A 55,519-nucleotide genomic window follows, 5' to 3' on the forward strand; every position below is an offset into this window, starting at 1 on the left:
GGGCTGGCGGCCCATGTGGCCATAGGCGGCGGTTTGGCCAAAAATGGGGTTGCGCAGGCCCAGGCGCTCCACGATGGCGTAGGGGCGCAGGTCGAACAGCTCGTTCACCTTATCTGCAATTTCGCCGTCGGTCAGGGGCTGACCAGCCGCGTTCTTGGCTTTCGTGGTGCCATAGGTAGTCACGTAGAGACCTACTGGCCTGGCCACGCCGATGGCGTAGGCCACCTGCACCAAAACCTGGTCGGCCACGCCGGCCGCCACGAGGTTTTTGGCGATGTGCCGGGTGGCGTAGGCCGCCGACCGGTCCACTTTGCTGGAGTCTTTGCCCGAGAAAGCGCCGCCGCCGTGCGCGCCCTTGCCGCCGTAGGTATCCACGATGATTTTGCGGCCCGTCAGGCCTGAATCGCCGTGCGGGCCGCCGATAACGAACTTGCCCGTGGGGTTGATATGGTGCTTTATATCGCCCGTGAACAGGGCCTGCATCTCGGGGCTGAGGCTGGCCTTCACGCGCGGAATAAGCAGATTGATGACGTCTTGCTTGATGTGGGACAGCATCACTTCCTCCGACGGGTCGAAGTCGTCGTGCTGGGTGCTGATAACGATGGCCTCAATCGCTTCGGGCCGGTGGTCGTCGGAGTAGCGAATCGTGACCTGGCTCTTGGCATCGGGGCGCAGGTAGGTCATTTCCCTACCCCCCTTGCGGATGGTGGCCAACTCCTGAAGCAGGCTGTGCGACAAATCCAGGGCCAGCGGCATGTAGTTGGCCGTCTCGTTGGTGGCGTAGCCGAACATCATGCCCTGGTCGCCGGCACCCTGCTCCTCGGGAGCCTGGCGCACTACCCCCTGGTTGATATCGGGCGACTGCTCGTGCAGCGCCGACAGGATGCCGCAGCTTTCGGCCTCAAACTTATACTCGGCCTTGGTGTAGCCGATGCGGCGGATAACGTCGCGGGCAATGTGCTGCACATCAACGTAAGCGGAAGACTTTACTTCACCGGCAATAACGACGAGGCCGGTGGTAACGAGCGTTTCGCAGGCAACTTTGGCGGCGGGGTCCTGGCGCAAAAAGTCGTCGAGGATGGCGTCAGAAATCTGGTCGGCAACTTTATCGGGATGGCCTTCCGAAACCGATTCGGAAGTGAACAGATAGGGCATGGCAAGGGGCTAGACAAACAAAAACCCGCCCGTCGGGCCGGTCAGGGGCGCGGGCGGGCGGGCCGCAAAACTACTCATTAAATCCTGACCAAGCGTGCCTTGGACCGCTAAGCAGGGGTAGGCAGCTTCTCGCACACCAGCACCACGAAACGTCCGCGCAAGTCGGTGGTCGCGAATAAATAAATGTCGCCACCCTCCCGGATACCCGTGTGCCGCCGAAAATCGGCCACCGACTCGGGAAAATTACGGGTCGTGACGTGCGCCCGGCCCTCGGGGCCGAGGTAAGTTTTGAGGGTGGGGCCATCGGCCTTTTCGGTGGCCAGAATCTTGAAAATCCGGCCCGGAAAATCGGCCCGTAAGTCCTGGCTGGTATAAAGGTGGCTGTGCTGTTGCAGCTTTAGCAGCTCAAAGGCCGAGCCAACACTCTTGAAGGCACCGGCCTTGAGAATGGCGGCATTAGGCTCGTAGAGGTATTGTTGCGCCTCGGCGTAGCGCGGCACGGCGCGGGCCTCGCGGGCCCGGTTGAGGCGAAACTCCTGCTGGCTGCCATCGCGGCGCAGGTTCACGGCCAGGCGCTCGGGGTCCACGGCGGGCTCTTCGCCCAGCTCGTACAAAACTTCTTTTACCTCATTTTCCACGGCCACTACCCAGAGCCGGCGCACGTGCTTCAGCTCTCGAATAGCCAGCTCGATATCGAGTATCGGCGATGTTTTGAGCAAAATGCGCGGCGCGTGGCGCAGCAGCAGGGGTAGGAGGCGCGGCACGTCGGGCTCACAGTCGGCCAGCTTAAAAGCCTTGCCACCTTTTTTATCGCGCCGGGCCGGGTCAAGGTATAACCAGTCGAATTGCTGGCCGCTTTGCTTGAGAAACGCCGCCGCATCGCCCGTGTGGGTCGCTATATTACTGATGCCCAGCTGGTCAAGATTGTACGCCACCACGGCGGCCAGGTGCGCATCGCGCTCCACATAAGCCACCTGGTCAACCACGGCGGCAAAATGCGCCGCATCGGCTCCAAAACCGCCGGTTAGGTCGGCCAAGCTGGTTGCGCCGGCCACCAGCGCCGCCTTGTAGGTGGCCGTGCGCTCCGACGAAGCTTGCTCGACTGAAAGCGCGGGCGGAAAAATCAGCTCCTGGTTGTCGGCCCAGGTGGGCAGCTTGCCGCGGGCTTTTTGGCGGGCCTGAATCTGGCGCACCAGCTCGGGCACTGGCAGGTGAGGGTGGCGGCGGGCTTGCAGCGCCAGGTGCGCCGGGTCGTCGTGCAGGTGGGCAGCCACGTAGCGCCGGGCCGCCTCGGGTAAAGGAAACTCCATTGTGCAGCTACTAACGAAAAAAACGGGGCGCTGGTGCATTTGCCGCCCACAATTGAACACCGTGCCAAACCGGGGGGGTAGGGCCTGGGGGCCCTAGTCGCCTCAGAGCTGCCAGCGCAGGGCGAAGGCCGGCCGGCCATTGAGCGCCGCCATGCCCACGCTGGCCGGGCGCAGCTTGGGCCATATGCTACCGTGCCCGGCGGGCAAGTCCGAATTATAGTTATCAACCGCCTGCTTCAAATACTCATTGGTGTGGCGGTTGATGAAAAGTGTTGCCAGCAAGCTCACTACCGCGATGCCGGCGGCCGCCTGCTGCGCGCCGTTGAAATAAACCGGGTCGCCGTGGCTGAATACCTGCGACCCGTAGAACCCGAGCGACCCTACCAGCAGCGCCTTATCGGCCAGGTACAGCGATTTTTGCCGCTTGTAATTGTCCAGCTCGCCGAGCGCCGACGCATTGCCCGCGAGGTAAGGCCGCAGCTTGCCGCCGAAGAAGCCAGCATTTTGGTAGTCCTCCCCCGTTTTGCCGGGGGGTAGGAAATAAAAATTATGTTGCGGGCCGTACTGGCCGCGCTCCTGGTCTTCGGGCGAAAGCCGGATAGTAGCCGGCGCGACTTGTTGCGCCTGGGCCGCCTGAGCGCCAACTGCCAGGCTGACTGCTAAAAAAGATGTTGCCAGCCAGTGAATTGTGCGTCCCATATGAATAAAAGGTATTGTAACGGCCGGCAAAGGTATGCGCTGTGCGCATCGACCCAACGCCCAAACAAAGCGTTATCTTCGTGGTTGAAACGCCAGACCTTTCATTTGCCGATTTATTATGGTAGCGACCAAGCCCACAACCTACGTTCCCTATAAAGTAAAAGACCTGAGCCTGGCCGAGTGGGGCCGCAAGGAAATTCGCTTGGCCGAAGCCGAAATGCCCGGCCTCATGTCCCTGCGCGAAGAGTTTGGCCCCAGCCAGCCGCTTAAAGGCGCCCGCATCGCTGGTTGCCTGCACATGACCATTCAAACGGCCGTGCTCATTGAGACGCTCATCGCGCTCGGGGCCGACGTCACGTGGTCGTCGTGCAACATATTTTCGACCCAGGACCATGCCGCCGCGGCCATCGCCGCCGCCGGCATTCCGGTATATGCCTGGAAGAGCATGAACGAAGAAGAGTTCGACTGGTGCATCGAGCAAACAATGTGGTTTGGCGAGGAGCGCCAGCCGCTGAACATGATTCTGGATGATGGCGGCGACCTCACCAACATGGTGCTCAACCAGTTCCCCGAGCTGGCGGCCGGCATCAAAGGCGTGAGCGAGGAAACCACGACCGGCGTGTTGCGCCTCATCGAGCGCGTGAAAGATGGCTCGCTGCCCTTCCCCGCGTTCAACGTGAACGACTCGGTAACGAAGTCAAAATTTGACAATAAATACGGCTGCAAAGAGTCGGCCGTGGACGCTATCCGCCGCGCTACCGATGTAATGATGGCCGGCAAAGTGGCCGTAGTAGCTGGCTACGGCGACGTAGGAAAAGGTACTGCCGCTTCGCTCAGCGGCGCTGGTGCCCGCGTCATCGTAACCGAGATTGACCCCATCTGCGCCCTGCAGGCTGCGATGGACGGCTTCGAAGTGAAGAAGATGGAGAACGCCATTCCGCGCGCCGACATCGTTATCACGACCACCGGCAACTGTGACATCATCCGCGAGGAGCATTTCCGCGCCCTCAAGGACAAGGCGATTGTCTGCAACATCGGCCACTTCGACGATGAAATCGACATGGCCTGGCTGAACAAGAACTACGGCCACACCAAAGACACGGTGAAGCCGCAGGTTGATATCTATAATATTGACGGCAAAGAGGTTATCATCTTGGCCGAAGGTCGTTTGGTGAACCTGGGCTGCGCCACTGGTCACCCCTCGTTCGTGATGTCGAACTCATTCACCAACCAGACGCTGGCCCAGCTAGAGCTGTGGAAGAACGCCGACCAGTACGAGCACCAGGTGTACACCCTACCCAAGCACCTCGACGAGAAAGTAGCCCGCCTGCACCTCACCAAAATCGGTGTCGAGCTGGACGAGCTCACGCCCAAGCAAGCCGACTACATCAAGGTGCCGGTGGAAGGCCCGTTCAAATCGGACCTGTACCGCTACTAGGGGGTAGGAAAATTCGAAATAAATACAAAAAAAGGTCTCGCCAGCATTGCGCTGGCGAGACCTTTTTTTGTGAGGTAGCGCTCGTATTGGCAGGCGGCAGCCTAATCCAAAAACTTAGTGCCCGTCAGTGTTTCGCTTATCTGCCATAGCCGTTGGTTGTTAGCCGCCGTGTTGAAGCTGCTTTTCACTGGCTCCGGCTTTTTCTTGCTAAAAAAGCCACCGCTGGTATTCCCTACCTCCTCATCCGAGGTCAGGAAGATGCTGGTTTCCGCGCCCTTCTCGGGCGAAAGCATGAAGGGCCGGCCCAAGGCCAGCACGGCCGACAGCCAGCCGCCCGACTGCTTGCCGTAGCCCGTAGCCACTGCGCCGGGGTGCAGCGAATTAGTGGTCACGTTCGTGATGCCGTGCGCGCGCAGGCGCTGGGCCAACTCCTGGGTAAACATAATATTCCAAAGCTTGGTGGTGCCATACTCCCACATCGCGCTGTATGAGCGCTCCGACTGAATGTCATCGAGCGTGGGCTTGGAAAAGCGGTAGGCCATCGAGGCTACGTTGACGATGCGGGCGGCCGGGCTTTTTTGCAGCAGGTCGAAGAGCAGGCTGGTGAGCAAAAATGGCCCCAAGTGATTGGTTGCCAGCGTCATCTCGTAGCCATCGGCTGATAATTCGCGCTCGGTCCCAAACATGAGGCCGGCATTGTTCACCAACACGTCGAGGCGCGGATACTTATCGTGCAACTGAGCTGCCACGTCGCGCACTTGTTGCAGCACCGACAGGTCGGCCAGCACGATATCAACCCGCTCATTGCCCGTGGCCGCGATAATTTCGCGCTGCGTGCGCTCGGCCTTGCCGCGGTTGCGGGCCAGCATAATAACGTGCGCGCCCTGCCGCGCCAGCTCGCGCGCCGTAATTTCGCCAATGCCCGAGGTAGCCCCCGTGACGAGGATGATTTTGTCTTGTAAGTCAGCCATGATTTTCGTTAATGAAGTGGCCCGGCTATACGTGAGCAGCCAGCTAAGGGTAAGCCAACGCCAAATTCCGCGCTAGCGCCGGGCCTTGGTGGCGGGCTTGGGCAGCGTACCGCGCAGGTTTGGGCAGTTGCTGAAAGGCCTCAGAGGGGTTGATGAAAGAGAAGGGGGGGTAGGCGCTCATAAGCAAATTTGCAGCTTGGCCGCGCCGCCTACCTTTGCCGGTGCTTTTTAGTGTGCCCGTGCCAGCGCTTTCCATCGTCATCATCACCTTCAACGAAGAGGCTAACATTGCCCGCTGCCTGCAGGCGCTGGTCAATGTGGCCGATGAAGTGCTGGTCGTGGATTCTTTTTCAACTGACCGCACCGTGGAAATCTGCCGTCAGCACGGCGCGCGGGTGGTGCAGCACGCCTTTGCGGGCTACGTCGAGCAGAAAAACTTTGCTACCGACCAAGCCAAATTTGACCACATCTTGCAGCTTGATGCCGACGAAGTGCTCACCAACGAGTTGCGGCAAAGCATTGGGGTAGCGAAGGCGAACTGGCAGCACGCGGCGTATTCGCTGGCCCGCCTCACCAACTACTGCGGCACCTGGGTGCGCCACGGCGGCTGGTACCCCGACCGCAAGCTGCGCCTCTACGACCGCCGCCTGGGCCGCTGGCAGGGCCTGCTGCTGCACGAGCGCTACGAGGTGCAGCCCGGCCAAACGACCGGCCAGCTCGCCGGCGATGCGCTCCACTACTCCTATAATTCTATCGCGCAGCACGTTAGCCAGCTCAATAAATTCACCAGCATCACGGCGCAGGAGCTGGCGCTGCGGGGCAAGACGCGGGTCACGCTGTTTCATCTGCTAGGCAAGCCGCTCTGGAAATTCGTGCACGGCTACGTGTTTCGACTGGGCTTTTTGGATGGCTTCGCGGGGCTGAGTATCGCGGTCATCTCGGCCTGGGGCGTGTTTTTGAAGTTCGCGAAGCTGAAAACCGGCACCCAAAACGCTCCCACCGCGTGAGCCAGACCTTCCTCGTCTCGCGCACCGACGCCATCGGCGATGTGGTGCTGACCCTGCCCGTAGCCGGCTGGCTCAAGCAGCACTACCCCGGTTGCCGGGTGGTGCTCATCGGGCGCGCCTACACGGCGGCCGTGGCGGCGGCCTGCCCGTGGGTGGATGATTTCCTGAGTCTGGATGAGCTGGAAGAACTAGGTGAGCCCGCCGCCGTCTCCTCTCTTGAAGCGCGGGCGATGGAAGATGCGCAGGTGGCAGGAATCCAGGAATACCAAGCTCAAGCCATTATTCACGTCTTTCCTAATAAATTATTGGCCCGGCTGGCCCGGCAGGCAGGTATTCCGGTGCGCATCGGCACGCGCAACCGGCTGTTTCACTGGCTCACCTGCAACCGGCTGGTGGCCCTCAGCCGCCGCCACTCGCCCCTGCACGAGGCCCAGCTGAACCTGGCGCTGCTGGCCCCGCTGGGCCTCCCTACCCCCCTTCCGCTGGCCGAAGCCGCTGCCCTGGTGCGCCTGGTGCCCGCCGTGCCGCTGTCGCTTCAGTTTCGGGAATTATTGGCTGCCCGCCAGCCGGGCCAGCTCAATATCATTCTGCATCCGCGCAGCCGGGGTAGCGCCCGCGAGTGGGGCTTGCCGCATTTTGGCCAGCTGGCTCGGCTGCTACACGCGGCCGGGCACCGGGTTTTTATCAGCGGCACGGCCGCCGAAGGCGAAGAGCTGGCCGACTGGCTGCGCGAAAACGCGGCCTTTTTAGCGGCCAACCTCACCGGGCAGCTCGACCTGCCCGAATTCATTGCCTTTATCGCGGCGGCCGATGGACTGGTGGCGGGTAGCACCGGGCCGCTGCACCTGGCCGCGGCGCTGGGCCGCCACGCGCTGGGACTATATCCGCCCACAAAACCCATGCATCCTGGCCGCTGGGGGCCGCTCGGGCCGCACGCCGGCTACCTGGTTTTTGACCGCCCCGATTGCCAGGATTGCCGCACGCAACCCACCGCCTGCACCTGCATAAAAGCCATTGAGCCTGCTATGGTAGCCGCCCAGGTTGCTCAGTGGCAGCCGTTGCCGGCAAACTAGCACCTGCCTCCTGTCGTAAGTGGTTTCACGGTAGGCTCATTAACACGAAATTGGTTCAGTTACCTTAGGCTTTTCGGCCAATCGGGTAACTAAATCGCTGCTGTGTGGTCTTACTTTTGCCCAACTGCTGACTTTATATCCGCCTTATCTACTATTATGAGTGACTCTCCCGAACGGGTGAAGCTGAGCAAAGAGGAAAAAGACCGGCGTTTCCAGGCCGAGTTGATGCCCGTGCTCGACCCGCTCTATAACTTCGCCTACCGCCTCACGCTCGACGAAGACGACGCCAATGACCTGGTGCAGGAAACTTACCTCAAGGCGTACCGCTTTTTCGAGTACTTCGAGCCCGGCACCAATGCCAAGGCCTGGCTTTTCCGCATCCTGAAAAACTCGTTTATTAACGATTTTCGGAAGAAAAGCAAGCAGCCCGCTAAGGTCGATTACAGCGAAATTGAAGGATATTATAACCCCGATGAGGTAGAAGGCGATGCTGACACCGGCGCCTCCTCCTCAGATATGCGGCAGCAATCGACCCGCGACCTGATTGGCGACGAGGTAGCGAGTGCGTTGAACTCACTACCCGTTGATTTTCGGACTGTTATAATCCTGTGCGACCTCGAAGGCTTCACCTATGAGGAGATGGCCAAAGTGCTCGATATTCCTATCGGCACGGTGCGTTCGCGCCTGCACCGGGCCCGTAATTTCCTTAAAGAGAAGCTGGAAAAATATGCTTCCTCGATGGGTTATGGGAACGATGACGCGCAGGACGCAGTTGATGACGCCGAACACGACGACGAAAATACTTAATTCCTCCCTCATCATTTAACCCCAGGCTAAGACCCTGTTCCCGACTCGCTCATGGAAGCTACCGCTACTACAACCAATCTGTCGGCCCCCCTTGCCTCAGCCTCCCCGCTGGCCAACGCCCCCGACTGCGACCGCGTGAACAATGTACTTGACCAACTTCTCGAAGGACGGGTCCTGACGGAAGAAGAAGAGGGTTACCTCATTCACCACGGTGAAGACTGCTCGCCTTGCTTCGATGATATCAAGAAGCAGCAGTTTTTTATTGGCTTTCTCAATGAGAAAGTAGGCCGCCGGGCCGTGCCTTCGGCCCTGCCGCACGCCATCATGGCGCGCTTGCACGCCGAAATGGCCTAGCTTTGCAGCCCTATGCAGGGCAAAATCATTGTATTCTCAGCTCCTTCGGGTGCGGGCAAAACGACTATCGTGCATCGGCTCATGGGGTTAATCCCCGAGCTGAGCTTTTCCATCTCTGCTTGCACCCGCGACCGCCGGGGGCGTGCCGAGGTCAATGGCAAAGACTACCACTTCATCTCCGTGGCGGATTTTCAGGATAAAATCCGCCACGACGAGTTTGTGGAGTGGGAAGAAGTGTACGAAGGTGCCTTCTATGGCACGCTAAAATCGGAGATTGAGCGCATCTGGTCCACTGGCCGGCACGCTATTCTCGATGTTGATGTGAAAGGCGGCCTAAGCATCAAGGAGTTTTATAAAGACCGGGCGCTTGCCGTGTTCGTGCGGCCACCATCCATTGAGGCGCTGGCGCAACGCCTCACCGCGCGGGCCACCGACTCTACTTCTAGCATTTCTTCGCGGGTGTACAAAGCCACGTTTGAGCTTGCCTTTGAGGACAAGTTCGACGTGACGGTTGTCAACGACAACCTCGAAGAGGCCGTGGCCCATGCCGAGCAGCTGGTGCGTGACTTCATCGTGAAAGACGCCGCCCCCGAGGCAGTATGAAGCCCGCTGGCTCCGAAGCCCGCCGCGTAGGCCTGCTATTCGGCTCCTTTAACCCGGTGCACACCGGCCACCTCATCCTAGCCGAGCACTTCGCTACGCATACCGATTTGGCCGAAGTCTGGCTGGTAATATCGCCGCAAAGCCCTTTCAAGGTGGGCGATGAACTGCTGCCCGAAGCCCAGCGGCTGGCGCTCCTCGAACTGGCCGTGGCCGACAATCCGCACCTGCGCGCCGAAGCCATCGAACTGTCCCTACCCCGTCCCAGCTACACCATCGTGACCCTGGACGCCCTGCGCGCGCGCCACCCCAGCCACGATTTTGTGCTCCTTATGGGTGCCGATAACCTCGCGGGCCTGCCGCGCTGGCGCGCGGCCGACCGCCTCACCCAGGAGCTGGACCTCTACGTGTACCCCCGGTCCGGCCCGGCGCTGCCTGATTTGGCTCCCTACCCCCGCGCCCGCGTAGTAGCCGCGCCGCTACTCGATATTTCCGCCACGTTCATCCGCCAAAGCATTCGGGAGGAAAAAAGCATCCGCTACTTGGTGCCAACGGCCGTCGAGCAGGAAATTACGGCCCAAGGCTATTACCGCTAAGCAAACCTACTAATTAAGCCGGCCCCGCCACTTCCCGCAGTGGAAGCGGCGGGGCCGGCTCGGTGAGGGAGGGTAGGGACCTCAGATAGTCATAATCTCCGATTCCTTCTTGGTGAAGAGTTTGTCAACCTCGGCGATGTGCATGTCGGTGTATTTCTGCACCTTGGCTTCGGCATCTTTCACGGCATCCTCGGGAGCGCCGTCTTTTTGCAGCTTGCGCAGGGCCTCGTTCACATCCTTGCGGATGCCGCGCACGCGCACCTTGCCACTTTCGGCTTCGTTCTTGGCCTGCTTCACGAGGTCGCGGCGGCGCTCTTCCGTCATGGGCGGAATGTTGAGGCGCACGCCATCAGCATCGGCAATGGGATTCAGGCCCAGGTCGCTGTTTTTGATGGCCTTGGCTACCTCGCTCACCATGTTTTTTTCCCAGGGCTTGATGAGCAGCGAGCGCGGGTCGGGTGCCGAGATGTTGGCAATCTGCGCTACGGGGGTAGGCGTGCCGTAGTAGTCCACGCGCAAGCCATCAAGCATGGCCGGCGAGGCCTTGCCGGCCCGGATGCGGCCCATTTCTACGCCCACGTGGGCAATGGCCTTGCCCATCGATTCCTCCGCGTCGCTGAGGTAAAATTGAATTTCTTCGTCCACTTCTTGAAAAAAGTTAAGAGTTGAGAGGTAAAAGTTAAGAGTTGTGGCCAGGAGCTAAAGTTGGGCCAAGCGTTGCAAAATCCGGCGCGCAACCTTTTAACTCCTAACCCTTAACTGAATCAGGCTTGTTCCGGCTGATTGCCCACCAAAGGGCGCAAGCCACTGTGCTTGGCGTCGAGCAGGGGGGTAGGGCTGCCCGCGTGGGCGGCCTGGCTTGCGCCGCCCATCGTCACGAGGGTGCCGAGGCTTTCGCCGGCAATGAGCCGCTCCAGGTTGCCGGGCGTGTTCATATCGAACACGATGATGGGCAGGTTATTCTCCTTGCAGAGCGTGAAAGCCGTCATATCCATCACGTTCAGGTTTTTAGCCATTACCTCGTCAAACGTGATTTCGGCGTAGCGGGTAGCGGTCGGGTCCTTTTCCGGGTCGGCGGTATAAATGCCGTTCACGCGGGTGCCTTTCAGCACCACGTCGGCCTCAATCTCGATAGCCCGCAGCGAGGCAGCCGAGTCGGTAGTAAAATAGGGCGAGCCAATGCCGGCACCAAAAATCACGACGCGGCCCTTCTCCAAGTGGCGCACCGCCCGGCGGCGGATGTAGGGCTCGCACACCCGCTGAATGGTGAGGCCCGACAGCAGGCGGGTAGGCACGTCCATTTTTTCCAGGGCGCTCTGCAAGGCCATCGAGTTGATGACCGTGGCCAGCATGCCCATGTAGTCGCCCTGCACGCGGTCGAGGCCAAATTGTTCGGCCTGCACCCCGCGGAAAATATTGCCGCCCCCAATCACTACCGCCACCTGAATGCCTTGCGCGGCCACGGCCTTAATTTCGGTAGCGTACTGCATCAGGCGGTCAGCATCGATGCCATATTGCTGCTGCCCCATCAGGGCTTCGCCGCTGAGTTTGAGAAGTATTCGCTGGTAGGTCAAAATGTGGGAGTAGAAAAAGTGAGGGGGGTAGGGGCGGGGCTACGCGAACTGCACGAGCACCTGGCCTTTGGTAACGTTGGCGCGCAGGTCCACTTTGATGCTGCCGATAACGCAGTCGGTGGGCGCTTTCAAAATATTTTCCATCTTCATCGCCTCCAGCACCAGCAGCGGGTCGCCCTTCTGCACGGCCTGGCCAGGCTGCACCCGGATGTCGATAATCAGGCCGGGCATGGGGGCCTTTAGCTCATTGATTTTGGCCACGTTGGCCGCGCTGAAACCCAGGCGGTCAAGCAGCTGATCGAACCGGTCTTTGGCCTGCAACTCCAGGCGCTGGCCGTTGACTTTCAGCGCGAAGGTTTTGGTCGCGTAGTCGGCGCTCAGCACTTCAGCCGAATAAGAGCGCCCACCGTGCAGCACGTGAAAGCGCCCATCGCCAAGGGCCACAAGGTCCCAGGCAAACGGCTGATTGTTGAGCGTGACAGAATCGGTGGCCCGAAAGTCCACCTCCCAGCTGTGCGCTGGGCCAAGGCTAATATGCACCATAGAGAGGCTGGCCCTGCTGGCCGAAGCGGGGATAAAGGTAAGGTGAATCTTAATTTCGTCGGAACTTGCCAGTTCTACTCGCAGTCTGCCCTTCGCATGCGCTACTCTTTTTTTAGCAGTTTTATTTTTTGTGCGCTCACCGTTTTGCCGGCGCTGAGCCAGTCGGCCGGTAGTCAGGGCAAAGCGTCTCACAAGAAATCGGCTGAGTCGGCTCGTAAGAAGCCTGCCGAAGCTGCTTCGGCACTGGTTTCGGCGCCGGCGGTGTCTTCGGGCATCACAGTGCCTTCGTGGCTGCCCCCCGCCGCGCCGGTTCACCCCGCGGCCCCGCAGATAACCGATATAGTTGATACCAAACTCGATGTGCGGTTCGACTATGCGCACCAGTATTTGCTGGGCACGGCCGTGCTCACGCTGCACCCGCACTTCTACCCGCAGAGTACGCTAGTGCTCGATGCCCGCGGCTTCGATATCAAAAGCGTGCAGCTGCTAGGTGCCAAGTCGCCCAAAACGCTGACCTATAAGTACGATGGCCGGCAGCTGACCATCACCCTCGACCACGCCTACACCCGCGAGCAAACCTATCAAGTGCGTATCGGCTACGTGGCCAAACCCAACGAGCTGCCTTCGGGGGGTAGTGAGGCTATTACCTCGGATAAAGGTTTGTATTTCATCAACCCCTTGGGTAAGGAAGCGGGGAAGCCCCGCCAAATCTGGACGCAGGGCGAGACGCAAAGCAGCTCGTGCTGGTTTCCAACCATCGACCATCCCAACCAGCGGATGACCCAGGAAATCACGATGACGGTAGAGGACCAGTTCAAAACCTTGTCGAATGGCTTGCTGATAGCGTCGAAAAAAAACCCCGACGGCTCGCGCACCGATACTTGGCGCCAGAGCCTGCCCGCCGCGCCCTACCTCACCATGCTGGCCGTGGGCGATTTTGCGGTAGTGTCCGATACCTGGCACGGCAAAGCAGTGGATTACTACGTGGAGCCCAAGTATAAAAACACGGCCAAAGCCGTCTTCGGCCGCACGCCGGAGATGATGGACTTTTACTCCAAAAGGCTGGGGGTAGAGTTTCCGTGGGAGAAATACGCCCAGATAGCCGTGCGCGACTACGTGAGCGGCGCGATGGAGAACACCACCGCCACCGTGCATGGCGCGGCCATCCAGGCCACCTCCCGCGAGTTGCTTGATGCCAGCTACGAAACCTCGGAGTCGATTATTGCCCACGAGCTGTTCCACCACTGGTTTGGCGACTACGTTACCTGCGAGTCGTGGAGCAACCTACCACTCAACGAAAGCTTCGCCAACTATTCCCAATACCTGTGGGCCGAGCATAAATATGGGGCTGATGCCGCCGCGCTGGTGCAGCAGCAAGACCTGACGCACTACCTCGAAGAAGCCGATTCCAAGCGCGAGCCACTTATCCGCTACCACTATACCAACCGGGAGGACATGTTCGACCGGCACTCCTACGAAAAGGGGGGTAGGGTTTTGCACATGCTGCGCAAGTACCTCGGCGATGATGCCTTCTTCGCGGGCCTCAATAACTACCTGACCAAGAACAAGTACACCGCCGTCGAAATCAGCAAGTTGCGCACCACTTTTGAAGAAACCACAGGCGAAGACCTGATGTGGTTTTTCGACCAGTGGTTTATGGAGCGCGGCCACCCCGAGCTGAAAATCTCGCACAGCTACAGCAATGGCCAAGTGCTGCTGCACGTGCAGCAAACCCAGGACACGTTGTTCCAGCCTGTTTTTCGCCTCCCGGTCACGATAACCATCTGGCAAAAGGAAAAGCCCACCGACCACCATATCACCATCACCAAAGCTGACCAAACGTTCTCCTTCCTGGCCGCCGATAAGCCAACGATGGTGAAGTTCGACAGCGAAGGCCAGCTCTTGGCACAGCTTGATGAAGGGCGTACTCAGGACGAGCTGATTTTTCAGTTCTATCACGCCCAGAACTACTTGCAGAAGTATGAGTCGCTCGACCAGCTCCAGAATAAGACTACCGATTTTGCTGTGAGCGGTATGATGCGCAATGCTTTAACGGATAATTTTTTCGCCGTCCGCCGTTCGGCACTCGACCACCTGCGCGGCTACCGCGGCCCCAGCGCCAACGCGGTAAAAGCCGAAATTCAGCGCCTCGCCACCACCGACCCTAACAGCGCCGTGCGGGCCCAGGCCCTGCTCACGCTCGCCTCCTTCCCCAACGATAACTACGCCGCCACCTATCAGGCCGCCCTGCGCGACAGCTCGTATCTGGTTGAAGCCGGCGCTGTCGATGCGCTGGCCAAAGTGCCCAGCCTGCTAGCCCGCGCTCAAATTGCCGCCCTCGAAAACACCTCCAACTCGACGCTGCTGGTGGCGCTGGCCAGCTACTACGCCCAGCGGGGCACCATCGACCAGTATGGCTGGTACCTGCGCCGCCTGCCCGACCTCACCGACATTGACCTCTACACTTATTTGCAGGCATTCGGAAGCTTTATGACCCAGGTACCCGTGGTGGAGCGTGAAAAAGGCGTGCAAAAGCTGGAAAGTATCGCCCGCACGCACCCGCAGTATTTTGTAAGGCTAGGTGCGTATCGGGGCCTGCTTAACCTGGTGCCCAGCCAGCCCGCTTTAAAAAATGTGTTGTTCGACATAAAAACAAAGGAAACCGATGAGCGCCTCAAAGCGGCTTATAACTTAATGTAAGCCAGTAAAAAGGCTAGCAATAAAGACCTCCGTTCAAGCTTGATTTCCACATGGCTCAGTAAAAAAGAGGGGGTAGGGAATCACTTTTTTCTGAATGTACTCTTGCATTCTGCCGAAAAATCCGTACTTTTGCGTCTCAATTCCGGTAAACGGCCGGATTTGTTTATAAATGGGGGTATCGCATAGTGGCAATTGCGGGTGACTGTAACTCACCTCCTTCGGGTTCATAGGTTCGAGTCCTGTTACCCCCACATTTTAGAAGTTTAGACCAACTGCGGGAGTAGCTCAGCTGGTAGAGCGGCAGCCTTCCAAGCTGCAGGTCGCGAGTTCGAACCTCGTCTCCCGCTCACGGTCTAAAATTCGAAAGTACCTTTTAAGCCGTTTTAGCTCAGTGGTAGAGCACTTCCTTGGTAAGGAAGAGGTCATGGGTTCAAATCCCATAAATGGCTCAGCATTTTACGGAACTCCCTACCTTCGGGTCGGGTTAAGGCCGGGTCAGCAAAAGAAGCGATACACAGCACACAAGCCTGAATTGGCCCTGGCTGGGTTTCGCTTCCTTGCCATATAAGGCCACTTGCTTTTAATTTTTACTTCCCCTCTTTTTCTACCTCTTTACAATGGCTAAAGAAAATTTCGACCGGTCGAAGCCGCACGTAAACATCGGCACCATCGGTCACGTCGACCACGGCAAGACTACCCTAACTGCTGCTATCACGCAGGTGCTGGCTGGCAAAGGCTTGGCCGAAAAGCGCGATTTCGGTTCGATTGATAACGCCCCCGAGGAAAAAGAGCGTGGTATAACCATCAACACTTCGCACGTAGAGTACTCGACGGTTAACCGTCACTACGCACACGTTGACTGCCCTGGTCACGCTGACTATGTGAAGAACATGGTAACCGGTGCTGCTCAGATGGACGGTGCTATCCTGGTGGTGGCTGCTACCGACGGCCCGATGCCCCAGACCCGCGAGCATATCCTGCTTGCCCGTCAGGTAGGTGTTCCCCAACTGGTGGTGTTCATGAACAAAGTGGACATGGTGGATGACCCTGAGCTGCTTGAACTCGTGGAAATGGAAATCCGTGAACTCCTCTCGTTCTACAACTTCGATGGCGACAACATTCCGGTTATCCAGGGTTCGGCCCTCGGTGGCCTGAACGGCGACGCCAACTGGGTACCCAAAATCGAAGAATTGATGGACGCGGTTGACTCGTTCATTCCGATTCCTGCTCGTCTGACCGACCTGCCCTTCCTGATGCCTGTTGAGGATGTGTTCTCGATTACTGGCCGTGGCACTGTTGCTACCGGTCGTATCGAGCGCGGTATCATCAACTCGGGTGAGCAAGTTGACATCCTCGGCATGGGTGCCGAAGGCCTGAAATCGACGGTAACGGGTGTGGAAATGTTCCGCAAAATCCTGGACCGTGGCGAAGCTGGTGACAACGTAGGTCTGTTGCTCCGTGGCATTGAAAAAGAAGCCATCCGTCGCGGCATGGTTATCTGCAAGCCCGGCTCGGTAACTCCCCACCAGAAGTTCAAGGCCGAGGTGTACGTTCTCTCGAAAGAGGAGGGCGGCCGCCACACCCCGTTCTTCAACAACTACCGTCCGCAGTTCTACCTGCGTACCACCGATGTTACCGGCATCATCACCCTCCCCGAGGGCGTTGAAATGGTAATGCCCGGCGACAACATCACCATCACGGTTGAGCTTATCAACAAAGTGGCAATGGAGAAGGGCCTGCGTTTCGCTATCCGCGAGGGTGGTCGTACGGTAGGTGCCGGTCAGGTAACCGAAATTCTCGACTAGTTTTAGTCTTTTGACTAATAATTAAGACAATCCGCCCCTGAAACCTCAGGGGCGGATTTGTTTTGTCCGAAAAGTTGCTTACCTTTGCACTCCCTTTGGCAAATAGTGCTACTGGTTTTGTTACTTACGAGTGTAGTTCAAGGGTAGAATAGAGGTCTCCAAAACCTTTGATGGGAGTTCGAATCTCTCCACTCGTGCCACTTTTAGTCGCGGTAGCGGCGGTATTTCACACCTTCACTGGCTTTTTGCAATCATGGCTAAGCTGAACAACTATTTCCGCGATACCGTCGAGGAGATGCGTTATAACGTAACGTGGCCCTCGACTGCCGAACTGCAAAAGAGTGCCGGCCTAGTGTTGATTGGCTCTCTCGTTTTCGCCGCCGTAGTTGGTCTGATGGATGTAAGCTTCAATAACGCGCTGCAAGCTTTTTATCAATCTTTCGCCCGCTAGGTTATAAGAAATGGGTGACTTGAAATGGTACGTGGTACGCTCCGTGAGCGGCCAGGAAAAGAAAGCTAAGACGTATATGGAGACTGAAATAGGTCGCCATAATCTGCAGGAATTGTTGCCACAGGTTTTGATTCCGGTCGAGAAGGTTTTTGAGATGCGCAATGGTAAGAAGCGCGTTCGTGAGCGGAATCTGTATCCTGGCTACATCATTATCCATTCGGATTTGACCCACGGCGAGGTGCAGAATATCATTACCTCTACTCCAGGCGTAATTGGTTTTCTGGGCGACAAAGAAACCAAAACGACTAATGCTAAGCCAGTTCCGTTGTCACTCACCGAAGTGAACCGGTTGCTAGGGGTAGTAGATGAGGCCGAAGAACAAACCGCCCAGCTCGAAACGCCTTTCACGGTGGGCGAACTGGTGAAAGTTATCGATGGCCCATTCAATGGCTTCAGCGGTAATGTAAACGAAGTATTTGAAGAGCGTAAGAAGCTCAATGTTATTGTCAAGATTTTTGGACGTGCTCAGCCAGTAGAGTTGAGTTACACCCAGGTAGAGAAAGAATAGTGACTGTTATACGTCGCCTGATATCCACTCCGGTCAGGCGGGGCTTCCACTTAGGAGTATTACTTGAACTGAGGTTGACGCGAGTTACGTCACGCCAATCGCAGCTTTATCAACCAAATGGCCAAAGAAATTAGAGGTTACCTGAAACTTCAGGTAAAGGGAGGCTCCGCGAATCCCGCGCCGCCGATTGGACCTGCGCTTGGTAGTAAAGGCTTGAATATCATGGAGTTTTGCAAGCAGTTCAATGCGCGCACCCAGGATAAAGCTGGCCAAATCTGCCCCGTCCTGATTACGATGTACACCGATAAGTCTTTTGACTTCGTCATCAAGACTCCCCCGGTACCGGTTCTCCTTATGGACGCCGCCAAGTTGCAGAACGGCTCGAAAGAGCCTAACCGTAATAAAGTGGGTTCCGTAACATGGGACCAGGTTCGCACCATCGCCGAAACCAAAATGCCCGACTTGAACGCTTTCAAAGTGGAGTCGGCCATGAAGCAAGTGGCCGGTACGGCTCGTAGCATGGGTATCACCGTGAAGGGCGACTCGCCTTTTGCTGAATAACTAACCGGAGGACATACACAATGGCAGCAATCAGCAAAAAGCGCAAGGAAGCCCTTGCCAAACACGACCTGACGCAGGTACGCAGCCTGCTCGAAGCTGCGCAAGTGGTGAAAGATATCACTTACACTAAGTTTGACGCCTCGGTTGATATCGACGTTCGCCTTGGTGTGGACCCCCGCAAAGCCGACCAGATGGTGCGCGGTGTTGCTACCCTGCCCCACGGCACTGGCAAAACCGTTCGCGTTTTGGCCCTCGTGCCCGCCGACAAAGAAGCAGAAGCTATCGCAGCTGGTGCCGATTTCGTTGGTCTGGACGATTATATCGCCAAAATCGAGAAAGGCTGGACCGATATCGATGTAATCATCACCATGCCTTCGGTAATGGCTAAGGTTGGTCGTCTGGGTCGCGTACTCGGCCCGCGTGGTCTGATGCCAAACCCGAAGTCAGGTACGGTAACGACTGACGTAGCTAAGGCGGTGCAGGAAGTGAAAGCTGGTAAAATCGACTTTAAAGTTGACAAAACCGGTATTATTCACTGCTCAGTAGGTAAGGTATCGTTTGACCCCACTAAGCTAGCTGAGAACGCCTTGGAAGTGATTCAGACGCTTGGTCGTTTGAAGCCTTCTTCGTCGAAAGGCACCTATATCCGTAGCATCACGCTTAGCAGTACTATGTCGCCGGCCGTGCCGGTTGACAGCACGGTTTCTTCCGCTAACTAATAACATCAACCAACCATGAATCGGGAAGAAAAACAAACCCTCGTGGATGAGTTGAGCGAGAAGTTTCAGTCGCACAACGCATTCTATATCGCCGATGCCTCCGGGATGTCGGTAGCGAAAATCAACGATTTCCGTCGCCTCTGCTTCAATCGGGGCTTGGAGTTCAAAGTCTACAAAAACTCTTTCATCCGCAAAGCTCTCGACACTCTCGCTAGCGATACTAGTGAGATGAGTGAGGCGCTGAAAGGTCAGTCAGGTGTATTGTTCTCGAAAGAGAGCGGCTCGACGCCCGCCAAGCTGCTGAAAGACTTTTACAAAGCTCAGGCTTATGGCCGCGGCGTAACGCCCAAGCCCGTGCTGAAAGGTGCCTACGTAGATGCCAGCATCTACATTGGTGCCGACCAGCTTGACACGCTGAGCACTATCAAAGGCAAGAACGAACTCATTGGTGAGGTTATCGGCTTGTTGCAATCGCCTGCCAAAAACGTTATCTCTGCTCTGTCGAGCGGTGGCAATATCCTGGCTGGCCTTCTCAAAACGCTTTCCGAAAAAGAAGAGGTTGCAGGCTAACCGCTGCTCATCTTTTTCAACTTTCAATTAATTTTTAACAACCCCTTTTTACCAATCTACAGAAATGGCAGATTTGAAAGCCTTCGCTGAGCAGCTTGTTAGCCTCACCGTTAAAGAAGTAAACGAACTCGCAGGTATCCTGAAAGACGAGTACGGCATCGAGCCGGCTGCTGCTGCGGCCGTAGCTGGTCCTAGCAATGCTGGCCCTGCTGCTGAGGCTCCCGAGGAGAAGACCTCGTTCGACGTAATCCTGAAGTCGGCCGGCGGCGCTAAGCTGCAGGTGGTGAAATTGGTAAAAGACCTGACGGGCCTCGGCCTGAAAGAGGCTAAGGAACTGGTTGACGGTGCCCCTAAGGCTTTGAAAGAAGGTGTTACCAAGGACGAAGCGGAAGGCCTGAAGAAGCAGCTTGAAGAAGCTGGTGCCGAGGTAGAAGTTAAGTAGGTTCGCCTACGGGCTTGCTCCCGAATCGGATGAGGCCTGGCACTTAGCCAGGTCTTTTCCTGTTTGTAGAGAATAAGTCGAGTTTTGCAACCAGAAGCTGTTATTTGTGGTTATCTTACGCTAGCAGTTTTCTTCTTCTGTCATCCCGAATGGAGCAAAGCAAAATGAAGGACCTTATCACGTTAAAAGTCGTCAGAGTTTCGGACTCATTTGACAAGCGACGTGGTAAGGTCCTTTCCTGCGCTCATAATGACTGAGTTTATATAGTAACTTTTTACCGTAGGTGCAGGTGTAAAAAGTTGTTTTATAGTCTCAATTTGACAGCAAGCTAACTCGTGTAATTAAAGCAGCTTACGCGTACATTTTTTAAAATCTTTCCAATTGGCTACACCGAAAGCACTAGAGGCGGCCGAGGTCAAACATTTGACCGGCGCCAGTGAGCGAATCAACTTCGCCAAGATTAAGAAAGTTATCGAGTATCCGGACTTTCTGGACGTACAGGTACAGTCGTTCCAAGAGTTTTTCCAACTCGAGACGGCTGCTGCAAGCCGTACGAATGAAGGTTTGTTCAAGGTATTTGCCGAGAACTTCCCGATTTCGGACTCGCGCGAGAATTTCGTGCTCAACTTTATTGATTACCATGTTGACCCACCGAAATACACGGTGGATGAGTGTATCGACCGCGGCCTGACCTACGCAGTGCCGCTGAAAGCGAAGCTACAGCTCATTTGCAACGACAAGGATAACGAGGACTTCCAGACAATAGAGCAGGAGGTTTTCTTGGGCAACATTCCGTACATGACGGAAAAAGGCTCGTTTGTAATTAACGGCGCTGAACGCGTTATCGTATCGCAGTTGCACCGCTCGCCGGGTGTTTTCTTCGCCCAGAGCAAGCACACAAACGGTACTAAGCTGTATTCGGCGCGCATTATTCCATTCAAGGGTTCTTGGATTGAATTTGCTACGGACGTAAACAACGTGATGTATGCGTACATCGACCGGAAGAAGAAATTCCCGGTTACAACGCTGCTCCGCGCTATTGGCTACGGCACTGATAAAGATATTCTGGACTTGTTTGGCTTGAGCGAAGAGGTTAAGGCTGATAAGAAGAACCTGAAAAAAGCGGTGGGCCGTAAGTTGGCCGCGCGTGTGCTTCGGACGTGGACGGAGGATTTTGTGGATGAGGATACCGGGGAGGTAGTTTCTATCGACCGGAATGAGGTATTGTTGGAGCGTGACTCAACTATTGAGGAAGCTGATATTGATACTATCGTGGAGGCCGGCGCTAAGTCGGTTATTTTGCATAAGGAGAACGTGAATATTGCGGATTTTGCAATTATTTACAATACGTTGCAGAAGGACAACTCCAACTCAGAAAAAGAGGCCGTTGAGCAGATTTATCGTCAACTCCGTAACACTGAGGCACCTGACGAAGAAACTGCCCGCGACATTATCCAGAAGCTTTTCTTCTCCGATAAGCGCTATGACCTCGGTGAGGTAGGCCGCTACCGGATTAATAAGAAGCTTCAGATTGGTATGGAGCAGCAGTCACGGGTACTGACGAACGAGGACATCGTGCTCATCGTGAAATACCTGATTGGTCTGATTAACTCTAAGGCCATCGTGGACGATATCGACCACTTGAGCAACCGCCGCGTGCGCACGGTAGGGGAGCAGTTGTACGCCCAGTTTGGGGTAGGACTAGCCCGTATGGCGCGCACCATCAAGGAGCGCATGAACGTACGCGACAACGAGGACTTCAAGCCGGTTGACCTGATTAACGCCCGTACGCTGTCCAGCGTAATTAACTCGTTCTTCGGTACCAACCAGCTGTCTCAGTTCATGGACCAAACCAATCCGCTGGCTGAGGTGACGCACAAGCGTCGCGTATCGGCACTCGGGCCGGGAGGTCTAAGCCGCGAGCGTGCTGGCTTCGAAGTACGTGACGTGCACTATACGCATTATGGTCGTCTTTGCACGATTGAAACGCCAGAAGGCCCGAACATCGGCCTGATTTCCTCTCTGTGCGTGCATGCTCGCGTAAACTCAATGGGCTTTATCGAAACGCCTTACCGCACCGTGGTAAGTGGCAAAGTAGATATGAGCGAGAACGTAAAGTTTCTAACTGCTGAGGAGGAAGATACGCACCACATCGCGCAGGCCAACTCGCTGCTTAGCAACGAGGGTAAAATGACGCAGCAATTGGTAAAAGGTCGTTTTGAAGGTGACTTCCCAGTAGTAGCACCGGATGAGTATACCTATATGGACGTAGCACCTAACCAGATTGTATCGGTAGCGGCTTCGCTGATTCCTTTTCTGGAGCACGATGACGCCAACCGTGCGCTGATGGGCTCGAACATGCAGCGTCAGGCAGTGCCGCTTCTGCGCCCCGAGGCTCCAATTGTGGGCACGGGCCTGGAAGGCCGCACGGCTATCGACTCGCGTTCGCTCATCATTGCTGAAGGTGAAGGATACGTTGACTCAGTAGATGCCAACCGCATCATCATCAGGTACGACTTATCGGAAGATGACGTGTCAGTAAGCTTTGATGCGGAGCGCAAGACTTACAGCCTCATTAAGTTCCGCCGTACCAACCAGGATACTTGTCTAAACCTCACGCCGTTGGTTAAAAACGGTGAGCGTGTTACTAAAGGCCAGGTACTTTGCGAAGGTTATGGTACTAACCGCGGTGAGTTGGCGCTGGGCCGCAACATGCAGGTAGCCTTCATGCCTTGGCAGGGTTACAACTTTGAGGATGCCATTGTCATCTCGGAGCGGGTAGTGCGCGACGACATCTTTACCTCGATTCACATCGAGGAATTTGAGTTGGAAGTGCGCGAGACCAAGCGTGGCGAAGAAGAACTGACTTCGGAAATTCCGAACGTGAGCGAAGAAGCCGTGCGCAACCTCGATGACAACGGTATTATTCGTCTGGGCGCTGAGGTTCGCGAAGGTGACATCCTTATCGGTAAGATTACGCCGAAGGGCGAAACTGACCCGACTCCGGAAGAGAAGCTGCTCCGCGCTATCTTCGGCGACAAGGCTGGCGACGTGAAGGATGCTTCACTCAAGGCGCCGCCCTCCTTGAACGGGGTAGTAATTGGTACCAAGCTGTTTTCGCGTCCAAAGAAAGACAAGAACCTGCGGGCCAAGTCCAAGAAGGAAGTTGAGGACCTCAAGGAAGGCTATGCTCGTGAATTGCGCGGCGTAAAAGCGGTGATGATTGATAAGCTGGTGGGCTTGCTGGAAGGCAAGACTAGCCAAGGAATTAAGCACCGCTTTGGTGACGACGTGCTAACGAAAGGTGTGAAATTCAACCGGAAGAACATCAGTGAAGCACTGTTCCCCAATAAGAATGCCTACCGCGACGAGAGCAACTACGCCGTACCGGAAGAGGTGAACCTGTTCAAGGACTTGCAACTCGACCATTGGACTGCCGATGCCCGCGTGAATGAGCTGTTGCTTCGCTTGGTGAAAAACTATGCTAAGCGTCGCAATACCATCACGGCCCGCTTTAAGCGCGAGCGCTTCACGTTGGAGGTTGGCGACGAGTTGCCCGCCGGCATCGTGCAGCTAGCCAAAGTGTACATCGCCAAAAAGCGTAAGCTGAAGGTGGGTGATAAAATGGCTGGTCGCCACGGTAACAAAGGGGTAGTAGCCCGCATCGTGCGCGATGAGGACATGCCTTTCCTACCCGATGGCACCCCGATGGATATCGTGCTTAACCCGCTCGGTGTACCTAGCCGGATGAACATCGGCCAGATTTACGAAACAGTACTCGGTTGGGCTGGTCTGAAGATGGGTCGCACGTATGCTACCCCCATTTTCGACGGTGCTACGGAGGACGAAGTAGCGCATGAGCTAACGGAGGCTGGCCTGCCCGACTGGGGTAGGGCTTACCTATACGATGGCTTGAGCGGCGACCGCTTCGACCAGCCAGTAACCGTGGGCGTAATTTATATGCTCAAACTCGGTCACTTGGTTGACGACAAGATGCACGCGCGTTCCATCGGGCCGTACTCGCTCATCACGCAGCAGCCGCTGGGTGGTAAGGCGCAGTTTGGTGGCCAGCGCTTCGGCGAGATGGAAGTGTGGGCGCTGGAGGCCTTCGGTGCTTCCAATGTGCTCCAGGAAATTCTGACTGTGAAGTCGGATGACGTGGTAGGCCGGGCCAAAGCGTACGAAGCCATTGTAAAAGGCGACGTATTGCCCAAGCCGAACATCCCCGAGTCGTTCAACGTGTTGATTCACGAGCTGCGCGGTCTGGCCTTGGAAATCACGCTAGAGTAACCGAGTTTCTTATTGAGAGTTGGTCGCATTAGCGGCCAACTCTCAGTGAGCTTTATAAAGTTCAGTTGAAAAGCAGTTGGTACGAAACAGCTGTCCCGAGACAGGTCAGGGCAGTGAAGGAACCGGCCGCTTATAGTTTATAGATAAGTAGAAAAGACCTGACGAGAATCTACTACGCGGCGTATCTGTCTGACCCGTAGAGCACTTTTCGTAGCGTCAAACTGTTAGAGAATATTCTGGCAGTTCAAAGCCAAACAGCTAAAAGCTTAACAAATACCTAATGGCTTTCGCAAAAAATAAGAAATTAGTCCAAGACTTCTCTAAGGTTACTATCTCGCTTGCTTCTCCCGAAGGAATTCTGGAGCGCAGCACAGGCGAAGTAGTTAAGCCTGAGACGATTAACTACCGCACATATAAGCCCGAAATGGGCGGCCTATTCTGCGAACGGATTTTCGGCCCGGTGAAGGACTGGGAGTGCCATTGCGGCAAATACAAGCGCATTCGCTACAAGGGCATTATCTGCGACCGTTGCGGCGTGGAGGTGACCGAGAAGAAGGTGCGTCGGGAGCGCATGGGCCACATCGAACTGGTGGTGCCTGTAGCCCATATCTGGTACTTCAAGAGCCTGCCGAACAAAATCGGCTACCTGTTGGGCTTGCCCACCAAGAAGCTCGACCAGATTATATACTACGAGCGCTACGTAGTGGTGCAGCCCGGCGTGCAAGCCGAAGAAGGTGTGCAGCAGCTCGACTTCCTCACTGAAGACGAGTACCTGGACATCATCGATAAGCTGCCCCGCGAGAACCAGATGCTGCCCAACGAGGACCCGCAGAAGTTCATCGCCAAGATGGGTGCCGACGCGCTGCAAATGCTGCTCGAACGCATCAACCTCGACGAACTGAGCTACTCGCTCCGCGACTCGGCCGCGCACGAAACTTCGCAGCAGCGTAAGGCTGAGGCGTTGAAGCGTTTGCGCGTGGTAGAAGCTTTTCGTGATGCCGCTACCCGCGTGGAGAACCGCCCCGAGTGGATGGTAATCCGCATGGTGCCGGTTATCCCGCCCGAACTGCGTCCGCTCGTGCCGTTGGATGGTGGCCGTTTCGCCACTTCTGACTTGAACGACCTGTACCGTCGCGTTATCATCCGCAATAACCGCCTCAAGCGCCTGATTGAAATCAAGGCGCCGGAAGTGATTCTGCGGAACGAGAAGCGCATGCTGCAAGAGGCCGTCGATTCGCTCTTCGACAACTCGCGTAAGGTGAACGCCGTGCGCGCCGAAGGTAACCGCGCGCTAAAGTCGCTGTCCGATATGCTGAAAGGCAAGCAGGGCCGCTTCCGTCAGAACCTGCTCGGTAAGCGGGTTGACTATTCGGGTCGTTCGGTAATCGTTGTTGGTCCTGAGTTGAAGCTGCATGAGTGCGGCCTACCCAAGAATATGGCGGCCGAACTGTTCAAGCCGTTCATCATCCGCAAGCTCATTGAGCGCGGTATCGTGAAGACGGTGAAGTCGGCCAAGAAAATCGTGGACCGCAAGGATGCCGTGGTTTGGGACATTCTGGAGAACGTGCTGAAAGGCCACCCAGTGCTCCTCAACCGTGCCCCTACCCTCCACCGTTTGGGCATTCAGGCTTTCCAGCCGCGCCTCATCGAGGGCAAGGCTATTCAGTTGCACCCGCTCGTTTGTACGGCTTTCAACGCTGACTTTGACGGTGACCAGATGGCTGTGCACGTGCCCCTTGGACCAGCTGCTATCCTGGAAGCCTCGATGCTCATGCTGGCGTCGCACAACATCCTGAACCCCGCCAACGGCGCGCCCATCGCGGTGCCGTCGCAGGACATGGTTCTGGGTCTATACTACGTTACCAAAGGCAAACGCTCCACGGAAGGCGAAAGCATTCAGGGCGAAGGCCGGGCGTTCTACTCTGACGAAGAGGTAGTTATCGCCCTCAACGAAAAGCAGCTGTCGAAGCACGCCTATATCAAGGTGCGCACAATGATTCGCGATGAGAATGACGACCTCGTTCAGAAAACTATCGAAACCGTTGCTGGCCGCGTGCTCTTCAACCAGCTCGTGCCCGCCGAAGTAGGTTTCGTAGATGAGTTGCTGACCAAGAAAAAGCTTCAGCAAATCATCTCGATGGTGTTCAAGCGCACGGGTATGGCCCGCACCGCGCAGTTCCTGGACGACATCAAGACCCTTGGCTTCCAGTCGGCCTACAAAGGCGGTCTGAGCATGGGTCTGGGTGATATCCAGATTCCAAAGGAGAAAGACATTCTCATCAAGCAGGCGCAAGCCGATGTAGCTGCCGTAATGCAGAACTACCAGATGGGTCTGATTACGAACAATGAGCGATATAACCAGGTAATTGATATCTGGACGCGTATCAACTCGCAGATTACGGAGACGCTGATGGGCCGCCTGGAAAAGGAGAACCAAGGCTTCAACTCTATCTACATGATGATGCACTCGGGCGCTCGTGGCTCGCGGGAGCAGATTCGCCAGCTCGGCGGCATGCGCGGCCTGATGGCCAAGCCCCAGAAGTCGCTGCAAGGCTCGGTAGGCGAGATTATCGAGAACCCGATTCTGTCGAACTTCAAAGAAGGTCTCGACGTAATCGAGTACTTTATCTCGACTCACGGTGCACGTAAAGGTCTGGCTGACACGGCCATGAAAACGGCCGACGCCGGCTACCTGACGCGTCGTCTGGTTGACGTATCGCAGGACGTTATCGTGAATGAGCCGGACTGCGGCACGTTGCGCGGTACCGAAACCTTCGCTCTAAAAGACAACGAAGACATCGTGGAGCCGCTGGCTGAGCGTATCCTCGGTCGCACGGCCGTGCATGATATCATTGACCCGCTGACCGACGAGCTGATTCTGGCTTCCGGTGAGCAAATCACGGAGGAAATCACGCGCCGCATCGATGCTACCAGCATTGAGTCGGTAGAGATTCGCTCCGTACTGACTTGCGAAAGCAAGCGTGGTATCTGCGGCAAGTGCTATGGCCGTAACCTGGCAACGGGTCGGATGGTGCAGAAAGGAGAGGCCGTTGGCGTCATCGCGGCCCAGTCGATTGGTGAGCCCGGCACGCAGCTAACGCTCCGCACGTTCCACGTAGGTGGTACGGCTTCAAACATTGCCGTGGAAGCTAACATCCGCGCCAAGTTTGCGGGTATTGTCGAGTTTGAAGACATCCGTACCGTAGCTGGCGTCAACTTCGAAGGAGCAAAAACCAACGTGGCAATGGGCCGTTCGGGCGAAGTTAGGATTGTGGAGAAAGGCACTGGTAAAGTGTTCATCTCCAATCACGTTCCGTATGGCTCGTTCCTGCTTGCTAAAGAAGGCCAGGAAGTGGAGAAAGGTCAGGAACTCGTAAACTGGGACCCGTACAACGCGGTAATCCTGGCCGAGTTCGATGGCACTATTCAGTACGACGCCCTCACGGAAGGCATTACGTATCGTGAGGAAACTGACGAACAGACGGGCTTTCGCGAGAAAGTAATCGTTGAATCGAAAGATAAAGCGCAGAACCCGTCAGTATTGCTGCACCCGGCAAAAGGTGCCGATGCCGATTCGGCTAGGTCTTATAGTATGCCGGTAGGCGCTCACTTGAACGTCGAGAACGGCGTGAAGGTGAAAGCCGGCCACATTCTGGCGAAGATTCCGCGGGCCGTGGGCAAAACCCGTGACATCACGGGCGGCCTACCCCGCGTTGTGGAGCTCTTCGAAGCGCGTAACCCGTCGAACCCGGCCGTTGTGTCGGAAATCGATGGGGTAGTAACCTACGGTTCGGTAAAACGTGGCAACCGCGAAATCTTCGTGGAGTCGAAAGACGGCGTGAAGCGGAAGTACATGGTGCCACTTTCGAAGTTCATCCTCGTGCAGGACAACGACTTCGTACGGGCCGGTTCGCCGCTCTCTGACGGTGCCATCACCCCGAGCGATATCCTGAATATTCAGGGTCCCAGCTCGGTGCAGCAGTACCTCGTGAACGAGATTCAGGAGGTGTACCGCTTGCAGGGTGTGAAAATCAACGACAAGCACATTGAAGTTATCGTCCGCCAGATGATGCAGAAAGTGCTTGTGATGGACGCCGGCGACACCAGCTTCCTCGAAAATCAGCTCGTAGATAAGGTGCTGCTGATGGAAGAGAACGACATCGTTATCGACATGAAAGTCGTGACTGATGCTGGTGATTCTTCGGAATTCCGTCCGGGTCAGATTATCTCCTCTCGTAAGCTGCGCGACGAAAACTCGTCGCTCCGCCGTCGCGACCTTAAACTCGCGGAAGTGCGTGACGCTCAGCCCGCCGTATCGCGTCCTACCCTCCAGGGTATCACGCAGGCTTCGTTGGGTACGGCTTCGTTCATCTCGGCCGCTTCCTTCCAGGAAACGACCAAGGTGCTGAGCGAGGCCGCCATCCGTGGCAAAGCCGACGAGCTGTTGGGCTTGAAGGAGAACGTAATCGTTGGTCACCTCATCCCCGCCGGTACTGGCTTGCGCGAGTATCAAGGTATCGAGGTATCTTCGAAAGAGGACCATGCTACCCGCCAGGCCGCTCAGGCTGCCGAGCAGGCCGTGGTCCCTGCCAAGCGTCCCTCGCGCGCCAAGCGTGAGACGACCGTGCAGGAATAAGGATTGATGTAAGTTTGTAAAAGCAAAACCCCCGGTTAGCGTGGAGCTGGCCGGGGGTTTTTGTTTTAACAGCACACTAAATTGAAAATTTAATGAAAATTTTATACTTATAATTTTTGCTGTTATCTAGAATCTCAGCAGTTAGTGCTCAAAAGGCACAGTTTAAAATAGGAAAGACTTATAATGAATCAGTAGATTCTGTTGATGTTCCTCAACATATAGTTGCATCGCTACACAAATTAGTGTCGAATGCAAAAGATATTTCTTGGGGACATCTTTTTTGTACTAAATGTCCTAAGGATGGAACATATAGTTACTATCAAGCTGAATTCTACCAAAGTGATGAGCAAGGGAGTATAACATTTAATGAAAATTCTCAACCTGTTGCATTCATCTTAAAGGTTGAGTTGGCAAAAGTACCGATTGAAGTGCAGGACGCAATTGGTAAAAGAGTTAAAAAACCAGAGCAAAATTTTCAAAAAATTAACTTAGAAATTACTTCATTTAATATTAAAGAAAAGTTGCTTTACAAGGTTGCCTTCTATATTCCGACTGAGGACAAAAAACATTGGACACAGTACGATGAGCTTGTCTTTAATAAAGTAGGCAGCGTTACCAAATTGAAAGCCATCGAATAAAATGCAACCTACCCAACCCCAAAACCCCGACCCCACCGCCCTCAATATAGAGTTGAGCGAAGCCATTGCCGAAGGCGAATACGCTAACTTGGCCCTGATTGCGCACAGCTCCAGCGAATTCGTAGTGGACTTTATTCGTATGATGCCTGGTGCTCCAAAGGCTAAAGTAAAGGCGCGGGTTATCCTTACGCCTGAACATGCTAAACGCCTGCTGTCGGCGCTAGAGGAGAATATCCAGCGCTATGAGCAGAGCTACGGCTCCATCAAACTGCACCAAGAAACCCCGGCCTACCCCATGAATTTTGGGGGAGCGGTAGGGGAGGCGTAGGCCAGGCGCGTAAGGTGCACTACCAGCCAGACAATTAAGTTTTTCAGCGAGTTTGCTATTGCCAAACTATTTTCTTACCTTTGCAGGCCTGAAAATTTGGGAGCAAACGGCTCTCGTTCAACCAATCGCTAAATGCCAACCATCAACCAACTAGTACGGAAAGGTCGTGAGGCTCTGACTACCAAGTCAAAGTCGCCCGCTCTTGATTCGTGCCCGCAGCGTCGGGGCGTATGCACTCGCGTGTATACCACCACGCCTAAGAAGCCGAACTCGGCTATGCGCAAAGTGGCCCGTGTGCGCCTTACCAATGGTAAGGAAGTAAACGCGTACATTCCCGGTGAAGGCCACAACCTCCAGGAGCACAGCATCGTGCTTATTCGCGGAGGCCGGGTAAAAGACTTGCCAGGTGTTCGTTACCACATCATTCGTGGTGCGCTAGACACGGCAGGCGTAAGCGGCCGCTTGCAGCGTCGCTCGAAGTACGGTGCTAAGCGTCCGAAGCCAGGCCAGCCCGCCGCAGCGGCCGGCAAAGGTGGCAAAGGCGCACCCGCTAAGAAGAAGTAATTTATTAGTTGTCAGTTGCTAGATGAGAAGGGGGTAGGGAGGCTCAGCATCCCTACTTCCCTCCCGACTAGCAGCTAACAACTGACAACTAAATAAACCATGCGCAAGTCAAAACCCAAAAAGCGTATTCTCCTGCCGGACCCCAAGTTCAAGGAGACGCTCGTAACCCGCTTCGTCAATTATATGATGTATGACGGGAAGAAAAACCTGGCCTACACCATTTTCTACGATGCCGTAGAGCAGGTGGAAAGCCGCACCAAGGAAAGCGGCCTCGAAATGTGGCGCAAAGCGTTGAACAACGTGATGCCTACCGTAGAGGTAAAGAGCCGTCGTGTGGGTGGCGCTACCTTCCAAGTGCCGATTGAAGTGCGCGCCGACCGCCGCATTGCGGTTGGTTCGAAGTGGCTGATTCAGTACGCTCGTCGCCGTGGGGAAAAAACCATGAAAGATAAGCTAGCTGGCGAAATCATTGCTGCTGCTAAAGGTGAAGGTGCTGCCGTTAAGAAAAAGGATGACACCCATCGCATGGCCGAAGCCAACAAAGCTTTCTCGCACTTCCGTTTCTAATACATCGGGCGTTTAGCGGGTTGATGAGTTTAGATTGAATGTTTAGCCAGTTTTGGTTGTCTTCTCTCCTAAACTCATCAACCCGCTAACGCGCTAATTAACCCACCGTAATGGCAGTCAACAAAGAGCTACAATACCTGCGCAATATTGGCATCATGGCCCACATTGACGCGGGCAAGACGACCACTTCGGAGCGCATTCTGTACTACACCGGCAAAACTCATAAAATTGGGGAGGTGCACGACGGAGCTGCTACGATGGACTGGATGGAGCAGGAGCAGGAGCGTGGTATCACTATCACCTCGGCCGCTACGACCACTTTCTGGAACTACCCCACTGATGCGCAAGGCAATTCGATTCCCGACACTCACCAGTACAAAATCAACCTCATTGATACCCCCGGTCACGTTGACTTTACAGTAGAAGTGGAGCGCTCGTTGCGCGTGTTGGACGGTGCCGTGGCCTTGTTCTGCGCCGTATCGGGGGTAGAGCCGCAGTCGGAGACTGTATGGCGTCAGGCTGATAAGTATAGCGTTCCGCGCATTTGCTTCGTCAACAAGATGGACCGTGCCGGCGCTGACTTCTTCAAGGCTGTAGCCGAAATTAAGGAGAAACTAGGCGCTAATCCCGTGCCGCTGCAAATTCCCATTGGTGCTGAAGACACGTTCAAAGGTGTAGTTGACCTGCTCACTGGCAAAGCCATTGTGTGGGACGACGCCACCGAAGGCAAGTCGTACAACGAAGTTCCGGTGCCCGAAGACCTCGTGGACACGGTAGCTGAGTGGCGCGAAAAGCTCATTGAGAGCGTTGCCGAATACGATGATACTTTGATGGAAAAATTCTTCGAGGACCCGGAAAGCATTACCCGCGAGGAGATGATGGTCGTTATCCGCAAAGCGGTAATCGACATGAAGTTCTCGCCCGTACTGTGCGGCTCGGCCTTCAAGAACAAGGGTGTGCAGACGATGTTGGACGCCGTAATGGCCTACCTCCCATCGCCACTCGACATGCCCGCCGTCATCGGTACCAATCCCGATAATGGTGCGGAAGTAGAGCGTCACCCCGACAACTCGGAGCCGTTCACTGCCTTGGCGTTCAAGATTGCTACCGACCCTTACGTGGGCCGTCTATGCTTCTTCCGTTGCTACTCGGGCGTGCTGAACGGCGGTTCGTATGTGCTGAACAACCGCACCGGCAAGAAGGAGCGCATCTCGCGCCTTATGCAGATGCACTCCAACAAGCAGAACCAAATCGACAGCATCCAGGCTGGCGATATTGCGGCTGGTGTGGGTTTCAAAGACATCAAAACTGGTGACACGCTGACCGACGAGAAATCGCCGCTCGTGTTAGAGTCGATGTCGTTTCCTGAGCCGGTAATCGGCTACGCTATTGAGCCAAAAACGCAGGCCGACGTTGACAAAATGGGCATGGCAATCGCCAAGCTCATCGAGGAAGACCCGACCCTGCGCGTTAATACCGACACCGAGACTGGCCAGACCATCCTCCGTGGTATGGGTGAGTTGCACTTGGAAATCATTATTGACCGCATGCGTCGTGAATTCAAGGTTGAAATCAACCAGGGTGCCCCACAGGTAGCCTACAAGGAGATTTTGACCAAGAAAGTTGACCACCGTGAAACCTACAAGAAGCAAACCGGTGGCCGTGGTAAATTTGGCGATATCGAGTTTGAACTTGGCCCGAAAGAGACCGAGCCCGAAAAGCCCGGCTTCGAATTCGACAATGCCATTGTAGGTGGTGTAATTCCGCGTGAATTTATTGCCCCTATCCAAAAAGGCTTTGAGGAAGCGATGAAGCAGGGCCCGCTGGCTGGCTTCCCGATTGAAGGCATGAAGGTGAAGCTGTATCACGGCTCTTTCCACGACGTTGACTCGGACGCTCTGTCGTTCGAACTCGCCGCCCGTGGTGGTTTCCGCGAAGCAGCTCGCAAAGCCGGCCCAAAGTTGCTTGAGCCTATAATGGCTGTTGAAGTAGTTTGCCCCGACGAGTACACCGGCCCGGTAACGGGTGACCTGAACCGCCGCCGTGGCCTGATGAAGGGCATGGATACCAAGGGTGGTGCTCAGATTATCAAAGCCGACGTGCCTCTGTCGGAGTTGTTCGGCTACGTAACCGACCTGCGCACGCTGTCGTCGGGCCGTGCCTCGGCTTCGCTTACTTTCTCGCACTACGAGGTTGTCCCGCAAAACATGGCAGATGCCATCATTGCTAAAATTAAAGGCGGTAAATAGTTTCCTTTCAGCTTGTCACACCCTGAGGCAATCGGCCTCTAAAAACCATGAACCAGAAAATCAGAATCAAGCTGAAAAGCTACGACCACAATTTGGTCGATAAATCGGCCGAGAAAATCGTGAAAGCGGTTAAAGCGACCGGTGCTATTGTAAGTGGTCCTATTCCGTTGCCCACGGAAAAGGAGAAGTACACCGTACTGCGCTCGCCCCACGTGAACAAGAAGAGCCGGGAGCAATTCCAGCTTTGCACGTACAAGCGTTTGGTTGACATTTTCTCGACCAGCAGCAAGACGGTTGACGCGCTGATGAAGCTGGAATTGCCCAGCGGCGTTGACGTTGAAATCAAAGTCTGAACCTGAGATTTGACCAACAGAAAGCCCCTCCAGCATTCGCTGGAGGGGCTTTCTGTTGGTCAAATATTTCCTCTATACCTGTTTCGTTAACCCATAAGGTGTGAAGGCAATCTTATCGTGAACCACTTGCTCATACAGCGCCTTGCTCACTTCAGGGCGGGGTAGGAGCTTATGAAAGCAGTGATATGCAACGGCAATATTGAGTACCGGAATTATGTTGACTCCTTGTAGCCGAAGACGAAACTCTACATCGGAATCCTCCCCAAAAGTGGGTGCCGTATAACGCTCATCGAAGCCATTGATAGCTACTAAGTCAGCTTTCATAACCGAAAAGTTAGCGCCTAATAACCCACGCTCCTTTCGGTTGAAGTAGCCACGCAATAGGGGGGTAGTAACGTAAAAGCCATTCATGAAATGGAAGGTGCGGCGCGTGAGAAAGCCTGCCAACTGCCCCGCTATGGTGAATGGGTTTTGTAGGATGCCTTGCCTCACTTTGGCTGGCGTAAGCTGACGGGTGAGGCGGTCGGAAATATCGATGCGGCGTCCTGCTAAGCAACGGCCTATACCACCAAGTGCCAAATGCTCAGCTACGAATGCTGGGTGAGGGATGCAGTCGCCATCTAGAAAGATAAGCTGTGCTCCCAGTGCCAAGCGAATGGAGCTATTCAGAATCTGGTTCTTACGGAAGCCATCATCAGGATGCCAGTTGTGTCGAATCTGCAAGGGTGATACTTGGCAGACGTGCTTCAACTGCGCGACAAATTGCTCATTGGAGCCATCATCTGAGATAATGATTTCAAAATCTTGTTCGGTTTGCGCTTCTAAGCCAGCTAAAACTAGCTTTAGAAAATCAAATCTATTATATACAGAAATAATAATGGATGATTTGAGGGTAGCCATAAGTAAAAGTAGCCGCTACGATTTGGAGTAACAGGCTTTAGCAGGGGTAGGACATTATTTACTTTTCAAGCACGCTAGTTAAAGCTATGCCCTTTGGGCAAGACTTTAGTTGCTACTCACTTTCGCCAGTATTAGTCATAAAAGAATGATAAGTTTTTGATTGTCAATTAATTATTGTTTTTTACCCAACGACCGACGTTAGCGTTTAGCCAGCAAAATTTCATTCTGGCGCAACCCACTTTCAGTGGCTGTCTTTCAGCTGGCTTCAGCCGAAACCGCCGAATTCCATTCGATTTAAAATATATAGAATTATAATATATGATTGTTTAATTATAAAATTACCTAAAAATTAATACAATTCAATAAAAAAATTGTTTTCAGCTTTCCAAGAGTAATCTTTTCCTCCCGATTGCTACTTAAGCCGAAGTTAGAAATTTAGAAAAGCTTATTTTTCAGGACAGGTTAATATTTTTAATTATTTAAATACATTTATGTTTTTTATTATCTTTGGTTCCCACTTGTGTTACAGAAGGTAGCGAAGAAAGTGAATTGCTGGGACCGCAAGCTTTGCTTTGCTGATGCCTGTGGAGAATTACGAACACCTAACAGCTTGAGAGAAAATTATTTTCCCGCTTATCTTGGTTTTTCTCAGCAAAAATTCCTACCTTTGCACTCCCTTAGCGAAAAGGCCACTCGGGCCTTTTCTTTTTGTGTCATTTAATATCCACTAGAATGCCTGGCATCATCGGTAAAAAAATCGGTATGACAAGCCTCTTCACTCCGGACGGGAAAAACATCCCTTGCACGCTCATCGAAGCGGGTCCGTGCGTAGTGACGCAGGTTAAAACTGTCGAAAACGACGGCTATAACGCTGTTCAGCTTGCCTATGGCGAGAAGAAGGCTAAACGTACCACTAAGGCCCTGGCTGGCCACTTCGCCAAAGCCAGCACTACCCCCAAGAAACGCCTCGTTGAATTCCGTACGGAAGACCTCGCAGCTTATACTCTCGGCAGTACGGTTGAAACCTCGCTGTTCGAAGAGGGTGAGTTTGTTGATGTTGTAGGCACCTCAAAAGGTAAAGGTTTCCAGGGTGTTGTAAAACGCTACAACTTCCAAGGTGTGGGTGGTCAAACCCACGGTCAGCACAACCGTCTGCGTCACCCCGGTTCTATCGGGGCGTGCTCGTGGCCTTCGCGCGTATTCAAGGGAATGCGCATGGGTGGCCGCATGGGTACCGACCGCGTCAAGATTCAGAACCTGAAGGTGATGCGCATTGTGGCCGATAAGAACCTGATTTTGGTAAGCGGCTCAGTGCCCGGTGCCAAGAACGGCTACGTGTTCCTGGAGAAATAACCTGCTAAGCTTACTAGAGATGGAACTGTCCGTATTCAATAGCAAAGGCGAAGACACCGGCCGCAAGGTTACGCTGTCCGACGCCGTGTTCGGCCACGAGCTGAACGAGCACGTCATGTACCTCGACGTGAAGCAGTACCTGGCCAACCAGCGCCAGGGTACGCACAAATCGAAGGAGCGCGCCGAAATCGCCCGCACCACCAAGAAACTGAAGAAGCAGAAAGGCACCGGTGGTGCCCGTGCTGGTTCGATGAAGTCGGGTGTGTTCGTAGGTGGTGGCCGCATGTTCGGTCCACGTCCGCGCGACTATAGCTTCAAGCTGAACAAGAAAACCAAGCGCGTTGCGCGTCTGTCGGCCCTTTCGGTGCTGGCCCGCGATGGCAAAGTGGCTTTGGTTGAAAACCTGGCGTTCAGCGCTCCCCGCACGAAAGACTTCGTGGCCGTTTTGGATGGCCTGAAGCTCAACAACGGTCGCAAGACCTTGTACGTGACCGGCGAAGCTACCGATAAGAACCTGCTTCTCAGCGCCCGCAACGTGCAGAAAGTGAAGATTTCAACCGCCGTAGGTCTCAACACCCACGACCTGTTGAACACCGACACGCTGCTCATCAGCGAAGACGGCCTGCGTTCGCTGGAGCAATTGTACACCTCTAACTCCGCCGAATAATGAGCACGCTGAAACGCCCCATTATCACCGAGAAGGCTACCAGCCTCACCGAAACCGGCCGCTACGTATTCGAAGTGGAACGCACGGCCAACAAGGTGCAGATTAAAAAAGACATCGAGCAACTTTATGGCGTCACCGTGACCGGCATCAATACGATGCGCACGATTGGCAAAATCAAGTCGAAGGCTACCAAAGGTGGCCAGGTTTCGGGTCGTCGCGCCCACGGCAAAAAAGCCGTCGTGACCCTGAAAGACGGTGATATCATCGATTTCTATGGCAATATCTAATTGCCTTCGCCGCAAAAGCCCAATAGCTAGTAATGGCACTTAAAAAACTCAGACCAACCACGCCAGGCCAACGCTTCCGCGTGGCCCCGGCCTTCGACGAGATTACCTCGGCGACGCCGGAGAAGTCGTTGCTGACCTCGCTCAAAAAGAGTGGCGGCCGCAACCACTCGGGTAAAATGTCGAACCGCTACATCGGCGGTGGACACAAGACCCAGTACCGTATCGTGGACTTCAAGCGTGACAAAGCCGGCGTGCCGGCCACGGTGAAGACCATCGAGTACGACCCCAACCGCACCGCTCGTATTGCTTTGCTGCATTACGCCGACGGCGAGAAGCGCTACATCATCGCCCCTGCTGGTCTGAATGTGGATACCGTTATCGTATCGGGTCCCGGTGTAGCTCCCGAAGTTGGCAATGCGTTGCCGCTCCGCGAGATGCCCCTTGGTACCATCGTCCACAATATCGAGTTGCAGCCCGGTCAGGGTGCCGCTATTGCTCGCTCGGCTGGCACGTATGCCCAGCTCGTAGCCCGCGAAGAGCGTTACGCTACCCTCAAGCTGCCTTCCGGCGAGATGCGCATGGTACTCGTTACCTGCACCGCCACGGTTGGTACGGTATCGAACGGTGACCACATGAACGTAGTGATGGGTAAAGCCGGTCGCAATCGTTGGGCTGGTCGTCGCCCCCGCGTTCGTGGTGTCGCCATGAACCCCGTTGACCACCCAATGGGTGGTGGTGAAGGTAAATCGTCAGGTGGTCACCCGCGTAGCCGTAATGGTATCTTCGCTAAGGGTCAGAAGACCCGCAACAAGAATAAGTACTCCGAAAACCTGATTGTCAGCCGCAAAGGCAAGAAGTAATATATGGCACGTTCACTCAAAAAAGGGCCGTACATTGACTTCCGGCTCGAGAAAAAGGTAGAAGCGCTGGAAAGCGCTGGCAAGAAGTCGGTGGTTAAAACTTGGTCGCGGCGCTCGATGATTTCGCCCGACTTCGTAGGCCACACCTTCGCCGTCCACAACGGGAACAAGTTCATCCCGGTCTATGTAACTGAAAACATGGTCGGCCACAAGCTCGGCGAGTTCGCACCAACGCGCAACTTCCGGGGTCACGTCGCCAAAAAAGATAAAGGCAAGCGTTAAGATGGAAGCAGTAGCCAAACTCCGTAACGTGCCTACCTCGCCGCGCAAGATGCGCCTGGTAGCCAATCTGGTTCGCGGTAAGCGCGTAACCCAGGCCCTCGGTCTGCTCCGCTTCGAGGCTAACTCGGGCGCTGAGCGTGTTGAGAAGCTGCTCCTGTCGGCTTTGGCCAACTGGCAGCAGAAGAACCCCGAGGAGCGCATCGAAGATGCTAACCTCTGTGTCACCGAAATCATGGTGGATGAAGGCCGGCAGTTGAAGCGTTTGCGCCCCGCCCCTCAGGGCCGTGGTCACCGCATTCGCAAGCGCTCGAACCACATCACGCTCACAGTTGGGCCGCAGCGTGAGTCGCAGATGTCGAAGAAAGAGTTGAACGCGATGCGTCATGCGCTCTCGACTCTCGATGCCGCAACCCCCACCGCAACCCCCGCCAACGCTTAATCTATCATGGGACAGAAAGTAAATCCCGTCGGTTTCCGACTCGGCGTTATTAAAGGCTGGGACTCAAACTGGTACGGCGGCAAAGATTTTGCCGACAAGCTCGTTGAGGACGAGAAAATCCGCAAGTACATCAACGCCCGTATCCAGAAGGGCGGCATCTCGCGCATCGTTATAGAGCGCACCCTGAAGCGGATTACCATTACCATCAACACGGCTCGTCCGGGTGTGGTAATTGGTAAAGGCGGCCAGGAGGTTGATAAGATTAAGGACGAACTCAAGGAAATTACCAAAAAGGACGTTCAAATCAACATCTTCGAGATTAAGCGCCCTGAGCTGGACGCTCGCCTAGTAGGTGAGAGCATCGCTCAGCAGTTAGCTGCTCGTATCTCGTTCCGTCGTGCGATGAAGATGTCTATCCAAGCTGCGATGCGGGCTGGTGCTGAAGGCATCAAGATTCAGTGCGGTGGCCGATTGGGTGGCGCAGAAATTGCCCGCTCGGAGCAATACAAAGAAGGTCGTACTCCGCTGCACACGCTGCGCGCTGACATTGATTATGCCTTGTCGGAAGCCCAAACGGTGTACGGCAAAATCGGCATTAAAGTGTGGGTAATGCGCGGTGAGGTGTTCGGCAAGCCCGACCTCTCGCCGAACCAGGTTCCCGCTGGTAACCAAGGTGATGACCGTGGTGGCCGAGGCGGCGACCGTGGCCCGCGCCGTGATGGTGACCGCAACGACCGCGGCCCGCGTCGTGATGGCGACCGTAGTGGTGACCGTGGCCCGCGTCGTGACGGTCCCGCTGGTGGCGGCAACCGTGGCGGCCAAGGTGGTGGTCCTGCTGGCGGTGGTAACCGTGGCGGCCAAGGCGGTGGCCCCGCTGGCGGTGGCAACCGCGGCGGCCAAGGTGGCGGTCCTCGTCGCTAAGCAATTAAACTAGTCTGAGCCGTATCCCGAATCATTTCGTTCAGGGTACGGTTCACTGCTACTATTTTTCAAGTTTTCTTTTTTTACTCAAATGTTACAACCGAAAAGGACCAAGTATCGCAAGATGCAAAAGGGTCGCGTAACAGGCCTAGCCTACCGCGGCAGCTCCATAGACTTCGGTTCGTTCGCGCTTAAGTCACTGGAAATTTCCTGGATTACGGCTCGCCAGATTGAGGCGGCCCGCATTGCCATGACCCGTGCCATGAAACGCGAAGGGCAAGTATGGATTCGCATTTTCCCGGATAAGCCAATTACCAAGAAGCCTGCTGAAGTGCGGATGGGTAAGGGTAAAGGTTCGCCCGAGTATTGGGTAGCCTGCGTGAAGCCTGGCCAAATTATGTTTGAATCGGATGGCGTAAGCCTCGAAACCGCAAAAGAGTCGTTGCGTCTGGCGGCTCAGAAGCTGCCGGTTCGTACCTCCTTTGTAGTTCGCCGCGACTACGTAGAGAACGCTGCTTAATCCGATGAAAAACGAAGAAATCCGCGCCCTGTCGCCCGACGACCTGCGCACTCAGCTTAAAACCGAGCAAACCAACGGCCAGCAGATGCGCTTTGCGCACGCTATCAGCCCGCTCGAAAATCCCGGCCGCCTGAAGACCAACCGCAAAGCCGTTGCTCGCCTGCAAACGGAAATTTCGCGTCGGAACAATGAGCAGGCTTCTAACCCCGCTCAATAATGGAACCGACTCAAGAAAAACTGTTGCCGGCCCACGACAATGCTTCCGACCGCAACATGCGCAAGGAGATTGTGGGTAAGGTGACCAGCAGCAAGATGGACAAGTCCATCACGGTTGCGGTAGTTGCGAAACACCAGCACCCGATTTACGGCAAGTTCGTGAGCAAGACCACCAAGTTCCACGCCCACGACGAGAAAAACGAGTGCGGCGAAGGCGATTTAGTGCGCATCATGAGCACCCGTCCCCTGAGCAAGACCAAGCGCTGGCGTCTGGTTGAAATTGTTGAACGTGCTAAATAATCCTGGACGATGATACAGCAAGAATCCCGCCTCACGGTAGCCGACAATAGTGGTGCCAAGGAAGTGCTCTGCATCCGCGTTTTGGGTGGCACGGGCAAGAAATATGCGACAGTTGGCGATAAAATCGTCGTCGCTATCAAGTCGGCCATTCCTTCGGGCAATGCCAAGAAGGGTACGGTTAGCAAAGCCGTTATTGTGCGCGTGAAGAAAGAAATCCGCCGCAAGGACGGTTCCTACATCCGCTTCGATGACAACGCCGCCGTACTGCTCAATAACAACGACGAGCCCCGTGGCACGCGCATTTTCGGGCCGGTGGCCCGCGAGCTGCGCGAGAAGCAGTTCATGAAAATCGTATCGCTGGCCCCTGAAGTAATCTAAGCTATGGCAACCAAAGCAAAAGCCCCGGTCGTGCAGCTGCACGTGAAATCCGGCGACCTCGTGAAGGTTATTGCCGGCGACGAGCGCGGCAAAACCGGCACCATCAAATCGGTGAATCGCTCTACCCAGCGCGTTATCATCGAAGGCCTCAACCTGGTAACGAAGCACAACAAGCCGAGTGCGAAGAACCCCCAGGGTGGCATCACCAAAATCGAAAGCCCCATGCACGTCTCGAACGTGAAGAAGGTTGATTCGGCCAACGCTTAATTCGTTACGACAATGGCTCGACTGAAAGATAAATATCAGAAAGAAGTAGTACCCGCGCTCCAGGAGAAATTCCAGTTCAAGAGCATCATGCAGGTGCCGCGCATCACCAAAATCTGCATCAACCGCGGCATCGGTGCCGCCGTTGCGGATAAGAAGTTGGTGGACAATGGGGTAGAAGAGTTAACGACCATCACTGGTCAGAAAGCTGTTCCTACCATCGCTAAGCGCTCGGTTTCGAACTTCAAACTCCGGGAAGGTATGCCCATCGGTGCGCGCGTGACGCTGCGCGGCGAGAAGATGTATGAATTCCTGGACCGTCTGCTGACGGTAGCCCTACCCCGCGTGCGGGACTTCAAGGGCATCAACGATAAGGGCTTCGACGGCCGGGGCAACTATACCCTCGGCGTGAAGGAGCAGATTATCTTCCCCGAGATTTCGATTGACAAAATCAAAGGCATCTCCGGCATGGATATCACCTTCGTGACGACTGCCGAAAACGATGAGCAGAGCTATGAGTTGCTCCGCGCCTTCGGGATGCCCTTCGCTAACGCTAAAAAGGAAGCTGAATAATGGCTAAAGAATCCATCAAAGCAAGGGCACGCAAGCGCGTGGCTATGGTAGCCCGCTACGCCGAGAAGCGTAAGGCTCTGAAAGCGGCCGGCGACTACGTTGGCCTTGATAAGCTACCCCGCAACTCGTCGCCCGTGCGCCTGCACAACCGCGACATGATTGACGGCCGCCCCCGTGGCTATATGCGCAAGTTTGGCATCAGCCGCGTTCGCTTCCGCGAAATGGCGCTGGCTGGTAAGATTCCCGGCGTAACGAAATCAAGCTGGTAGTATTACTGCTTCGTAAGTTCGTCTGTAAAAAAGGCTGGTTGCATTCTTGCAACCAGCCTTTTTTGTGCTTTGCTACTGAAGTGCCCCATATATTTGCTATTAATCGATTTTGGAAGTACAATAAGTCCAATTAAATGAAAGACTATTATAAAGTACTTGGCTTAACATCTAAGGCATCTAGAAGCGAAATAGTAAGTGCTTTCCGGCCCCTTGCAAAGAAGTGGCATCCTGATATTAACAAAAGTGCTCAAGCTCCTCGGATATTTCGTGAGGTGTATGAAGCGTATGAGATTCTTAAAGATGACCAGAAGCGTTTAGCATATGATGCTCTTCTAGAAGCGGAAATAGTCTCGCAACAAAAGGCTGATACATCACGCGGTCAGAGCAGCACTTACTCACAAGCAAATCAGACGAGTAGTTATGCATACCAGTCTTGGCAACGTGATGCTCAGAATAAAGCATCATACTATGCAAGTAAGAGTTATAACACTTTTTTCAGAGATATTTTAAAATCAACAGCAAAGGTCGCTTCGGCAGTAGGTGAAGGAGTATTAACTATTATTTTTGGCATAGTACTCTACATACTTTCAATTATTGCGAATATTATAGAGTTTTCCTCAATATTTGCGCTGGCAATAGGTTTGCCGTTTATTACATTTTCGTTTTCTCCTATATGGGGAGGAATATCTATAATTTTTGTATTAGTATCAGGTTTTTATTACAGAAAAGTAGTCAAAGATTATGAGCGCTTTTGGTTATTCTTAGTGGGTGGTTATAATAAAAAGCCCTTTATATTTCTACTAATTTTTATGATTTTATATGCGAGCGGCTCAACCCTGTTTATAATTAATGACAATGATGGTAAGCGTGAAGTTACTAGACTAGCAAAGGAAAATGAGGTGAAGGATTTTGAAAGCAATATACTAAACTATGCAAAATATTATCCTGAGCACCTTAGTAAAAAAATAATTATAAGTGGCCTAGTACTGCCTGTAGATTTGCCAAACAGTGAGTCCGAGCTACCTAAAATTGATACTATGTTTTATTCAATGAATAAGATGGTTAAGCCAAGAAAAGTGTCAGATGTAAAGCACGTCTTCCGTATTAGTCGTGATGAAGTTGAAGTGGGTAGGTACAGCAACGGTGGCTTAGCAACTCAGATAGTATATAGAATTGAGTTAGTTGATTTGAATAAAAAAGTAGTAACTGTTAAGAGGGAGTTCAAAGGTTCTATGCCACCTTCTTATATTAGAACATCAGCAAATAGTAACTACGGTGATTCTGGTTCTGACCCGGTGCAGGAGGTAAGAAAGCTATTCAACGAAATTTCCGGTAAAACCCTTCTTTTTGCAAAGGATAGTAATTAAATTCTGACGCTTTAACACAAAATCCTAGCGTCCTAAACCGTGCTTGCTGCTGCGGGTGGGGGTAGGGCAGCGAAACTAGGAGCAGAAGAACGCATTCTCGTAGCGAATTAGAAATTAAGTCGTGGGTTCTCTTGCATAAGTGCCACGCTGCCTGCTACCTTTGCACCCCGAAACAGCATACCCGGCGGGTTCGCCCGCGCATTTGGCAGGTTGCCGAAAGAAACCATTAGCCAGCCCCGACAGCTGAGCTGAGTAGTCTTAACCGAAATTTCGTTGTGCGGCAAGTAGCTCGTGCGTCGAAATTTTCTTATCTTTGCGGTCCCAAAACCAGGGCCTATTTAAACTAAATGAATACTGACCCGATTGCCGATTACCTCACCCGGTTGCGCAACGCCCTCAAGGCGAACCACCGGGTAGTGGAAATCCCGGCCAGCAACATCAAAAAGGAAATCACGAAAGTGCTCTATCACAATGGCTACATTCAGAGCTATCGTTTTGACGATACGTCGGCCCAGGGTGTGATTAAAATCGCCCTGAAGTACAACCCTACCACTAAAGCGCCGGCTATCACCAGCTTGCAGCGCGTTAGCACGCCTGGTCTGCGTCAGTACCGTGCGGCTGATAATCTGCCCCGCGTACTGAGTGGCTTGGGCGTAGCCATTCTGTCAACCTCAAAGGGGGTAATGACGGAGAAGGAGGCTAAAAACGAGAACGTGGGCGGCGAGGTGCTGTGCTACGTGTACTAACCGCTAAGCCCTAGTATCTATATGTCCCGCATTGGTAAACTGCCGATTAACCTGCCCACCGGCGTGCAGGTATCGGTTGACAAAGACAACACCGTAACGGTGAAAGGCCCGAAAGGCACCTTGACTCAGGCTGTAGACCGCGACATCGCGGTAGCTACGGAGGACGGTCACGTAGTCGTATCGCGTCCCACGGAGCAGAAGCGCCACAAGGCCATGCACGGCCTTTACCGCTCGCTTATCAATAATATGATTACCGGCGTAAATACCGGTTTCGAGCACAAGCTGGAACTGGTGGGGGTAGGCTACAAGGCCGCCCTGTCGGGTCAATCGTTGGAGTTGTCGCTTGGCTATTCACATAACGTGTACTTAGCCATGCCTCCCGAAGTATCGGCTACGGCTGTGACTGAGAAAGGTAAAAATCCCATTGTAACCCTGACCAGCATCGACAAGCAGCTTGTCGGTCAGGTAGCCGCTAAAATCCGCTCACTGCGGAAAGTAGAGCCCTACAAAGGCAAGGGTGTGCGCTTTGTAGGTGAGATTGTTCGTCGTAAAGCCGGCAAGACTGCCGCTAAAAAGTAATTCAGTATTATGGCTTTCGATAAAGCATCTCGCCGGAAGCGCATTCAGCGCATCATCCGCACGAAAGTGTCCGGTACGTCGGAGCGCCCGCGCCTGTCGGTGTTCCGCTCCAACACGGGCATCTACGCCCAGATTATTGACGACTCGGCTGGCCGCACACTGGCCGCCGCTTCGTCGAAAAAGGTAACCGCCGAGGGCGGCAACGGCGTGGCCCTGGCCGCCGCCGTAGGCCGTGAAATCGCCGCAAAAGCGCAGGAAGCTGGCATCACGAAAGTGGTGTTCGACCGCTCGGGCTACCTCTATCACGGTCGTATTAAATCATTGGCAGAAGGAGCCCGCGAAGGCGGCCTCAATTTCTAAGGCATCATGGCAGAGTATAACAACAACAACCGTGGTGGCGCTCCTGGTGGAAACGACCGCGGTGGCAACAACCGGGGCGGTAACGACCGCCGCGGTAATGACCGGGGTGGCCGGGGCGGTAACGATTCCGTTCAGGGCGATTCTGACTTCAAAGAGAAAGTAGTAGCTATCAACCGCGTCGCCAAAGTGGTGAAAGGTGGCCGTCGCTTCAGCTTCTCGGCTATCGTAGTGGTAGGTGATGGCAAAGGCAACGTAGGCTACGGCCTAGGCAAAGCCAACGAAGTAACCGATGCCATTGCCAAGGGCATTGACGATGCTCGCAAGAATGTGGTGAAAGTGCCGCTTTATAAGCACACCGTACCCCATGTGATGGAAGGTCGCTATGGCGGAGGCTTCGTGCTGGTACAGCCCGCGGCTGCTGGTACGGGCGTAATCGCCGGCGGTGCCATGCGCGCTGTGTTTGAGTCGGCTGGTATCAAAGACGTGCTTGCCAAGTCGAAAGGCTCGTCGAACCCACACAACGTGGTAAAGGCTACCTTTGCCGCCCTTGCCAAGATGCGCGACCCGATGCAAATAGCTCAGGCGCGTGGTATCTCTCTCGCTCGCGTTTTTAACGGTTAATTTGACTATGCCACAGATTCAAGTAAAGCTCGTGCGCAGCGCCATTGACCGCCCCGAGCGTCAGAAGCGCACCGTGCAGGCCCTCGGCCTGAATAAAATGAACAGCACTGCTACCCACGAAACCAACCCCAGCATCCTGGGTATGGTGAAGTCGATACAGCACCTGCTGGAAGTAACTGAACTGTAAGTGTTTATCCCAGTCATGAATCTTTCCAATCTAAAACCCGCCGCCGGCTCTACGCGCAATAACAAGCGTCTTGGTCGGGGTGAGGGTTCCGGCGGCGGTGGTACTGCTACCCGCGGTCACAAAGGTGCTAAGTCGCGCTCAGGCTACTCGCGCAAGTCAGGCTTCGAAGGTGGCCAGATGCCATTGCAGCGTCGTGTGCCTAAGTTTGGCTTCACAAACATCAACCGCGTTGAGTTCAAGGGCATAAACCTGGATGTAATTCAAGGTTTGCTTGAAAAGAGCACAGTTACTTCGATGGACCAGAACTACTTCGTAGAAGCCGGATTAGTATCTAAGAATACCAAAATTAAAATTTTGGGTCGCGGTGAAATTACCACGGCACTAGAAGTACATGCTCACGCTTTTTCGAAATCGGCTGTTGATGCTATCGAAAAGGCTGGTGGCAAAGTAGTTACGCTGTAACGTGTACTGTTATTAATTGGCGATGAATAAATTTATCGAAACGATAAAGAATATTTTCAAGATTGAGGATTTGCGTACGCGAATCCTCAATACGTTATTCTTCATTGCCATATACCGGCTAGGTTGCTATGTAGTTCTGCCTGGTGTTGACCCTACCCGCCTTAAGGCAGGCAGTGGTGGTGTATTTGGTATTCTTGATACGCTACTTGGTGGAGCATTTAGCCATGCTTCCATTTTTGCATTGGGCATTATGCCCTATATCTCTGCTTCTATTGTGTTACAGCTACTAACAATTGCTGTACCTTATTTTCAGAAGCTACAGAAAGAAGGCGAATCTGGCCGTAAAAAAATTAATCAATACACCCGCTTACTCACAATTCCGATTGTGATGGCACAATCCGTTGGTTTTCTTGCTACCATAAATGCTGAAGCCATTGTAAATCCCAGCACATTCTTCACTATTTCAACTATGCTCATTATTACAGCTGGCACGCTGTTCTGTATGTGGCTAGGTGAAAAAATCACTGATAAAGGTATCGGTAATGGTATATCGATGCTTATCATGATTGGTATTGTGTCGCGCCTACCTGGTGCTCTCATCGGAGAAGCAGCTGCAAAGGGCATTAATAAATCGCTGATTTTCTTACTGGAGCTAGTTGTTCTTTTTCTAGTAGTAATGGCGGTTATTATTCTCACGCAGGCTGTGCGTCGCATACCGGTGCAGTATGCCAAGCAGGTAGGTGGTACTACGCAACTGGATGCTCAACGGCAATTTATCCCGCTAAAAGTTAATGCTGCTGGAGTAATGCCCATTATTTTCGCCCAGTCATTGATGTTTGTACCAAGTATTGCAGCTTCGGCTTGGGATAAGAATAGTGATATGGCTGCGACTATCGCCGCTTACTTTTCGCCAGAGCATTGGGTATATAATACAGTTTTCGCGATATTGATTGTTGTTTTCACCTATTTTTACACCGCTATCAGTGTTAATCCTAATCAGATTGCGGACGACCTGAAGCGTAGTGGTGGTTTTGTTCCTGGTGTGAAGCCAGGGCGAGATACATCGGAATTTATTGATGAGATTCTGACTCGCGTTACTCTGCCGGGTGCGGTAGCCTTAGCGCTCATTGCCATATTCCCGACTCTGGCTCTGCTGCTAGGAGTAACTCGCCCATTGTCGCTATTTTATGGGGGGACTTCACTTATTATTATGGTAGGTGTAGTGTTAGATACCCTAAACCAAATAGAAAGTTATCTGCTGATGCGTCATTACGATGGCATGATGAAATCGGGTAAGCTACGTGGTCGGACTACCGAGCAGGTAGCGTTGGCCTCATGAGTTAGCTATGGCAACTGGTGTTATTCAGTTTAAAACTGAAGAAGAAATAGAGTTAATGCGCGCTGCTGGGCAACTATTGGCGCGCGCCCACGGTGAAGTAGCCGCATTAGTTCGTGAGGGAGCTACAACCCGGCAACTTGACCGCCGGGCTGAAGAATTCATCCGCGATAATGGAGCTACTCCTTCGTTCAAAGGCTACAATAACTTCCCATACAGTCTGTGTCTGAGTCCAAACTCAATAGTAGTTCATGGTTTTGCTACTGATGAACCACTAAAAAGTGGCGATATTTTATCGGTAGATTGCGGAGTCTTCCTCAATGGCTACCACGCAGACAGTGCCTATACTTACCCAATAGGGGAGGTGACGCCTGAGGTAAGGCAATTATTGAAGGAAACAGAAGCCTCGTTGTATAAGGGCATCGAGCAGGCCGTAATTGGTAACCGCATCGGTGATATTAGCTACGCCATTCAAAACTACGTGTCCTCGAAAGGATACGGCGTGGTGCGTGAACTGGTAGGCCACGGGGTAGGGGCAAAGCTACATGAGAAGCCTGATGTTCCGAATTATGGTAAGCGGGGTTCAGGGCCGCTACTACAAACTGGTATGACGCTCGCCATCGAGCCGATGGTTACCCTTGGTAAGAAGGACGTGGTGCAGGAGAAAGATGGCTGGACCATCCGAACCCGCGATAAAAAACCAGCTGCGCACTTTGAGCACACGGTTGTTGTTAGGAAAGACAAGGCGGAAATTCTGACTTCGTTTTCATACATAGAAAAAGCATTGCAGTAGCCCTTATGGCAAAACAAGCCTCCATCGAGCAGGACGGTACCATCCTCGAAGCCCTGTCCAACGCCATGTTCCGCGTGGAATTGGAAAATGGGCATCAGTTGATTGCCCATATCTCGGGTAAGATGCGAATGCACTATATCAAGATTCTGCCCGGCGACAAGGTAAAGTTAGAAATGTCGCCTTATGATTTGTCGAAGGGCCGCATCAAGTATCGTTACAAGTAATTTTTTTTTCGTTCTTTTCAAGGTCATGAAAGTAAAAACCTCGGTAAAGAAACGTAGCGTTGATTGCAAAATCATCCGTCGCAACGGTAAGCTCTACGTTATCAACAAGAAGAACCCCCGCTTCAAGCAGCGTCAGGGCTAAATCAATTTTCAGAAATCCGGAGCCTTGGGTACTGGCTAAGCTCACGTTGCTTAGTCGCCTTCCAAGCTGTTGCCGGGCTTTCTGGTCCGCAAACATCTCACAACCACTATGGCTCGTATCGCAGGGGTAGACATCCCGGACAACAAGCGCGGCGAAATCGCCCTGACTTATATTTTCGGCATTGGCCGGAGTAACTCGGTTAAAATCCTCACCAAAGCTGGCATTGATGTCAACAAAAAGGTGAAGGACTGGACCGAAGCTGAAGCTGGCGAGGTGCGTAGCATCATCGCTTCTGAGCACAAAACCGAGGGTGCGCTTCGTTCGGAAGTGCAACTCAACATCAAGCGCCTGATGGACATCGGCTGCTACCGTGGCCTGCGCCACCGCAAAGGCCTGCCAGTTCGTGGTCAGCGCACTAAGAACAACTCCCGTACTCGCAAGGGTAAGCGTAAGACGGTAGCTGGTAAGAAGAAAGCAACGAAATAAACTGTAGTGGCAATCAGAGTTGAGTAAGGGGGTAGGGGCTAGTCGAGAGACAACTCTTACTCCTTAATTCAATTCTAACACCTGCCGCGTTTTTAGCGATAACCAAATGGCACAAAAAAGAAAAGACAAAGCCAAAAAGCGGCTTGTCGTGGTGGAGCAGGTGGGCCAAGTCCATATCCGTGCTTCCTTCAACAACATCATCATCTCGGTTACCAACTCCAACGGTCAGGTTATTTCCTGGGCCTCTGCTGGTAAGATGGGCTTCCGGGGGTCGAAGAAAAATACTCCTTATGCTGCCCAGATGGCAGCTACTGACTGCGGTAAGGTAGCCCATGATTTGGGTATGCGTAAAGCAGAGATATTCGTGAAAGGTCCAGGTGCGGGCCGCGAGTCGGCTATTCGCGCACTGGGTAACGTGGGCATTGAGGTGACGACCATTCGCGATGTGACGCCGTTGCCGCACAACGGCTGCCGCCCTCCTAAGCGTCGTCGCGTTTGATTTTTCCATTCTGTTAGTAACATCTCATGGCACGTTATACTGGCCCTACCGCCAAAATCGCCCGCCGCTTTTCGGAGCCGATTTTCGGGCCGAGCAAAGCGCTCAATAAAAAGAACTACCCCCCCGGCCAGCACGGCCGTGGCCGTCGCAAGAAGCAGTCGGAATACGCTGTTCAGCTGATGGAGAAGCAGAAAGTAAAGTATCTGTACGGTGTACTGGAAAAATACTTTGAGAACCTGTTTCACAAGGCCGCTGTACTGCCGGGCATCACGGGTGAGAACCTGTTGGGCCTGCTGGAGTCGCGCCTCGATAACGTGGTTTATCGTCTTGGCATTGCCACTACCCGCCGGGCTGCCCGCCAGCTGGTGTCGCATAAGCACATTACGGTGAACGGCGAAGTAGTGAACATTCCTTCCTACAAGCTGCGTCCCGGCGATTTGGTTGGGGTGCGTGAAAAGTCGAAGTCGCTCGAAGCTATTACTACCAGCCTGACCGTGCGTAATGCTCGTCAGTTCTCGTGGTTGGAGTGGGACGGCAAAGACATGGTTGGTAAGTTCACCAACATGCCGTCGCGTGACCTGATTCCGGAGAAAATTACGGAGCAGCTCATCGTCGAACTGTATTCGAAGTAATAATGGTATCAAATGCGGCTCGACTTTGGTTCGGGCCGCATTTGTGCTAAGCCGTCGCTGGAGTTAACATCTTGAAATAGACGTTAGAAGGCACTAAAAACACTCTTTCAGAGTTTTGGTTGGCTACCAATTTCAAGGCAAGTTTCGGCTTGCTTTCTTCATACATAACTAATTGCCTCACATATGTCAATCTTAGCTTTTCAAATGCCGGAGAAAGTGGTGATGGAGAAATCCGACGACTTCACTGGGACGTTTGAATTCAAGCCTCTGGAGAAGGGCTACGGCGTTACAATTGGGAACGCCCTGCGGCGCATTCTGCTTTCGTCGCTGGAGGGTTTCGCCATTACGTCGGTGCGCACGACTTCGGTGCTGCACGAGTTTTCGACGATTGTGGGAGTGATTGAGGATATGTCCGAAATCATTCTTAACCTCAAACAAGTGCGCTTCAAGAAAATCAGCGACGCTATTGAGGACAAGATTACGGTGCGCATTAGCGGTCAGGATACCTTCACGGCGGGCGATATCGGCAAATTTGCTGTTGGCTTCCAGATTCTGAATCCGAAGATGGTTATCTGTAATCTTGATTCAGCCAAGGAATTGGAGTTTGAGTTGACGATTGCGCGTGGCCGCGGCTACGTGCCGGCCGATGAAAATAAGCCGACCGACCAGGTTTTTGGTCAGATTGCGATTGATGCTATTTACACGCCTATCAAAAACGTGAAATACAGTATTGAGAACACGCGGGTAGAGCAGAAAACTGACTATGAGCGCCTTTTGATTGAAATCCAGACGGACGGTTCCATCCATCCGGAGGAGGCGCTAAAAGGCGCGGCCAACATCCTGATTCAGCATTTTATGCTGTTCTCGGACAGCACGATGCAGCTGAGCGGCAACCGCCCGGTGGCTGCTGAGCCGATTGACGAGGAAACCCTCGCCATGCGCAAGGTGCTAAAAACGTCGCTGGGCGAAATGGACCTTTCGGTGCGGGCTTACAATTGCTTGAAGGCGGCTGACATCAAGACCCTGGGCGAGTTAGTACAACTCGACATGGCCGATATGATGAAGTTCCGCAACTTCGGTAAGAAGAGCCTGACCGAACTGGAAAATTTGGTAGAAGAAAAGGGTCTGCACTTCGGTATGGACCTGAGCAAGTATCGCTTAGACGAAGATTAATTACTGGTTTCTGGCCGTTACCCTTCACTCATTTGAGAGGGGGTAGGGGCCAGAAACTTTTTTATTTCACCCGCTACGCCCTCGGGGCTGGGGTTCTAATGAGGCTTTTGGGTCCGCCGTGGTCTTGGTCCGCAAGCGTAGCATTTAACCAACTTGTCCGATGAGACACGGTAAAAAAATCAATCACCTGGGCCGTACTGCCGCCCACCGCAACGCGATGCTGTCGAACATGGCTTCGTCGCTGATTATCTCGAAGCGCATCACCACGACGGTAGCCAAGGCTAAGGCCCTGCGCCAGTTTGTGGAGCCGCTGCTGACCAAGGCCAAAGACGACACGACGCACTCGCGCCGGACCGTGTTTGCTACCCTGCAAAACAAAGAGAGCCTCAAGGAATTATATGGCGAAATCGCTGGCCGTATTGCCAACCGTCCGGGGGGCTACACCCGCATTCTCAAGCTGAGCGCAACCCGTTCCGGTGATAACGCGGATATGTGCATCATTGAACTAGTGGATTTCAACGAAACCATGCTGGAAGCCAAGAATGCTTCCGAAGCCAAGTCGACTACTACCCGTCGTTCGCGTCGTCGTGGTGGCAAGACCGAAGTTGCGGGCAACGAAACCGGTACTTCGGCTGCCGAAGTGAAGGCTGATGCTCCGGCAGCGGCTACTACGCAGTCGGCACCGGCTGATACGGCTACCGATACGCTTACCAACGGCGAAACCCGCGAGGAAGCTACGGCTGAGTAATCTTAGCAAACGAATTGAAAAGGACCTGCTGAGAAGCAGGTCCTTTTTTTGTGCCTTTATAGTAGCCTATGCCCGGCACGGAGGGGGTAGGGCCCTACCCCCTCCGTGCCGGGCAGCCTTGTGCAGAACACGCGTTACACTGCCAGTAGAATACATTTACATAGGCTAGTGACGTTTTGCGGGCTTTGTGCAACCTGACCGCGCTAGCGTTTGTCTGTGTTGCATATAGTTCGAAAAGCTGCCAACTTTTTCGCCTACCCCAGCTTAGTTTATTTATGGAAGCCGTTGCGTATATCGACATTAATGCGCCGCTGGTGGAGCGCTGCCGGGTAAATGACCGGCAGGCGCAAGCCGAGTTGTATCGGCGCTACTCCAAGGCAATGTTCAATGCTGCGCTCCGTATCACGGGTGACTATGCCGAGGCGGAGGACGTGCTGCAGGAGTCTTTCCTGAGTGCGTTCAGAGAGCTGAGCGGCTACAAGGGCGACTCGTCGTTTGGGGCCTGGCTCAAGCGGATAGTCGTAAATAAGAGCATTAATTGCCTGCGGCAGCGCCGCTTGCAGCTGGTGCCGCTTGAAGATTTTCACCACGATAGCTCGCCGGCCGAAAGCGTTTCGCCGCATGCGAAGGAAGATGCGGAGGAGCAGCAATACCGCGCCGATGTGCTGCGGCGCTGCATTCAGGAGCTGCCGGATGGCTACCGGATAGTATTGTCACTGTATTTGCTGGAGGGCTACGACCACCTGGAAATCGCTGGCATCCTGGGCATTACTGAATCAACTTCCAAGTCGCAATATAGCCGGGCCCGGCAGCGCTTGCGGGAGCTGGCCGCCGAGCGCGGCTTAAGCTAACAACCCTGCCTGCTTGGATACTTAGCGCATTACGCACTCTTTCTCATCCTTTCCTATCCGTTTCTGCTGGATTTTACTGCCGGGCAACCGTATTAGCTCATGGCATAGTAGTAACCTGAACAGCAACGGGGTGCTTATTTATTATGGAACCTATCAATTCTGATTTACTAGAAAAATACGCGGAGCGGCACCGGGCCGACTTCGACTTGCACGAGCCGCGCCCGGAGCTTTGGGCCGCGCTGGAAAAACAGCTGCATGGCGAAACCCCGAGCGATAAGCGCCCCGTGATGGGGATAGTGAAAGATATCCACGTGGCGGCCGAGCTGCCTGTGGTGCGGATGCAGGCTGCCAGGCGCTGGCAGCACTACGGCCTGGCGGCTGCGCTGGCGGCGTTGGTAATCGCGGCAGGGGTAGGGGAGCGCTGGAAAGTCAATCATGCGCCGGTAGCAGTCGCTACCCCCGCTATGGATGCCGGCCTCTATGTGGCGCCTGCGACTGGTTTAGTAACGGCCAGCCACCGGGAGGGAGCCGACGTGGACGCGCGCCTCGACACGGCGGTGCATGGGATGGAGCGCTACTATATCGCGCAGCTGAACGACCGCAAAACGCAGCTGGGCCAGCTGGCACCATCGGCTACGGCTGAGTGGGCGCACGAATTAGTAGGGCTCGATTCGAGCTATCAGCAGCTCAAGCGCGAGCTGCCCCAGCACCCGCAGCCAGAAGTGGTGCTGACGGCCATGAACCGCAACCTACAAATCAGACTCGATATTTTGGACCGGCAGCTGGAGCTGCACGGCGGCGACCATACCGCGCTCGCCGCAGGCAACTCCGGCGAATATGTGCTGGCCGATAGCCGGGTAGTGGCCGACAACGTAGTAGTGCGCCGTCATGGGCGTTAGATTTTGCTACCTAGTGCTGGCTGCCCTGGGCCTGATGCTGCCAGGCCGCGGGGCCCAGGCCCAGGCGGGCACCGACCCGGCGGCCGAGCGCACGCAGGCCAACTACGTGGCGCCGATAGCTGGCAGCGCGCAGGAAGCGCCAGCAGCCCAGGTGCCGGACCAGCAAGAAACTATCCCACCCATTGAGCAGCGCCGCCACTTTAGCCGCAGCATCAAGGTAACGAAGGTGGGGCAGGCCTTCTCGCTCGACACCCGCTATGGGCGGGTGCGGGTGAGCGCCTGGGACAAGCCGGAAATGAAGGTGGAAGCGGAGCTAATAGCCCGCGCCGAAACCCCGGCGGCCGCTACTCAGCTGCTGGATGGCCTGAGCGTGCAGTGGCTCGACTACGATGCCCGCACGGGCGGCGTCGCCGTGACCTCCCAGTTTGGGCCGGAGCTGAAGGGTAAATGCAGTGGGGCAGGCTGCCGCTACGAAATCAGCTATACCGTGTGGCTGCCCAATACTACGGCCCTGCACATCAAGACCAAGTTTGCTGATGTAGCGGTGGCCGGCGACTGGCAGGGGCCGGCGCAACTCGACGTGAACTACGGCACCCTGCGCACGGCGCGCCTCAACGGCACGGGTAACGTGGTGCGCATCGCCAACGGCGACGCTACCCTGCCCTATGCCCAACAAGCCACCTTGCAAGCCGACTACGCCAAGCTGCGCCTCGACGCGGGCGAGCAGATTGAGCTGCTGACTAATTATTCAGATGTGGACATGGGCACGGTGCGTGACCTGCTGGTGCATAGCAAATACGGCGACGTGGCGCTGGGCAGCGTGCGCACCCTGCGCGGCTCGTCGGGCTACTCGCATTTCAGCGTCGATAAGCTGAGCGAGGGCCTGGATATGGCCGTGCGCTACTGCCCCGATTTTGAGGTGCGCGACCTGGGCGCTAACTTCCGGCAGGTGACGCTGGATGGCGGCTACAGCACCATTCGGCTGGGTTTTGCGGAGGCTACCCCCAGCTTTCGCTTCGATGTGAGCACCGAGCAAGGCCAGCTGCTGGTTGATAAAAACCAGGTGCGTGTGCTCTCAACGGGGGGCAAAGCGGACGGCATTGCCGACGTGATGGGCGTGTATGGCGGCCGCCTGCCGGCGCGCGGCGCGGGCAACGTCAACATCAAGGTGCGTTATGGCACGGTGCGCTTCAGCAAATAGCTTTGCGGGGTGATGCGCCCCCGGCTCTTTCTCTTTCTTAGCTACCTGGCCGGCCCGGCGCTGGGGCAGGCAGCGCCCCCGGCCATGCCTCCTACCCCCTCCTCCAGCCTGCAAGCCTACGCGCTGCGCCTGCGGCCCGGCGACGACCTGCGCCAGCAGCTGCTGGCCTTTGTGGCGGCGCACCGCATCGAGGCGGGCGCGGTGCTGACCTGCGTGGGCAGCCTCACCGACGTGCGCCTGCGCCTGGCCAACCAGGAGGAAGCCACGCTGTACCGGGGGCATTTCGAGATAGTATCGCTGGTGGGCACGCTCGCGGCGAGCGGCGGCGGGCACCTGCACCTGAGCGTGGCCGACAGCACCGGGCGCACGCTGGGCGGCCACCTGCTCGACGGCTGCCGGGTGTACACGACCGCCGA

The 55,519-nt window shown here is 54.6% G+C and carries 63 protein-coding genes, 4 tRNA genes and 1 pseudogene (2 of these 68 cut by a window edge); 60 read left to right on the plus strand and 8 right to left on the minus strand.

The window, feature by feature from the left end; all coding sequences use genetic code 11:
• From A0257_15965 to A0257_15975, 3 genes are all read right to left on the minus strand, one after another.
• A protein-coding gene (locus A0257_15965) for a methionine adenosyltransferase (GenBank protein AMR28440.1) crosses the window boundary here: on the minus strand, positions 1–1,155 show its 5' portion. It extends 108 nt beyond the left edge of the window; only the first 1,155 of its 1,263 coding nucleotides appear in the window; it begins with the start codon at positions 1,153–1,155; its stop codon lies beyond the left edge, outside the window.
• A gap of 107 nt (positions 1,156–1,262) precedes the next feature.
• Positions 1,263–2,465: a hypothetical protein gene (locus A0257_15970; protein ID AMR28441.1), complete on the minus strand. Its 1,203-nt coding sequence runs from the start codon at positions 2,463–2,465 to the stop codon at positions 1,263–1,265.
• Positions 2,466–2,567: 102 nt separating this feature from the next.
• Entirely contained in the window at positions 2,568–3,164 is a 597-nt protein-coding gene (locus A0257_15975) for a hypothetical protein (GenBank protein ID AMR28442.1), read from the minus strand.
• A 118-nt stretch (positions 3,165–3,282) separates the two neighbouring features.
• Between A0257_15975 and A0257_15980 the strand changes: the two genes are divergently transcribed.
• The gene (locus A0257_15980; protein ID AMR28443.1) at positions 3,283–4,602 is read left to right on the plus strand and encodes an adenosylhomocysteinase; all 1,320 of its coding nucleotides are present in this window, start codon (positions 3,283–3,285) and stop codon (positions 4,600–4,602) included.
• A 101-nt stretch (positions 4,603–4,703) separates the two neighbouring features.
• Here A0257_15980 and A0257_15985 read toward each other — a convergent pair whose 3' ends face one another.
• Positions 4,704–5,573, minus strand: a complete 870-nt coding sequence (locus A0257_15985; protein AMR28444.1) for a hypothetical protein — start codon at positions 5,571–5,573, stop codon at positions 4,704–4,706.
• Positions 5,574–5,812: 239 nt separating this feature from the next.
• Here A0257_15985 and A0257_15990 point away from each other — a divergent pair, with 239 nt between their 5' ends.
• The 6 genes from A0257_15990 to A0257_16015 all read left to right on the plus strand — a co-directional run bounded on the left by A0257_15990 (position 5,813) and on the right by A0257_16015 (position 10,010).
• Positions 5,813–6,580, plus strand: a complete 768-nt coding sequence (locus A0257_15990; protein ID AMR29806.1) for a hypothetical protein — start codon at positions 5,813–5,815, stop codon at positions 6,578–6,580.
• The gene (locus A0257_15995) at positions 6,577–7,653 is read left to right on the plus strand and encodes a hypothetical protein (protein ID AMR28445.1); all 1,077 of its coding nucleotides are present in this window, start codon (positions 6,577–6,579) and stop codon (positions 7,651–7,653) included. Before A0257_15990 ends, A0257_15995 begins: the two co-directional genes overlap by 4 nt.
• 156 nt (positions 7,654–7,809) lie before the next feature.
• Entirely contained in the window at positions 7,810–8,460 is a 651-nt protein-coding gene (locus A0257_16000) for an RNA polymerase subunit sigma (GenBank protein ID AMR28446.1), read from the plus strand.
• 51 nt (positions 8,461–8,511) lie between these two features.
• Positions 8,512–8,814 carry a hypothetical protein gene (locus A0257_16005; protein ID AMR28447.1) on the plus strand — a complete coding sequence of 101 codons (303 nt, stop codon included), beginning with the start codon at positions 8,512–8,514 and terminating at the stop codon, positions 8,812–8,814.
• A gap of 12 nt (positions 8,815–8,826) precedes the next feature.
• The gene (locus A0257_16010) at positions 8,827–9,417 is read left to right on the plus strand and encodes a guanylate kinase (protein ID AMR28448.1); all 591 of its coding nucleotides are present in this window, start codon (positions 8,827–8,829) and stop codon (positions 9,415–9,417) included.
• Positions 9,414–10,010, plus strand: coding sequence for a nicotinate-nicotinamide nucleotide adenylyltransferase (locus A0257_16015; GenBank protein AMR28449.1), 597 nt, complete (start codon positions 9,414–9,416; stop codon positions 10,008–10,010). The genes A0257_16010 and A0257_16015 overlap by 4 nt, the downstream gene beginning before the upstream one ends.
• An 81-nt stretch (positions 10,011–10,091) precedes the next feature.
• Here A0257_16015 and A0257_16020 read toward each other — a convergent pair whose 3' ends face one another.
• The 3 genes and pseudogenes from A0257_16020 to A0257_16030 form a co-directional block, all read right to left on the minus strand.
• Complete coding sequence (locus A0257_16020; protein ID AMR28450.1) at positions 10,092–10,655, minus strand: ribosome recycling factor; 564 nt, start codon at positions 10,653–10,655, stop codon at positions 10,092–10,094.
• Between the two features lie 227 nt (positions 10,656–10,882).
• Positions 10,883–11,584: pseudogene (gene pyrH / locus A0257_16025) on the minus strand (UMP kinase).
• Between the two features lie 39 nt (positions 11,585–11,623).
• On the minus strand, positions 11,624–12,127 hold the full coding sequence (locus A0257_16030; protein ID AMR28451.1) for an acetyl-CoA carboxylase biotin carboxyl carrier protein subunit: 504 nt from the start codon (positions 12,125–12,127) through the stop codon (positions 11,624–11,626).
• A gap of 96 nt (positions 12,128–12,223) precedes the next feature.
• Between A0257_16030 and A0257_16035 the strand changes: the two genes are divergently transcribed.
• From A0257_16035 to A0257_16130, 20 genes are all read left to right on the plus strand, one after another.
• On the plus strand, positions 12,224–14,827 hold the full coding sequence (locus A0257_16035) for an alanyl aminopeptidase (GenBank protein ID AMR28452.1): 2,604 nt from the start codon (positions 12,224–12,226) through the stop codon (positions 14,825–14,827).
• A gap of 171 nt (positions 14,828–14,998) precedes the next feature.
• Positions 14,999–15,078 (plus strand) — tRNA-Tyr (locus tag A0257_16040).
• A 23-nt stretch (positions 15,079–15,101) separates the two neighbouring features.
• Positions 15,102–15,174, plus strand: a tRNA-Gly gene (locus tag A0257_16045).
• A gap of 30 nt (positions 15,175–15,204) precedes the next feature.
• Positions 15,205–15,276: transfer RNA gene (locus A0257_16050), tRNA-Thr, on the plus strand.
• 168 nt (positions 15,277–15,444) lie between these two features.
• Complete coding sequence (gene tuf, locus A0257_16055; GenBank protein AMR28453.1) at positions 15,445–16,632, plus strand: elongation factor Tu; 1,188 nt, start codon at positions 15,445–15,447, stop codon at positions 16,630–16,632.
• A gap of 126 nt (positions 16,633–16,758) precedes the next feature.
• Positions 16,759–16,832, plus strand: a tRNA-Trp gene (locus A0257_16060).
• 53 nt (positions 16,833–16,885) lie between these two features.
• Entirely contained in the window at positions 16,886–17,083 is a 198-nt protein-coding gene (locus A0257_16065) for a preprotein translocase (protein AMR28454.1), read from the plus strand.
• A gap of 10 nt (positions 17,084–17,093) precedes the next feature.
• Entirely contained in the window at positions 17,094–17,651 is a 558-nt protein-coding gene (locus A0257_16070; GenBank protein ID AMR28455.1) for a transcription termination/antitermination factor NusG, read from the plus strand.
• A 117-nt stretch (positions 17,652–17,768) separates the two neighbouring features.
• On the plus strand, positions 17,769–18,212 hold the full coding sequence (locus A0257_16075; protein ID AMR28456.1) for a 50S ribosomal protein L11: 444 nt from the start codon (positions 17,769–17,771) through the stop codon (positions 18,210–18,212).
• Positions 18,213–18,232: 20 nt separating this feature from the next.
• Positions 18,233–18,931, plus strand: a complete 699-nt coding sequence (locus A0257_16080; protein ID AMR28457.1) for a 50S ribosomal protein L1 — start codon at positions 18,233–18,235, stop codon at positions 18,929–18,931.
• 15 nt (positions 18,932–18,946) lie between these two features.
• Complete coding sequence (locus tag A0257_16085; GenBank protein AMR28458.1) at positions 18,947–19,501, plus strand: 50S ribosomal protein L10; 555 nt, start codon at positions 18,947–18,949, stop codon at positions 19,499–19,501.
• A 64-nt stretch (positions 19,502–19,565) separates the two neighbouring features.
• Positions 19,566–19,943, plus strand: a complete 378-nt coding sequence (locus A0257_16090) for a 50S ribosomal protein L7/L12 (GenBank protein ID AMR28459.1) — start codon at positions 19,566–19,568, stop codon at positions 19,941–19,943.
• A 423-nt stretch (positions 19,944–20,366) separates the two neighbouring features.
• Positions 20,367–24,233, plus strand: coding sequence for a DNA-directed RNA polymerase subunit beta (gene rpoB / locus A0257_16095; GenBank protein AMR28460.1), 3,867 nt, complete (start codon positions 20,367–20,369; stop codon positions 24,231–24,233).
• Positions 24,234–24,513: 280 nt separating this feature from the next.
• On the plus strand, positions 24,514–28,869 hold the full coding sequence (locus tag A0257_16100; GenBank protein ID AMR28461.1) for a DNA-directed RNA polymerase subunit beta': 4,356 nt from the start codon (positions 24,514–24,516) through the stop codon (positions 28,867–28,869).
• A gap of 407 nt (positions 28,870–29,276) precedes the next feature.
• Positions 29,277–29,507, plus strand: a complete 231-nt coding sequence (locus A0257_16105) for a hypothetical protein (protein ID AMR28462.1) — start codon at positions 29,277–29,279, stop codon at positions 29,505–29,507.
• Between the two features lies 1 nt (position 29,508).
• Positions 29,509–29,835, plus strand: a complete 327-nt coding sequence (locus tag A0257_16110; protein ID AMR28463.1) for a hypothetical protein — start codon at positions 29,509–29,511, stop codon at positions 29,833–29,835.
• A gap of 132 nt (positions 29,836–29,967) precedes the next feature.
• On the plus strand, positions 29,968–30,399 hold the full coding sequence (locus A0257_16115; protein ID AMR28464.1) for a 30S ribosomal protein S12: 432 nt from the start codon (positions 29,968–29,970) through the stop codon (positions 30,397–30,399).
• Positions 30,400–30,498: 99 nt separating this feature from the next.
• Positions 30,499–30,966: a 30S ribosomal protein S7 gene (locus A0257_16120; protein AMR28465.1), complete on the plus strand. Its 468-nt coding sequence runs from the start codon at positions 30,499–30,501 to the stop codon at positions 30,964–30,966.
• A 110-nt stretch (positions 30,967–31,076) separates the two neighbouring features.
• Positions 31,077–33,215 (plus strand): elongation factor G, encoded by a 2,139-nt coding sequence (fusA, locus tag A0257_16125; GenBank protein AMR28466.1) that lies wholly within the window; start codon positions 31,077–31,079, stop codon positions 33,213–33,215.
• A 47-nt stretch (positions 33,216–33,262) separates the two neighbouring features.
• Positions 33,263–33,568, plus strand: a complete 306-nt coding sequence (locus A0257_16130) for a 30S ribosomal protein S10 (protein ID AMR28467.1) — start codon at positions 33,263–33,265, stop codon at positions 33,566–33,568.
• A 72-nt stretch (positions 33,569–33,640) separates the two neighbouring features.
• Here the strand turns inward: A0257_16130 and A0257_16135 are convergent, their stop codons facing one another.
• Entirely contained in the window at positions 33,641–34,468 is an 828-nt protein-coding gene (locus tag A0257_16135) for a hypothetical protein (GenBank protein ID AMR28468.1), read from the minus strand.
• Positions 34,469–35,200: 732 nt separating this feature from the next.
• Between A0257_16135 and A0257_16140 the strand changes: the two genes are divergently transcribed.
• The 33 genes from A0257_16140 to A0257_16300 form a co-directional block, all read left to right on the plus strand.
• Positions 35,201–35,821: a 50S ribosomal protein L3 gene (locus A0257_16140; protein ID AMR28469.1), complete on the plus strand. Its 621-nt coding sequence runs from the start codon at positions 35,201–35,203 to the stop codon at positions 35,819–35,821.
• Between the two features lie 19 nt (positions 35,822–35,840).
• Entirely contained in the window at positions 35,841–36,488 is a 648-nt protein-coding gene (locus A0257_16145) for a 50S ribosomal protein L4 (protein ID AMR28470.1), read from the plus strand.
• Positions 36,488–36,775, plus strand: coding sequence for a 50S ribosomal protein L23 (locus tag A0257_16150; protein ID AMR28471.1), 288 nt, complete (start codon positions 36,488–36,490; stop codon positions 36,773–36,775). Before A0257_16145 ends, A0257_16150 begins: the two co-directional genes overlap by 1 nt.
• A gap of 32 nt (positions 36,776–36,807) precedes the next feature.
• Positions 36,808–37,635 carry a 50S ribosomal protein L2 gene (rplB, locus tag A0257_16155; protein ID AMR28472.1) on the plus strand — a complete coding sequence of 276 codons (828 nt, stop codon included), beginning with the start codon at positions 36,808–36,810 and terminating at the stop codon, positions 37,633–37,635.
• 3 nt (positions 37,636–37,638) lie between these two features.
• Complete coding sequence (locus A0257_16160) at positions 37,639–37,917, plus strand: 30S ribosomal protein S19 (protein AMR28473.1); 279 nt, start codon at positions 37,639–37,641, stop codon at positions 37,915–37,917.
• Positions 37,901–38,356 (plus strand): 50S ribosomal protein L22, encoded by a 456-nt coding sequence (locus A0257_16165; GenBank protein ID AMR28474.1) that lies wholly within the window; start codon positions 37,901–37,903, stop codon positions 38,354–38,356. The genes A0257_16160 and A0257_16165 overlap by 17 nt, the downstream gene beginning before the upstream one ends.
• A gap of 6 nt (positions 38,357–38,362) precedes the next feature.
• The gene (locus tag A0257_16170) at positions 38,363–39,277 is read left to right on the plus strand and encodes a 30S ribosomal protein S3 (GenBank protein ID AMR28475.1); all 915 of its coding nucleotides are present in this window, start codon (positions 38,363–38,365) and stop codon (positions 39,275–39,277) included.
• Positions 39,278–39,368: 91 nt separating this feature from the next.
• Entirely contained in the window at positions 39,369–39,797 is a 429-nt protein-coding gene (locus A0257_16175; protein ID AMR28476.1) for a 50S ribosomal protein L16, read from the plus strand.
• A 4-nt stretch (positions 39,798–39,801) separates the two neighbouring features.
• The gene (locus A0257_16180; GenBank protein AMR28477.1) at positions 39,802–40,014 is read left to right on the plus strand and encodes a 50S ribosomal protein L29; all 213 of its coding nucleotides are present in this window, start codon (positions 39,802–39,804) and stop codon (positions 40,012–40,014) included.
• Positions 40,014–40,313, plus strand: a complete 300-nt coding sequence (locus A0257_16185; GenBank protein ID AMR28478.1) for a 30S ribosomal protein S17 — start codon at positions 40,014–40,016, stop codon at positions 40,311–40,313. Before A0257_16180 ends, A0257_16185 begins: the two co-directional genes overlap by 1 nt.
• Positions 40,314–40,322: 9 nt before the next feature.
• Positions 40,323–40,691 (plus strand): 50S ribosomal protein L14, encoded by a 369-nt coding sequence (locus tag A0257_16190; protein AMR28479.1) that lies wholly within the window; start codon positions 40,323–40,325, stop codon positions 40,689–40,691.
• Between the two features lie 3 nt (positions 40,692–40,694).
• Positions 40,695–40,958: a 50S ribosomal protein L24 gene (locus tag A0257_16195; protein AMR28480.1), complete on the plus strand. Its 264-nt coding sequence runs from the start codon at positions 40,695–40,697 to the stop codon at positions 40,956–40,958.
• 12 nt (positions 40,959–40,970) lie between these two features.
• On the plus strand, positions 40,971–41,528 hold the full coding sequence (locus A0257_16200; GenBank protein ID AMR28481.1) for a 50S ribosomal protein L5: 558 nt from the start codon (positions 40,971–40,973) through the stop codon (positions 41,526–41,528).
• Entirely contained in the window at positions 41,528–41,797 is a 270-nt protein-coding gene (locus tag A0257_16205) for a 30S ribosomal protein S14 (protein ID AMR28482.1), read from the plus strand. The genes A0257_16200 and A0257_16205 overlap by 1 nt, the downstream gene beginning before the upstream one ends.
• Positions 41,798–43,511: 1,714 nt before the next feature.
• The gene (locus tag A0257_16210) at positions 43,512–43,910 is read left to right on the plus strand and encodes a 30S ribosomal protein S8 (GenBank protein ID AMR28483.1); all 399 of its coding nucleotides are present in this window, start codon (positions 43,512–43,514) and stop codon (positions 43,908–43,910) included.
• Positions 43,911–43,931: 21 nt separating this feature from the next.
• Positions 43,932–44,489, plus strand: a complete 558-nt coding sequence (locus tag A0257_16215; protein AMR28484.1) for a 50S ribosomal protein L6 — start codon at positions 43,932–43,934, stop codon at positions 44,487–44,489.
• Positions 44,490–44,498: 9 nt separating this feature from the next.
• Entirely contained in the window at positions 44,499–44,849 is a 351-nt protein-coding gene (locus A0257_16220) for a 50S ribosomal protein L18 (GenBank protein ID AMR28485.1), read from the plus strand.
• Between the two features lie 168 nt (positions 44,850–45,017).
• Positions 45,018–45,470 carry a 30S ribosomal protein S5 gene (locus A0257_16225; protein AMR29807.1) on the plus strand — a complete coding sequence of 151 codons (453 nt, stop codon included), beginning with the start codon at positions 45,018–45,020 and terminating at the stop codon, positions 45,468–45,470.
• A gap of 7 nt (positions 45,471–45,477) precedes the next feature.
• On the plus strand, positions 45,478–45,657 hold the full coding sequence (locus A0257_16230) for a 50S ribosomal protein L30 (GenBank protein AMR28486.1): 180 nt from the start codon (positions 45,478–45,480) through the stop codon (positions 45,655–45,657).
• 15 nt (positions 45,658–45,672) lie between these two features.
• Positions 45,673–46,119, plus strand: a complete 447-nt coding sequence (locus A0257_16235) for a 50S ribosomal protein L15 (protein ID AMR28487.1) — start codon at positions 45,673–45,675, stop codon at positions 46,117–46,119.
• Positions 46,120–46,141: 22 nt separating this feature from the next.
• On the plus strand, positions 46,142–47,458 hold the full coding sequence (locus tag A0257_16240; protein ID AMR28488.1) for a preprotein translocase subunit SecY: 1,317 nt from the start codon (positions 46,142–46,144) through the stop codon (positions 47,456–47,458).
• A gap of 7 nt (positions 47,459–47,465) precedes the next feature.
• A complete protein-coding gene (locus A0257_16245; GenBank protein ID AMR28489.1) occupies positions 47,466–48,248 on the plus strand; it encodes a type I methionyl aminopeptidase in 783 nt (260 codons plus the stop codon).
• A 5-nt stretch (positions 48,249–48,253) separates the two neighbouring features.
• On the plus strand, positions 48,254–48,472 hold the full coding sequence (infA, locus tag A0257_16250) for a translation initiation factor IF-1 (GenBank protein ID AMR28490.1): 219 nt from the start codon (positions 48,254–48,256) through the stop codon (positions 48,470–48,472).
• A gap of 25 nt (positions 48,473–48,497) precedes the next feature.
• Complete coding sequence (locus tag A0257_16255) at positions 48,498–48,614, plus strand: 50S ribosomal protein L36 (GenBank protein ID AMR28491.1); 117 nt, start codon at positions 48,498–48,500, stop codon at positions 48,612–48,614.
• 108 nt (positions 48,615–48,722) lie between these two features.
• Positions 48,723–49,100 carry a 30S ribosomal protein S13 gene (locus A0257_16260; GenBank protein AMR29808.1) on the plus strand — a complete coding sequence of 126 codons (378 nt, stop codon included), beginning with the start codon at positions 48,723–48,725 and terminating at the stop codon, positions 49,098–49,100.
• Positions 49,101–49,206: 106 nt separating this feature from the next.
• Positions 49,207–49,599, plus strand: a complete 393-nt coding sequence (locus tag A0257_16265; GenBank protein ID AMR28492.1) for a 30S ribosomal protein S11 — start codon at positions 49,207–49,209, stop codon at positions 49,597–49,599.
• A 26-nt stretch (positions 49,600–49,625) separates the two neighbouring features.
• Positions 49,626–50,231 (plus strand): 30S ribosomal protein S4, encoded by a 606-nt coding sequence (locus tag A0257_16270; protein AMR28493.1) that lies wholly within the window; start codon positions 49,626–49,628, stop codon positions 50,229–50,231.
• Between the two features lie 183 nt (positions 50,232–50,414).
• On the plus strand, positions 50,415–51,404 hold the full coding sequence (locus A0257_16275; GenBank protein AMR28494.1) for a DNA-directed RNA polymerase subunit alpha: 990 nt from the start codon (positions 50,415–50,417) through the stop codon (positions 51,402–51,404).
• Between the two features lie 160 nt (positions 51,405–51,564).
• The gene (locus tag A0257_16280) at positions 51,565–52,152 is read left to right on the plus strand and encodes a 50S ribosomal protein L17 (GenBank protein ID AMR28495.1); all 588 of its coding nucleotides are present in this window, start codon (positions 51,565–51,567) and stop codon (positions 52,150–52,152) included.
• Positions 52,153–52,427: 275 nt separating this feature from the next.
• Positions 52,428–53,003 (plus strand): RNA polymerase, encoded by a 576-nt coding sequence (locus A0257_16285; GenBank protein AMR28496.1) that lies wholly within the window; start codon positions 52,428–52,430, stop codon positions 53,001–53,003.
• A gap of 143 nt (positions 53,004–53,146) precedes the next feature.
• Positions 53,147–53,902, plus strand: coding sequence for a hypothetical protein (locus tag A0257_16290; GenBank protein ID AMR28497.1), 756 nt, complete (start codon positions 53,147–53,149; stop codon positions 53,900–53,902).
• A 13-nt stretch (positions 53,903–53,915) separates the two neighbouring features.
• Positions 53,916–55,103 (plus strand): hypothetical protein, encoded by a 1,188-nt coding sequence (locus A0257_16295; GenBank protein AMR28498.1) that lies wholly within the window; start codon positions 53,916–53,918, stop codon positions 55,101–55,103.
• Positions 55,104–55,211: 108 nt separating this feature from the next.
• Positions 55,212–55,519, plus strand: partial view of a hypothetical protein gene (locus A0257_16300; protein AMR29809.1) — the 5' portion only. Its footprint extends 115 nt past the window's final position; only the first 308 of its 423 coding nucleotides appear in the window; it begins with the start codon at positions 55,212–55,214; its stop codon lies off the right edge, out of view.

Source organism: Hymenobacter psoromatis, from assembly GCA_001596155.1.
GTDB lineage: Bacteria > Bacteroidota > Bacteroidia > Cytophagales > Hymenobacteraceae > Hymenobacter.

What these genes read in the sequence shown, in the direction of transcription:
- A0257_15970 (AMR28441.1), bottom strand. Translation starts at nt 2,465, where the DNA reads ATGGAGTTTCCTTTACCCGAGGCGGCCCGGCGCTACGTGGCTGCCCAC.
- A0257_15975 (AMR28442.1), bottom strand. Translation starts at nt 3,164, where the DNA reads ATGGGACGCACAATTCACTGGCTGGCAACATCTTTTTTAGCAGTCAGC.
- A0257_15980 (AMR28443.1), top strand. Translation starts at nt 3,283, where the DNA reads ATGGTAGCGACCAAGCCCACAACCTACGTTCCCTATAAAGTAAAAGAC.
- A0257_15985 (AMR28444.1), bottom strand. Translation starts at nt 5,573, where the DNA reads ATGGCTGACTTACAAGACAAAATCATCCTCGTCACGGGGGCTACCTCG.
- A0257_16000 (AMR28446.1), top strand. Translation starts at nt 7,810, where the DNA reads ATGAGTGACTCTCCCGAACGGGTGAAGCTGAGCAAAGAGGAAAAAGAC.
- A0257_16005 (AMR28447.1), top strand. Translation starts at nt 8,512, where the DNA reads ATGGAAGCTACCGCTACTACAACCAATCTGTCGGCCCCCCTTGCCTCA.
- A0257_16010 (AMR28448.1), top strand. Translation starts at nt 8,827, where the DNA reads ATGCAGGGCAAAATCATTGTATTCTCAGCTCCTTCGGGTGCGGGCAAA.
- A0257_16015 (AMR28449.1), top strand. Translation starts at nt 9,414, where the DNA reads ATGAAGCCCGCTGGCTCCGAAGCCCGCCGCGTAGGCCTGCTATTCGGC.
- A0257_16030 (AMR28451.1), bottom strand. Translation starts at nt 12,127, where the DNA reads ATGGTGCATATTAGCCTTGGCCCAGCGCACAGCTGGGAGGTGGACTTT.
- A0257_16035 (AMR28452.1), top strand. Translation starts at nt 12,224, where the DNA reads ATGCGCTACTCTTTTTTTAGCAGTTTTATTTTTTGTGCGCTCACCGTT.
- tuf (AMR28453.1), top strand. Translation starts at nt 15,445, where the DNA reads ATGGCTAAAGAAAATTTCGACCGGTCGAAGCCGCACGTAAACATCGGC.
- A0257_16065 (AMR28454.1), top strand. Translation starts at nt 16,886, where the DNA reads ATGGCTAAGCTGAACAACTATTTCCGCGATACCGTCGAGGAGATGCGT.
- A0257_16070 (AMR28455.1), top strand. Translation starts at nt 17,094, where the DNA reads ATGGGTGACTTGAAATGGTACGTGGTACGCTCCGTGAGCGGCCAGGAA.
- A0257_16075 (AMR28456.1), top strand. Translation starts at nt 17,769, where the DNA reads ATGGCCAAAGAAATTAGAGGTTACCTGAAACTTCAGGTAAAGGGAGGC.
- A0257_16080 (AMR28457.1), top strand. Translation starts at nt 18,233, where the DNA reads ATGGCAGCAATCAGCAAAAAGCGCAAGGAAGCCCTTGCCAAACACGAC.
- A0257_16085 (AMR28458.1), top strand. Translation starts at nt 18,947, where the DNA reads ATGAATCGGGAAGAAAAACAAACCCTCGTGGATGAGTTGAGCGAGAAG.
- A0257_16090 (AMR28459.1), top strand. Translation starts at nt 19,566, where the DNA reads ATGGCAGATTTGAAAGCCTTCGCTGAGCAGCTTGTTAGCCTCACCGTT.
- A0257_16100 (AMR28461.1), top strand. Translation starts at nt 24,514, where the DNA reads ATGGCTTTCGCAAAAAATAAGAAATTAGTCCAAGACTTCTCTAAGGTT.
- A0257_16110 (AMR28463.1), top strand. Translation starts at nt 29,509, where the DNA reads ATGCAACCTACCCAACCCCAAAACCCCGACCCCACCGCCCTCAATATA.
- A0257_16115 (AMR28464.1), top strand. Translation starts at nt 29,968, where the DNA reads ATGCCAACCATCAACCAACTAGTACGGAAAGGTCGTGAGGCTCTGACT.
- A0257_16120 (AMR28465.1), top strand. Translation starts at nt 30,499, where the DNA reads ATGCGCAAGTCAAAACCCAAAAAGCGTATTCTCCTGCCGGACCCCAAG.
- fusA (AMR28466.1), top strand. Translation starts at nt 31,077, where the DNA reads ATGGCAGTCAACAAAGAGCTACAATACCTGCGCAATATTGGCATCATG.
- A0257_16130 (AMR28467.1), top strand. Translation starts at nt 33,263, where the DNA reads ATGAACCAGAAAATCAGAATCAAGCTGAAAAGCTACGACCACAATTTG.
- A0257_16135 (AMR28468.1), bottom strand. Translation starts at nt 34,468, where the DNA reads ATGGCTACCCTCAAATCATCCATTATTATTTCTGTATATAATAGATTT.
- A0257_16140 (AMR28469.1), top strand. Translation starts at nt 35,201, where the DNA reads ATGCCTGGCATCATCGGTAAAAAAATCGGTATGACAAGCCTCTTCACT.
- A0257_16145 (AMR28470.1), top strand. Translation starts at nt 35,841, where the DNA reads ATGGAACTGTCCGTATTCAATAGCAAAGGCGAAGACACCGGCCGCAAG.
- A0257_16150 (AMR28471.1), top strand. Translation starts at nt 36,488, where the DNA reads ATGAGCACGCTGAAACGCCCCATTATCACCGAGAAGGCTACCAGCCTC.
- rplB (AMR28472.1), top strand. Translation starts at nt 36,808, where the DNA reads ATGGCACTTAAAAAACTCAGACCAACCACGCCAGGCCAACGCTTCCGC.
- A0257_16160 (AMR28473.1), top strand. Translation starts at nt 37,639, where the DNA reads ATGGCACGTTCACTCAAAAAAGGGCCGTACATTGACTTCCGGCTCGAG.
- A0257_16170 (AMR28475.1), top strand. Translation starts at nt 38,363, where the DNA reads ATGGGACAGAAAGTAAATCCCGTCGGTTTCCGACTCGGCGTTATTAAA.
- A0257_16175 (AMR28476.1), top strand. Translation starts at nt 39,369, where the DNA reads ATGTTACAACCGAAAAGGACCAAGTATCGCAAGATGCAAAAGGGTCGC.
- A0257_16180 (AMR28477.1), top strand. Translation starts at nt 39,802, where the DNA reads ATGAAAAACGAAGAAATCCGCGCCCTGTCGCCCGACGACCTGCGCACT.
- A0257_16185 (AMR28478.1), top strand. Translation starts at nt 40,014, where the DNA reads ATGGAACCGACTCAAGAAAAACTGTTGCCGGCCCACGACAATGCTTCC.
- A0257_16190 (AMR28479.1), top strand. Translation starts at nt 40,323, where the DNA reads ATGATACAGCAAGAATCCCGCCTCACGGTAGCCGACAATAGTGGTGCC.
- A0257_16195 (AMR28480.1), top strand. Translation starts at nt 40,695, where the DNA reads ATGGCAACCAAAGCAAAAGCCCCGGTCGTGCAGCTGCACGTGAAATCC.
- A0257_16200 (AMR28481.1), top strand. Translation starts at nt 40,971, where the DNA reads ATGGCTCGACTGAAAGATAAATATCAGAAAGAAGTAGTACCCGCGCTC.
- A0257_16205 (AMR28482.1), top strand. Translation starts at nt 41,528, where the DNA reads ATGGCTAAAGAATCCATCAAAGCAAGGGCACGCAAGCGCGTGGCTATG.
- A0257_16210 (AMR28483.1), top strand. Translation starts at nt 43,512, where the DNA reads ATGAATACTGACCCGATTGCCGATTACCTCACCCGGTTGCGCAACGCC.
- A0257_16215 (AMR28484.1), top strand. Translation starts at nt 43,932, where the DNA reads ATGTCCCGCATTGGTAAACTGCCGATTAACCTGCCCACCGGCGTGCAG.
- A0257_16220 (AMR28485.1), top strand. Translation starts at nt 44,499, where the DNA reads ATGGCTTTCGATAAAGCATCTCGCCGGAAGCGCATTCAGCGCATCATC.
- A0257_16230 (AMR28486.1), top strand. Translation starts at nt 45,478, where the DNA reads ATGCCACAGATTCAAGTAAAGCTCGTGCGCAGCGCCATTGACCGCCCC.
- A0257_16235 (AMR28487.1), top strand. Translation starts at nt 45,673, where the DNA reads ATGAATCTTTCCAATCTAAAACCCGCCGCCGGCTCTACGCGCAATAAC.
- A0257_16240 (AMR28488.1), top strand. Translation starts at nt 46,142, where the DNA reads ATGAATAAATTTATCGAAACGATAAAGAATATTTTCAAGATTGAGGAT.
- A0257_16245 (AMR28489.1), top strand. Translation starts at nt 47,466, where the DNA reads ATGGCAACTGGTGTTATTCAGTTTAAAACTGAAGAAGAAATAGAGTTA.
- infA (AMR28490.1), top strand. Translation starts at nt 48,254, where the DNA reads ATGGCAAAACAAGCCTCCATCGAGCAGGACGGTACCATCCTCGAAGCC.
- A0257_16255 (AMR28491.1), top strand. Translation starts at nt 48,498, where the DNA reads ATGAAAGTAAAAACCTCGGTAAAGAAACGTAGCGTTGATTGCAAAATC.
- A0257_16260 (AMR29808.1), top strand. Translation starts at nt 48,723, where the DNA reads ATGGCTCGTATCGCAGGGGTAGACATCCCGGACAACAAGCGCGGCGAA.
- A0257_16265 (AMR28492.1), top strand. Translation starts at nt 49,207, where the DNA reads ATGGCACAAAAAAGAAAAGACAAAGCCAAAAAGCGGCTTGTCGTGGTG.
- A0257_16270 (AMR28493.1), top strand. Translation starts at nt 49,626, where the DNA reads ATGGCACGTTATACTGGCCCTACCGCCAAAATCGCCCGCCGCTTTTCG.
- A0257_16275 (AMR28494.1), top strand. Translation starts at nt 50,415, where the DNA reads ATGTCAATCTTAGCTTTTCAAATGCCGGAGAAAGTGGTGATGGAGAAA.
- A0257_16280 (AMR28495.1), top strand. Translation starts at nt 51,565, where the DNA reads ATGAGACACGGTAAAAAAATCAATCACCTGGGCCGTACTGCCGCCCAC.
- A0257_16285 (AMR28496.1), top strand. Translation starts at nt 52,428, where the DNA reads ATGGAAGCCGTTGCGTATATCGACATTAATGCGCCGCTGGTGGAGCGC.
- A0257_16290 (AMR28497.1), top strand. Translation starts at nt 53,147, where the DNA reads ATGGAACCTATCAATTCTGATTTACTAGAAAAATACGCGGAGCGGCAC.